The organism is Pseudomonas sp. DCA-1, assembly GCF_046523955.1.
Lineage (GTDB): Bacteria > Pseudomonadota > Gammaproteobacteria > Pseudomonadales > Pseudomonadaceae > Aquipseudomonas > Aquipseudomonas putida_Y.
Genome location: NZ_CP169881.1, coordinates 2215120 through 2272790, shown reverse-complemented (window position 1 = coordinate 2272790; position 57671 = coordinate 2215120). Strand labels below are relative to the sequence as shown.

Here is a 57671-nt window from a genome sequence, read left to right as displayed (position 1 = left end):
ACTGCTGACCTCGCAAGCCGCACCGGCCTGCAGCCTGCACGGGCAATATCGCCTGTCGCAAACCCATATCGACCGCCCCGAAGAGCCAGCCACCTGCGCCCTTGGCGTCGAGCTGCATGTGCCCAACGGCAGCCCTGTGCAAGCGCCAGCAGCCGGCACCTGGCAGCGTCATGGCGACGGCCGCGGCTGTCTGCGCACCGTGCACTGGGCTTTGTGGCTGCAAGGCCTGGAAGACGCACCGGCAGACGGCCAGGCCGTGGAAAAAGGCCAGCAGCTGGGCAGCAGCGGCAGTATCCTCAGCGTACAACTGTGCCTGGATAACAGCATCCAGCCCCCCTTCTTCGCCACGCCGTCACAGGCTGCTGCGTGGCTGGCCCTGTGCCCGTCGCCAGCCACATTATTGGGTTTCGATTGCGATGCCGAGCCACTACCCGATCCGCAAGCGCTGCTGGCCCGCCGCGATGCCAGCTTCGCCCGCTCGCAGAAGCACTACTACGCGCAACCGCCGCACATTGAGCGCGGCTGGCGCAACTACCTGATCGACATGCAGGGCCGTTCCTATCTGGACATGCTCAACAACGTCGCGGTGCTGGGCCATGGCCACCCACGCATGGTTGCCGAGTCGGCGCGGCAGTGGTCACTGCTGAACACCAATTCGCGCTTCCATTACGCGGCGATCACCGAGTTCTCCGAACGCCTGCTGGACCTGGCCCCCGAAGGTTTCGACCGGGTGTTCATGGTCAACAGCGGCACCGAGGCCAACGACCTGGCGATTCGCCTGGCCTGGGCCTACAGCGGCGGGCGCGACCTGCTCAGCGTGCTGGAGGCCTACCACGGCTGGTCAGTGGCTACCGATGCCATCTCCACGTCGATCGCCGACAACCCGCAAGCCCTGGAAACCCGCCCGGACTGGGTACACCCGGTCGAAGCACCGAACACCTTCCGCGGTCGTTTCCGCGGGGCCGACAGCGCCGCCGACTACCTGCAAGACGTCGACGCCAAGCTGGCCGACCTCGACGCCCGTGGCCGTCAGCTGGCGGGCATCATCTGCGAACCGGTGTACGGCAATGCCGGCGGTATCTCGCTGCCCGCAGGCTACCTGCGCGCAGCCTATGCCAAGGTCCGCGCCCGCGGCGGGGTGTGCATCGCCGACGAAGTGCAGGTGGGTTATGGCCGCCTGGGCGAGTACTTCTGGGGCTTCGAGGAACAGGGCGTGGTGCCGGATATCATTACCATGGCCAAAGGCATGGGTAACGGCCAGCCACTGGGCGTGGTCATCACCCGTCGCGAAATCGCCGAGGCGCTGGAGGCCGAGGGCTACTTCTTTTCCTCGGCCGGAGGCAGCCCGGTCAGCTGCCGCATCGGCATGGCGGTGCTGGATGTCATGCAGGAAGAAGGCCTGTGGGACAACGCCCGCGACACCGGGCGCTACTTCAAGGCACGCTTGCAGGCGCTGGTCGACAAGCATCCGCTGGCCGGTGCGGCGCATGGTTCGGGCTTCTATCTGGGGCTGGAGCTGGTGCGCGACCGCGACACCCTGGAGCCGGCCACCGAAGAGACCATGCTGCTGTGCGACCGGTTGCGGGATCTGGGTATCTTCATGCAGCCAACTGGCGACTACCTGAACATCCTCAAGATCAAACCGCCGATGTGTACCAGCCGGGCCAGCGTGGATTACTTTGTTGATTGTATTGACCGGGTGCTGGGTGAAGGGCTGTAGGGTTTTGGGTTGGGGTGTTGGGCTTTAGAGGTTCAGCGCCTGTTAGATCGAGCGCCGCCCGCGCGGCGCATCGCGAGCTGCGCTCGCTCCTACGTTTGTTTCGGGCCAGTAACGCCAGTGGCAGGCGCGCGCGACCGTTTTGTTTGTACGACGCGATAGCAAGCCACGCCCCAAGGCGTTCGCGCGCAGATTCCCCAGGAATGATTGGCCCGAAACAAACGTAGGAGCGAGCGAAGCTCGCGATGCGCCGCGCGGGCGGCGCTCGATCTCCCAGGCGACGCACCTCTACCGCCATACAGGCGGCGCTCGGTCTCCCAGGCGACGCACCTCTACCGCCATACAGGCGGCGCTCGGTCTCCCAGGCGACGCACCTCTCCCACCATACCCTCAAGGCCACACCGCCCGGCATGACGTTGCGTAATGGCCGGGTGTGTTTGCCGTGGGTTTTAGGGGGTGGCAGAAATCGAGCGCCGCCCGCGCGGCGCATCGCGAGCTGCGCTCGCTCCTACGTTTGTTTCTGGCCAGTAACGCCTGTGGCAGGCGCGCGCGACCGTTTTGTTTGTACGACGCAATATCGCGCCAAGCGCCAAGGCGTTCGCGCACAAATCCCACAGGAATGATTGGCCCGAAACAAACGTAGGAGCGAGCGCAGCTCGCGATGCGCCGCGCGGGCGGCGCTCGATCTCACAAACACCGAATACTTCAAACCCTACCCTTCGCAATCCCATCCATTACTATTCGCTCACAACGCCCCAACATCAGGTTCACCGAACATGGCCTTCTCCAGCGACTCCCTGGCAATTTTCCTCGCAGTGCTGGACGCCGGCTCGTTCTCCGCCGCCGCCCGCAAGCTGGGCCGCGTACCTTCAGCCGTGAGCATGGCGATCGCCCAGCTTGAGGCCGAGCTGGACCTGCCGCTGTTCGACCGGGCCACGCGCAAGGCCCTGCCCACCAGCGCAGCCCTGGCCCTTGAACCCCAGGCCAGGCAGGTGATCTGCCAGCTCAACCTGCTCGACGCCCAGGCCCTGCAACTGCACCAAGGCCTGGAAAAACGCCTGACCATCGCCATGGCGCCCGAGTTGCAGACCGGCCCCTGGAACCAACCGCTGGAAATCCTCGCCCAGGCATTTCCCAGCCTGGAAGTCGAGGTACGTTCGGCCACCCAGACCGAGGCCATTCGCCTGCTGCATGACGGCAGTGTGCAATTGGCCCTGGTGTTCGAACGGCCCGGCATCGACGAGCGCGAGTCATTCCTCGAAGCCGGCAGCCAACTGCTGGTGGCCGTAGCGTCACCGCGCCATCCGGCCGGGCAGAACAGCGGTACGCCACTGCCGGAGGAGGCCTTTGCCGAACAACGGCAGATCATCGTGGCCTCGGGCAAGGCCACCGGATCGGACCCGCGCATGGTCCTGTCCCGGCGCATCTGGCTGACCGACAGCTACCTGGCCACGCTGGATCTGGTGCAGTCCGGGCTGGGCTGGGCCTACCTGCCGCAGCCATTGGTTGAACCGCTGATTGCCTCGGGCGCACTCGCCGAGGTGCGCTTCGACAATATGGCCAGCCGACTGCGCTTGTGGGTAGACATTATCTGGATCAAGTCGCGCCCGTTGGGCCTGGGCGCGCGGCGCTACCTGGAAGTCATGCGCCAGCTGTTCGAGAAGGAACCCCCCAGGGCCTGATATCCCTTGTGCGAGACCCTGCCCAGCAGGCGCCCGACGAACCCTTTGGGCTGTGGGAGCGGATTATGCTGTCGGCGCTACCAACCTGTACCCAACCCCCGCCTCGGTAATGATGAACCGCGGCGCCGTGGGGTCATCGCCCAGTTTCTGTCGCAGATGCCCGACCACGATCCGCAGGTAGTGGGTATCCTCCGCATGGGTAGGCCCCCAGATATCCTTGAGCAGCTGCTGCTGGGTAATCACCCGCCCGGGGTGCCCGGCCAACAGCGCCAGCAACGCATACTCCTTGCGCGTCAATGCCACCTCCACACCATCGAGCGTCACCCGCCGGAAGGCAAAATCCACAGTCAGCGGCCCAAAGCAGGCCGCCACTTCCGAGCCGCCAGCTTGTGGCACCTGGCGCAGCAAAGCCCGCACCCGCGCGAGAAACTCCTGGATACCGAACGGCTTGGTCACATAGTCATTGGCGCCACCATCCAGCGCATCGACCTTCTGCACTTCACTGGCACGCACCGACAACACCATCACCGGCACTGCACTCCATTCGCGCAACTCACGCAGTACCTGCTGGCCGTCCATGTCCGGCAGCCCCAGGTCGAGCACCACCAGATCCGGCTTGCCCAGTGCCGCCTGGGCCAACCCTTCGGCACCGGTGGCTGCCTCCAGCACCTTGTAGCCTTGCGAGGCCAGGCTGATACGCAGGAACTTGCGGATCTGCGGTTCATCGTCGATGACCAACAGGGTGGCGGACTGGCTCATGGGGTTTCGCTATCGGCTTCAGGTTGAGGAGGCAGCGGCAAGCATAAAGTGATGCTGGTGCCTTGGCCATCAATGCCTTCGCCCACCAGAATCTGCCCGCCATGGGCACCGATCATGCCCTGGCAGATAGCCAGGCCCAGCCCGGTACCCTGCCCACCGCGGTCACCACGGGCGGCGGTATAGAACATGTCGAAGATCTTCTCGCGGTCGGCCACGGGAATGCCGGGGCCCTGGTCGCTGACGGTCAGGCGCAACTGGTCGTCATGCACGGCCACCTGCAGCTCAAGCCGACCATTGGCCGGCGAAAAGCGTGCGGCGTTTTCCAGCACGTTGACCAGCGCCTGCTCGATCAACGCCGCATGCACGAACAGCAATGGCAGCTCGGCCGGTACGTCCGTGTGCACACGCAGCGGCGCCAGCACCACCCGCAAGCGGTTGAGCGCACTGCCGACGATGTCCGCCGGGGCCACCCAGTCGCGGGCCAGCTTGAGGCCGCCATGGCCCAGGCGGGTCATGTCCAGCAGGTTCTGGATGTAGCGATCAAGACGCTCGGCCTCGTTGCGGGTGCCTTCCAGCAACTCGCGGCGGTCTTCAGCCGGAATCGCGTCGCCCAACGCCAGCAGGCTGTCGATGCTGCCACGCATGGCGGTCAACGGCGTGCGCAAGTCATGGGATACGGAGGCCAGCAGGGCACTGCGCAGTTGCTCGGTTTCGCCGTGCAGGCGTGCGGCTTCCAACTGTTCAGCCAAGCGTGCGCGGGCCAGGGCCTGGGCCAAGGGCTGGCCAAGAGCAGTGAGCAGGCGCCTGCGAGGGTCGCTGAGCGGCCGCCCGGTGCGCGGGCGCACGCCCAGCAACGCCAGAGGCTGCTCGTCCACCGCCAACGGCCACCACCACCAGCGGCCTTCGGGCAGGGTATCGCTGCCGTGGCCAGCGGCCTGCACGTGCTGCCAGGCCCAATCGGCAGCAGCCCGTTCGGTGTCGCTGAAAGTGTGGGCTTCCCCACTGGCCACTTGCAACTGGCCTTCGGCGTTGCGCTCCAGCAAGCACACCTGGGTGTCCTGCCAGCCGCCCAGGTGCTGGCCGGCAGCCTTGAATATGGCTTGGCGATCGGTGGCTACCGTCAACCGGCGAGACAGGTCGAGCAACTGGCTGGTCTGCGCCTGGGTCTCGCGCAGCGCCTGCAACTGCCGACGCTGACGCGCGGCCAGGTTGCCGGTGAGCGCAGCCATCAACAGAAAGAACACCAGCGTCAGCACATCTTCTTCGCGCTGAATGCTGAACGAGAAGTTGGGCGGTATGAACAGGAAGTCATAGACCAGGAACGACAGCGCAGCGCAGGCCAGCGCAGGTCCCAGGCTACTGCGCACCGCCACCAGCAGCACCGCCGCCAGGAACACCAACGAGATATTGGGCAATGCGAGCACACTGGACACCGCCCAGGCCAGGCCCGCAGCCATCACGGTGGCCAGCAGCGCCAGCAGGTAATGACGCCACACCCACACCCGCCGCACCGCCGAACGCGGCGCTGGCGGCTGCACATCACGGTCCAGCACGTTGATTTCCAGGCCATGACTCTCGCGCAGCAGCCGCGCCGCCACACCGGTGCCGAACAAACGCCTGCGCAGACGGTCACGGGACTGCCCGACCAGCACCAGGCTGGCCCGCCGCTCGGCAGCATGCTGAATCAGCGTGCGGGCCACTTCACCAGCACGCAGCAGCACCACTTCCCCGCCCAGTCGCTCGGCCAGTTGCTGAGCGGCCTGCAAACGATGCCGTGCGGTTTCGTCACGTAGCCGGCCGTTGTCCACATGCACCAGGCTCCAGGGCAGGTGGCGACGCTGGGCCACGCGGCTGGCATGGCGCACCAGGCGTTCGGCCTGGTCGTCACCGTCTATGCCCACCAGCAACCGGCCGCGCAAGGCCGGCGCTTCCTGGCCGCGCTGACGATAGCCGTGGGCCAGGTCGGCATCGACCTGAGCAGCGGCGGTCTGCATGGCCAGCTCGCGCAGGGCGGTGAGGTTGGTTTGCGAAAAGAACGCATCAATGGCCGCCCGAGCCTGCTCGGGCACGTACACCTTGCCTTCACGCAGGCGTTCGAGCAGCTCTCGCGGTGGCAGGTCGATCAGCACCAGCTCGAAGGCTTCCTGCAGCACCCAGTCCGGCAGGGTCTCGCGCACCTGCACGCCGGTAATGTCGCGGACCTTGTCGTTGAGGCTTTCCAGGTGCTGGACGTTGACCGTCGTGAATACATCAATGCCAGCGGCCAACAGTTCCTGTACGTCCTGCCAACGCTTGGCGTGGCGGCTGCCGGGGGCGTTCGTGTGGGCCAGTTCGTCCACCAGGGCCAAGGCCGGCGCGGCCCGCAGCAGGCCGTCGAGGTCCATCTCCTCGAGGGTGACACCGCGATACTGGCTGCGCAGTAGAGGTTGCTGTTGAAGGCCCGCGAGCAGCACCTCGGTTTCAGCGCGGCCGTGGGTTTCGACAACGCCGGCCAGCACCTTCACGCCCTGGCGTTGCTGGGCGTGGGCGGCCTGAAGCATGGCGAAGGTCTTGCCGACGCCAGGGGCGGCGCCGAGGAACACCTTTAGCCGGCCCCGGCCATTTCGCGGGAGGTTGGCCAACAGCGCATCGGCGCGGGTGGAGTCACTCATGTTTCATCCTTCAGAAGGGACGGCGGTCGACTGATGGCCAGCTTTCCAGGCCTTCGCGGGCAAGCCCGCTCCCGCAGGAAATCGCCCACTTCGAAAGGAGCGCTGTTCCTGTGGGAGCGGGCTTGCCCGCGAAGGGCCGCAAAGCGGTCCCAGTATCAGTGGCTCAGTTGCTCAAGCGCCTGGTTCAACGCCAGCACATTGACCACCGGCGGGCCGATCAATGGGTGGAGGGTGGCCTGTTCCAGCAAGGCTTGCAAGCGCTCGACCGGCAACTGCCGTGCCGCCGCCACCCGCGGGATCTGATAGGCCAATGCCTCCGGTGGCAAGTGCGGGTCCAGGCCGCTGCCCGAGGTAGTCAGCAGCGCCTGCGGCACTGGCCCTTGCTGTGCCTGATACAACGCGGCCGCATCGCTCCTTACCCGCTCAGCCAGCGCCGGGTTGCTCGGCGACAGGTTGCTGGCGCCGCTGGCCACGGTCGCGTAGGCACCTGCCGAGGGCCGCGAGTGGAACCAGCCATCGCCCTGGAAGTCCTGGGCGATCAATGCCGAACCCCGCACCTGCCCTTGCGCATCGCGCACCAGGCTACCGTTGGCCTGGTTCGGGAAAGCGACCTGAGCAATACCGGTCACCGCCAGCGGATACAGGGCGCCAGTCACCAGGGTCATCAACAAAGCCAGGCTCAATGCCGGGCGTAGATAAGCAGTCATGGTGGCCTCCTCAGACCAGGTTCAGGGCATTGAGCAGCAGGTCGATCAGCTTGATCCCGGCAAACGGCACCACAATGCCACCCAACCCGTAGATCAACAGATTGCGCCGCACTCACCGCCTGCACGCGCACGCCACGTAGCGCCAGCGGGATCAGCACGATGATGATCAGCGCGTTGAACACAATGGCCGACAGGATCGCGCTCTGCGGGCTGGCCAGTTGCATCAGGTTGAGTACGCCCAGTTGCGGGTAGATGGCAGCGAACAGCGCCGGCAGGATGGCGAAGTATTTGGCCACATCGTTGGCAATGGAGAATGTGGTCAGCGCACCACGGGTGACCAGCAGCTCCTTGCCGACCTGTACTACGTCCAGCAGCTTGGTAGGGTCGCTGTCCAGGTCGACCATGTTGGCGGCCTCCCGCGCAGCCTGAGTGCCATCGTTCATGGCCATGCCTACGTCAGCCTGGGCCAGCGCCGGGGCGTCGTTGGCACCGTCGCCGCACATGGCAACCAGGCGGCCGTCATTCTGCTCCTGGCGAATACGCGCCAGCTTCTTCTCGGGCGTGGCTTCGGCCAGCACGTCATCTACCCCCGCTTCGGCGGCGATGGCAGCTGCAGTCAGCGGGTTGTCGCCGGTCACCATCACCGTGCGGATGCCCAGCTTGCGCAGCTCGGCGAAGCGCTCGCGGATGCCAGGCTTGACCACATCCTTGAGGTGAATCACGCCCAGCAAGCGCTTGTCGACGCACACCAGCAACGGTGTGCCGCCACTCTGCGCAATGCGTTCGACTTCGCGGGCCAGCGCCGCCGGCATTTCCAGGCGTTGCATACCGACGAATGCCAGCACCGCATCGACGGCGCCCTTGCGGTAGCGGTGCTGCTGGAAGTCGATGCCCGACAGGCGTGTCTCGGCACTGAAGGCCACCGCTTCGAACTGCCCGGCAGGCGGCTCGACAAAGTCGTGCAACTGGCGCAGGTACTCGACAATCGACTTGCCTTCGGCGGTGTCGTCGGCCAGCGAGGCCAGCAAGGCGCCCTCCCCCAGTTCCTTGGCGGTAATGCCCGGTGCCGCATGCAGTGCGCTGCAGCGGCGGTTGCCGAAGGTGATGGTGCCGGTCTTGTCGAGCATCAGTGTATGCACGTCCCCGGCCGCCTCGACGGCGCGGCCCGAGCGGGCAATGACATTCAGCCGTACCAGCCTGTCCATGCCGGCGATGCCGATGGCCGACAGCAGGCCGCCGATGGTGGTGGGAATCAGCGTCACCAGCAGCGCGGCCAGGAAGATCAGCGGCAGGCTGCCACCCACGAAGTGGGCGAACGGCTGCAAGGTCACCACCACGATCAGGAAAATCAGGGTCAGGCCGATCAGCAGGATGTCGAGGGCGATTTCGTTCGGGGTCTTTTGCCGCTTGGCACCTTCGACCAGGGCGATCATGCGGTCCAGGGTCGACTCGCCCGGGTTGCTGGTGATGCGGATAAGCAGCCAGTCGGAGACCAGCCGCGTGTTGCCGGTCACCGCCGAGCGGTCGCCACCTGATTCGCGTATTACCGGCGCGGACTCACCGGTAATGGCGGCCTCGTTGACGGCCGCAATGCCTTCAAGTACCTCGCCGTCGCCGGGGATCATTTCGCCGGCGACCACGCGTACCACATCATCCTTGCGCAGTGCGCTGGCAGCCACCGTCTCGTAGCTGCCATCACGCTGGCGACGCTGAGCGGTCAGGCCCTGGCTGCCGGCCTTGAGGCTGTCGGCGCGGGCCTTGCCCCGGCCCTCGGCCAACGCCTCGGCGAAGTTGGCAAACAACACGGTGAACCACAGCCATAGGGCGATCTGCACCGCAACGCCGGTGCTCACACCGCCGCCGGGCGCAAAGCACAGCACGGTGGTCAGTACTGCGGTCAGGGCCACCACCAGCATTACCGGTGAGCGCTTGAGCTGACGCGGGTCGAGCTTGACGAACGCCTGCACCAGCGCCGGGCGCCACAGCGCGGCGAAGCGGGTCTGGTCCTTGGCGCTGTGCCGGCTATTCACTTCAGGAATGGGCATGTTCATGATCGGTCCTCAAAAACCCAGGCTAAGGTGTTCGGCGATTGGCCCAAGGGCCAGGGACGGCAGGAAGGTCAGGCCACCGACCAGCAGGATGGTCACCAGCAGCAAGCCGGTGAACAGCGGGCCGTGGGTGGGGAAGCTGTTCTGCCCCAGCGGCGCGCTTTTTTTCGCCGCCAGGCTGCCGGCCAACGCCAGTATCGGCAGGATGTAGCCGAAGCGGCCGATGAGCATGGCCAGGCCGATCATCAGGTTGTGATACACGGTGTTGGCACCAAAGCCGGCAAAGGCCGAGCCGTTGTTGGCCGAGCCCGAGGTGTAGGCGTACAGCAACTGGCTGAAACCATGCGCCCCCGGGTTGGTGACCGCCCCGGCCGGGCCGGGCAAGCTGGCGGCGATGGCGCCAAGTACCAGCACACCGACCGGCATCACCAGCAGCGTTGCCACCAGCAGTTGCACCTCACGGGCCTGCAGTTTCTTGCCCAGGTATTCCGGCGTGCGACCAATCATCAGCCCGGCCAGGAACACCGCGATCAGCACGAACAGCAACATGCCGTACAGCCCGGCGCCAACGCCGCCGAAGATCACCTCGCCGACCATCATGTTGACCATCGCCACCATGCCGGTCAGCGGGTTGAGGCTGTCGTGCATGGCGTTGACCGAACCGTTGGAGGCAGCGGTGGTGGTGACCGCCCACAGCACCGAACCAGTGGTGCCGAAGCGGCTTTCCTTGCCCTCCAGGGGGGCGGTCTGCTGCACCTGGGCGCTTTCCAGCGCTGGGTTCGGCTGGTGCTCGGACCACAATGCCGTGCTGCCTCCGATCAGGAACAGGGCAAGCATGCAGGCGAGGATGGCGCGGCTCTGGCGCAGGTCCTTCACGTAGTGACCGAAGGTGAACACCAAAGCCACCGGAATGAGGATGATCGACGCCACCTCGAACAGGTTGCTCCAGGCCGTAGGGTTTTCGAACGGGTGCGACGAGTTGACGCCGAAGAAGCCGCCGCCATTGGTACCCAGCTGCTTGATGGCGATCTGGCTGGCGGCCGGCCCTAACGGAATGGTCTGATCGCCACCTTGCAAGGTCAGCGCGTGGGCGTAGTCGGCAAAGGTCTGCGGTACGCCCTGCCAGACCAGCAGCAGCGCCAGCAGCACGCACAGCGGCAACAGGCCATAGAGGGTGGCACGAGTCATGTCGACCCAGAAGTTGCCCAGCGTCGTCGCACTGCGCCGGGCGATACCGCGGCACAGGGCAACCAGCACGGCCAGGCCGGTGGCAGGGCTGACAAAGTTCTGCACGGTCAGGCCAAGCATCTGGCTCAGGTAGCTGACCGACGCCTCACCGCTATAGGCCTGCCAGTTGGTATTGGTAACGAAACTGACGGCGGTGTTGAACGCCAGTGACCATTCCTGGCCAGGCAGGTGCTGTGGGTTGAGTGGCAGGTAGCCCTGCAACAGCAGCACGCTGAACAGCAGCAGGAAGCCGACCAGGTTGAACGCCAGCAGGGCCAGAGCGTATTGCCGCCAGTCCTGCTCCTGGTTGGCGTTCACACCTGCCAGCCGGTAACAGCCCTGCTCGACCGGGCCCAGCACAGGCGTCAGCCAGGTACGCTGGCCCTCCATGACCTTGAAGAAGAACCGCCCAAGCCAGGGTGCCGGTAGCAGCACAATGGCGAAGAATGCCAGGAGCAAGGCGAAATCGTAACTGTGCATGGCCGCTCCCTAGCTGCGATCGGCGCGCAGCAGCGCCACCAGCAGATAAAACGCCAATGCCACTGCCAGCAGCAGTGACAGCCCGTCGAGCATGTTCATATGTGGTTCTCCCCGTGTTACGGCTTGGGCCGCTTTAGGGAAATTGTCCGAGGGAGGGGCGTAAAGGGGCGAGAGCGGGGTGTGGGGGTGGGTATAAAGAATGCGTAAAAATCAGCGTTGTGGTCTGCCTGTAACGGCCTCTTCGCGGGCACGCCCGCTCTCCCACAGGCACTGCACAGCCTTCAAGGCCTGTGTGGTACCTGTGGGAGCGGGCAAGCCCGCGAAAGGGCCGTTACAGGCTTACTGTTGTGGCGGCTGCTGAGCCGCGTTACGGCTCCAGTCCAGCAACAGGCTGTAGCCGACCGCCAGCAAGGTCGGCCCGATGAACAGGCCAATGAAGCCAAAGGCAAGCAAGCCACCGAACACGCCCAACAGCACGATCACCAGCGGCAGGTTGCCGCCACGGCTGATCAGATACGGCTTGAGCACGTTGTCCACGCCACTGATGACGAAGGTGCCCCAGACGCCCAGGAACACTGCCATGCCGTATTCGCCCTTCCACACCAGCCAAGCGGTGGCCGGGATCCAGGCCAGCGGCGGCCCCATGGGGATGAGGCTGAGCATGAAGGTCACCAACCCCAGCACGATCGCCCCGGGCACCCCCGCGATCAGGAAGCCGATCAGCGCCAGGATGGCCTGCGCGGCCGCCGTGCCGATCACCCCGTTGACCACCCGCTGCACGGTAGCGGCTACCAGCTCGAGGTAATACTCGGCGCGCTCGCCCATCAGCCGGTGCAGCAAGCGCAGCACGAATGCCGCCAAGCGTGGCCCGTCGCGGTAGAAGAAGAACACGAACACCAGGCTCAGGGTCAGTTCCAGCACGCCGCTGCCAATCTGTGCGCTGCGAGCCAGCAACCAGTTACCCACCTGCCCAAAGTAAGGCTTGATCGAGGCAAGCAAGGCTGCACCTTGCTGGTCAAGCGATTGCCAACCGTTGACCAGGCGCTCGCCAACGAAGGGTATGCCGCCCAGCCAGGCCGGCGCATCGGGCAGGCCGTCGACCTGCACATCACGCACAAACGCCGTAGCATCGCGAATGTGATCGGCCAGGTTGAACCCCAGCCACACCAGCGGCAGTGCCACAATCAGGATCCAGGCCGTGGTCAGCAGGCCCGCTGCCAGCGTCTCACGCCCCCCCAACAGGCGCGTGAGGAAGCGCATCAACGGCCAGCTGGCAAAGGCCAGGATGGCCCCCCACAGCAATGCCGATATGAACGGTGCCATCACCCACAGGCCAGCACCGAGCAACGCCACCAGCAGAATCTGGACCAGCAGGCGATCATTGTTAATCATGATGGTGCTCGTTCAACGGATCAGTTCAAGGTGCAGGCCGTCTGCAGGCGCACTGCCGACTTCAAGGCGGCGGCTACGCACCCCGGCCTTGACCAGCGCCTCGCGCCAGGCCTCAGCCTGGGCGCCACTGAGGCTGACGCGCAAGCTGCTGTCGAGGTTCAGGCTGCGGGCCAGCAGGTTTACCCAGGTGTCTTGCGGCGCGGCAAGGTCAGGGTAGTCGAGCTTGCCGGTGTCGAGCATTTCGCGCAGCACCGTGGCAGCGGTTGGCAGCAGCTCGCCCAGCGGGCTGTCTGCGATAAACTCTTCCACATGCAGGTAGGCACGGCGGTTGCCACGGGTAACGCTGTACAGCGCGACCAGGGTGTCGGCCTCTTCTGCCGAGCGGCGTAGCAGAATGAACGCCTGCTGCTCATCGCCACCGTTGAGGCGGGCATTGGCGAATACATCATTGGCCCACAGGCTGGCCTCACCGCAATCACGCCCCTGGCACCAGAACAACGGGTAGCCACCGTCGCGTACAAGTGCTTCGCGGGCACTGGTGAAGGCCTCACGGGCAGTACGCTCGACGGGCAATTCGTAGGTCACCGAGCTGACCTGACCGCGGCTCTCGACCTTGTCATCGACCCGCAGGCGGCCACTGATCTTGCGCAACGGGCCCATCGGGTAGACCCGCTCCTGCTCGACGGCCGGGCGTTGATCGACCACCTTGGCGTCCTGCGGTACCGGCAGGCTACCGGCCCAAAGCACGGGGCTGGCGAGCACCAGGCAGGCTGCCAGGGCAGTGCGAATGGAAACAGGCGCGCTCATTGGCGAACCAGGCGGCGTTCAGCGCCGAATTGAAGCTCCAGGATGTCTGGCAGTTGCATGGTTGTCTCCCTGTTCAACCCGCCAAGCCTCGACACTTGTCCGGTGCAAGTCAAGCAAAGCCAAAGAAGCGATTGATACAGTCTGCGACAAGGACTGCGCCCTGCGCATCGTTCAGGTGCAGGTGATGGCCGCCGGGCAGCGTCACCTGTTCAAAGGGTAGCTGCTCCAGCAACCCCGTGTGGCGTGCCAGCATGCCGTCGGCAGCCACCACCAACAGCGCCGGGCAACTCACCCGCCGCACATAGGCCATGGCCTGGGCCTCGCTCAGGCGCACCGGCGAGGGCAGGGTCAAGCGGCTGTCGCTGCGCCAGCTGTAGCCACCGGGCACCGGCATCAGGCCACGCTGGGCCAGCAGCTCGGCCGCCTCACGGCTGACCGCGACCATGCCTTTCATCCGGGCTTGCACACCGGCTTCCAATGTCGCGTACACCGACTTGCGTTTGCCATCCAGCCGCAACTGGGCTTGCAGTGCCATCCCTAAGCGCTCGCCGGCGTCCTGCTCGGCGCCGGTCGGCGGGATGACGCCGTCGATCAACGCCAGGTGACTGACCCGATCGGGCAATGCCCCGGCCAGTTGCACCGAAATGATCGCGCCCAACGAATGCCCCAGCAGGGCGAAACGCTGCCAGCCCAGTTGCTCGGCCACTCGCAGCACGTCATGGGCATAGTCGGCCAGGGCATAACTGGCGCCGAGCGGGCGGTGCTCCGAATAGCCATGGCCGGCCAGGTCCAGGGCGACGATGCGCAGCCCTTTCAGTTGCGGAGCCAGGCGGGCAAAGCTGTTGGCGTTGTCCAGCCAGCCATGCAGGGCAATCACCGGCAGCCCGTCTTCGGGGCCGAACAGGTGTGCAGCCAGTTCGATATGGCCCAGGCTCAGGCGAATCTCCTCAACGTGCGCGCTCATGCCTGGCTCCAGCGGTCGAACAGGCCCTTGATCAGGCTGGCAGTGTCGGTCGGGCGCTCCAGCGGGAACATGTGCCCACCCGGTACACTGTGGTATTCACCTTTAGGCATGCCACGCACAGCCAAAGTGTGGTGGCGACGGATGACGTTGCTACGGTTGCCGCGCACCATGGCCAGCGGCACCTGCAACTGGCGCGCGGGGGCGGGGCTGGTATGCGGGATGCTGCGGTAGATGCTGATTTCGGTAGCAGGATCGAAGCGCAACTGTAGCCCCTGCTCCACCGCCTGCAGGCCATGTTCCAAATAAGCGTCGAGGCAATCGGGATCGAAATGGCGGAACAGTGATTTGCCCGCGAAATAATCCCGGGCGCTGTCGCGGTCGTTGAAGGTTTCGCGACGCCCCAGGGTGCGCCCGGCCGGTGTGATGCGGTCGATGAAACCAAAGCGCTTGGCTGTGCGCAGCAGCCACTGATCCGCGCGGGTGAGCACTGGAGAGTCGAGCATTACCAGCCCCCGGTAGTACTCGGGGCAGCGTAATGCCGCATGCAGGTGCAACACCCCACCCAGCGAATGGCCAACGCCCCAGACTGGCTGGTCCTGCTGCGCCAGGTGATGCAACAGTTCATCGACCAGGCTTTGCCAGTTTTCGTCCACGGGAAAGCGCGGGTCATGCCCATGCTGGGCCAGGTGCTGCACCTGATAGTCCGGCGCCAGCGCTGCAAACAGCTTGCCGTAGGTGGCCGATGGAAAACCGTTGGCATGGGCGAAGAAGATCTGCTGCGACATGGCGCCTGGTCCAGAGCGGAGTGATGGCCCATTGTCGGCATCAGCGGGCGGTTCGGCAATGTCCATAAAGGTCATCGGCGAGGGGGATCAGGTCATGCCGAGCGGTCGAAACTGCTCAGCGACCGCCGCAGGCAAGCCTGCATGTAGGCCACTTGGCTCTCCAGCGCCTCGCGGGCCAGGCGCTGGCCCTGGTAGTCCAGTTGCAGGCGGCGCAAGGCCAGACAACTGGTTTGCAGCAGGTGCGAGACCCGCAGGCAGGCGTCCTGCAGTGTACGCAGGTCCTGTTCGCATTGTTGCCTCGCCGTGGGCTCCAGCCTGGGGTTGTCGCTCACCTTGCGCATCAGGTGGTAAAACCTGGCATCGGCCGATTCGCGCAGCAGGCTGTATTGGGCGAAATCCAGCGAAGTACCTTGGTCAACCTGTTCCAGGGTGGGTTGCAGGTCCAGACAGCGCAACAGTTCCAGCATTTCACCCCTCATTTGCCATTCCCTGATATTTGCCGTGAGGCAACGCTAGCAAGCGGTGGTGAAACACGACAACTGACAAAAATGCCAGTTGCCTTATCGATCATTACCCACGCCAGCATTTAGACCCGGGCGAGACAGCGGCCTGCACAAGCCATCGCAAGTTCAAGCGGGTGAGTGGATGGCCCGAAGCGTCATCAGCCCGGCCAGCGGCCAGTCACCTTCCAGCTCCGCCAGGCTGGCAGTGCTCATGGCCGCCGGCTGTTGCTTGTGACCGTGCTCCAGCGCACCTACCAGGGTACCCACCAGCGGCTGATGGCTGACCAGTAGTACATGCTCAAGCCCCAGGCGTTCGATTTCACCGATGACCTGCTGCACATCACCCTCTGGCGTCAGCCAGGGCACGGTGCGCACCGGTTCGACGAAGCCCAGGGTGTCATGTACCAGCGTGGCTGTCTGCTGGGCGCGTACGTAAGGGCTGGCGAAAATCGCCTGCAATGGCTGCCCGATCAGGCGAGCAGCACTGTGCAGCACCTGCTCGCGACCATGGGCCGTCAGCCGGCGCTCGGCGTCTGTATTGGCTCGCGGCTCAGCTTCACCGTGGCGCAGTACCCACAGCTTCACAGCTTGGGTTCCTCGTCACGCACCGGGTGGGGTGCCGGCGCCACGGCGTGCGCGGCTTCGCCTTCCGGCGCACGCGGGGCAGGCCAGTCAGCGAACGGCCATGGCTTCTGGTCGCTGTGGAAACTGCCGAAGCGGCCGATCTGTGCCAGGTACTGGCTCAGGCTGTCGCCGAAGTTCATGAGACTGGCGTTGGGCGCCCCATACACCAGTCGGTAGATCAGCTGTACCAGCACCAGACCACCCAGCAGCACCTCGGCCAGTTGCCATACCACCAGGAACACCAGCATCCACAGCACCCGCAGGATGATCGACTCGCGCTGGGCGCGTTCGGGCGTATCGTTCATGTGTTGCTCCTTGCTCGTGTCAGAGCCGCAAGGGCTCAGTTGAAACCGCTGATGGAAATGAAATCGACATCGGTCTTGGGCTCGGCGCGCATCAGGTGCTCGATCACCTGGTTCAACGTGCGGCCTTCGAACAGGATGGCATGCAGGCCAGCGACCAGCGGCATGTACACCTGCACTTGCTGGGCTTTGGTCTTGAGCACCTTGAGCGTGTTGACACCCTCGGCCACTTCGCCCAGGCGGTTGACCGCCTCTTCCAGGCTTTGGCCCTGACCCAGTGCGTAGCCAACCTGATAGTTGCGGCTCTTGGGCGAGGAGCAGGTGACGATCAGGTCACCGACACCGGCCAGGCCGAGGAAGGTCATGGGGTTGGCGCCCTGGCTGACGGCGAAGCGGGTCATCTCGGCCAAGGCCCGGGTAATCAACATGCTCTTGGTGTTCTCGCCCATCCCCAAGGCCACCGCCATGCCGGCGATGATCGCGTAGACGTTCTTCAGTGCCCCGCCCAGTTCGACGCCGAAACGGTCGGCACTGGCGTAGACGCGGAAGGTGCGCCCATGCAGCACGGCCTGTACCTGCTGGCACAGTTTTTCGTGCTCACTGGCCACCACTGTGGCAGTCAGTGCATGTTCGGCGATTTCGCGCGCCAGGTTAGGCCCCGACAAAACGCCGATGCGCGCCTCGGGGGCGATTTCTTCGAGGATCTGGCTCATCAGCTTGAAGCTTTGCGCTTCGATGCCCTTGGTCAGGCTGACCAGGCCTTTGCCGCGCAGCAGTTCGGCATGGGGTGCCAATACGCTGCGCAAGGCACTCGATGGCAGGGCAACAAAGATCAGCTCACTGGCCTGCAGGGTGGCCAGCAGGTCGTTGACCGGCTCAACCCCATCGTGCAAGCGGATGCCCTTGAGGTAGCGCGGATTCTCGCGATTCACACGCATGGCCTCGGCCTGCGCCGGATCGCGCATCCATTGGCGCACCGGCACACCGTTTTCCGCCAGCAGGTTCGCCACGGCGGTGCCGAAGCTGCCGCCGCCCAGAACCGCAACAGGTTGCTGTTCAGTCATATCCAATCCATTAAAGCCAAAAGTTAGTGGCGACCCCGCCATTATACGGCTCGCCTGCCATGCGCCAAGGCTAGCAACGCAGATGACACTGTCATGGCCACATTGCAACAAATGCAGAAGCGAGCTTGCTCGCGATGCGCCGCGCGGGGCGGCGTTCGATTTCCGCCCCCGTGAAAGCGTCAAGACAGGCACGCTGCAAAACCGCTGCAGATCACTGGAAAATACGCCAAGGTCAGTTACCATGCCTGTTTCAATCCTGAAACAAAGGCAGCCCCGTGTTCCCTGGCACGCCCCCTTACCCGCGCCTGCTGTTATTGACCGCCCTGCTCGGCAGTCAGGCCATGGCCGACGACCTGTTCATCGACAATACCGATCTGCCACAGGTTCTGACCGCCACACGCCTGAAACAATCCCCCGCCGCTGTACCGGGCAGCATGACCGTACTCGACAGCGAACTGATTCGCGCCAGCGGTGCCCGTGACATCCCCGAACTGCTGCGTCTGGTACCGGGCATGATGATCGGCTACGGTGCCGGTAATCAACCCACGGTCAACTACCACGGCAGCAACGTCAACGACGCACGGCGCATGCAGGTACTGATCGATGGCCGCTCGGTGTATCGCGCAGGCCTGGCCACGGTGGACTGGAGCGACATCCCTTTGGCCATGGAGGATATCGAGCGCATCGAGGTATTCCGCGGGCCGAACACAGTCAGCTATGGCGCCAACGCATTGATGGCGGTGGTCAACATCCTCACCCGCCGCCCCGCTGACAGCCATGGTACGCGGCTGAAAGTGACGCGCGGCCAGGACGGCATCAACGACTTCTATGCCAGCCACGGCTTCGGCTGGGACGGCGGCGACATGCGCCTGTCGCTGTCAGGCCAACAGGACGACGGCTTCGATGAGAACCAGTTCGGCCAGGACTACCGCGACAGCCGCCGCCTTACCCGCCTCAACCTCAGCGCCAACCACAACCTGGCAGTCGACCAGACCCTGGAGTGGCAACTGGCGGCCAAGGAAGGCAGCAATCAGCGGCCCTACACCTACCAGCCAGTGTTCCAGAAGTACGAGTCCGGGAACAATGCCGACGTCAACGCCAAGGACTATGCGGGCTCGTTGCGCTGGACCAAAGACTTCAGCGCCGAACACAGCCTTTATATCCAGGGCTCAGCCCAGCATTTCGATCGCCAGCAAGTGTGGCGCGCCTGTGATGCCTTGCAGTCGTTCAGCCCCGAACTGACCCAGCTGTGGCAGTTGAACCCCGACTTTGCCGAAAAAGTGGCGCGCGGGGTTGCCTTGGGCAACCTGCCCACGACCAGCGACCCGGTGCTGAGTGCGCTCTCCGACAAAGTGCAGGCGCAATGGAAGGCCGGTGGCAGCCAGCCGGTCTGCGGCGATGTGGACCAGAGCACCCGTGAAACCCGCTATGACCTGGAAATCCAGGACACCCTGAGCCTGACCGACAGCCTGCGTCTGCTCAGTGGCATGAACTACCGCTATGACCGCGCCGACTCGCAGACCTACTTCAACGGCAGCATCGACGACCAGACCTGGCGTCTGTTCGGCCAGCTGGAATGGCGGGCTGACGAGCACTGGATACTGCAAGGTGGGGCCATGTTCGAAGACTCGCGCCTGTCTGGCAGTTCGCTGACCCCGCGCGTCGCGGTCAACTACCTGATCACCCCGCGCCACGGCCTGCGTGCGGTGTACTCCGAAGCGGTGCGCTCGCCCGACATGTTCGAGAACAACGTCAACTGGAGTTACACGGTCAAGAACCTGACCCCTAATGCATTCGGGCTGCAAAACGGTGAGTACTTCGTCAAGACCCGTGGCCCTGGCGACCTTGAACAGGAGCGCATGCGCTCGCGCGAGCTAGGCTACAACGGCTACTTCAGCGACATCGACCTGAGCCTGGATGTGAAGCTGTTCTACGACGAGATCACCGGCATGATCAGCGAGCCTCTGAGGAACAACCAGTACATCGCCAGCAACGCCAACAAGGCCCGTTTCAGCGGCAGCGAGGCGCAGATGGACTGGCGTCCCACCCTGCGCGACCGCCTGCGCCTGACCTATGCCTACGTCGATGCCTGGGCCAGCAACCCCGACGACCGCCGCCTCAGCGCCCGCAACAGCGGCTCGGCCGGGTGGATGCGCGAATGGGGTGCCGGTTGGTCGAGCGCGCTGTTCTACTACGGCGACGATGCCCTTAACCAGTACCGCTACGAGCGTCTGGACCTGCGCCTGGCAAAACGCTTTCGGGTGTATGGCAGTAACCTGGAACTGGCGGCGCTGTGGCAGCAGCGCCTGGACGATGAACCGACCACTGCCGTGCAGAACCGCTACGACAGCCGTCACCGCCTGAGCGTGAGCGCGGAGCTGGAGTTCTGATGGCCCTGCTGCTGCGCTTGTTGCTGCTGTGCCTGTGGCCGTTGGGGCCTTTGTCCGCCAGCGAAATCCTGCTGGTGGGGGCTGAGGACCAGCCCGGTATCCGCAGCTTCATCGCCGCACTGGAAAGCCGCCGACCGCAAGATCACGTGCAGTTTCAGATCACCGCCAACCTGCCACGCCCAGGCAAGCTCAAAGCCGACCAACGCCTGATCCTGCTCGACAGCGCAGCACTGGAATGGCGCCTGGGGGAAACCGCCGGCCCGCCGGCACTGGTCATGCGGGTCAGCCGGGTACAGGCTGAACAGCGCCTGGGAAAGTCGCGCCCCGCGTTCCTCACACTTTTGTGGAGCGACGCACCGTTGGGACGGCAACTGCGCCTGATACGCTACTTGTTGCCGCAGGCCAGGCGCATTGGCGTGCTGTACGGCGAGCACAGCAGTTTCCTGCTGGACGAACTGCGCCATGCTGCACGGCCGCTAGGCCTGGAGATCGTTGCCCAGGACTGGTCCGATCCGCGTGATAACCGCCCCCTGCAGCATCTGCTGGGCAACAGCGATGTCCTACTGGGCCTGGACGACCCTGACTTGTACAACTCCAAGACTGCAAAGAATCTGCTGTTGAGCAGTTATGGCCGGCAGATGGCGCTGATCGGCCCGAACGCCAGCTTCGTTCGCGCCGGCGCCCTGGCCAGTACCTACAGCGACCAGGACGACTGGTTGTGGGTGCTTGACCAGTTGCTCGATCAGCCGCCGACGCGCTGGCCGCGCAGCCTGTACCCCATGCGCTACGGCGTCAGTGGCAACCAGCAGGTGGCCCGTGCCCTGGGTCTGGAACCGATCGATCAGAACGCCGCCGCCAAGGCCCTGGCCGAGGGAGAACCTACCCCATGAGCAAACGCTTGAGCTGGGACATTCATACCCGCACGCAGATCATCAGCCTCGGCCCCGCCCTGTTACTGACCTTGCTCTTGATCAGCTTCTTTACCTTCGTACGCATCCAGGACCTGCGCCAGGAACTCAACCACACCGGGCAACTGATCGCCAACCAGTTGGCACCGGCGTCGGAGTACGGGGTGATTTCGGGCAACAACGAAGTGCTTGAAGGGCTGATGCGCGCCACCCTCAGCATCCCGCACGTGCGCTTTCTGGAAGTGCAGGACAGCCGCAACCACATCCTGGTGTACGTCGAGCAGTCCGACGAAAGCGCCAACCGCGCGCAACAGGTCGAGGTGTTCCAGGCGCCCATTCGCCTGCAACAAATCCGCCTGGACAACGACTTCCTGCAACAGGGCAAAACCACCCTCCCGGCCATCGGTGACGACTACCTGGGCCGGGTGATTGTCGGCATGTCCGATGACGCCTTCAGTCAGCGCCAGCAGGAAATCGTGATCAAGGCCGGGATCCTGGCGCTGTTCGCCCTGCTGTTCACCTTTTTGCTGGCACGCCGCCTGGCCCTGAGCCTGGCCAAGCCGATCAGCGACATGGGCCACGCGGTCAAGGCTATTCAGCAAGGCGAGTACAACACCCCCCTGCCGGTAGTCGACGACAGCGAGCTGGGCCACTTGGCCCGCCACATCAACAACCTGGCCAGCGCCCTGGAGCAGGCCAGTGATGAACAGAAGCAGGCCATTGCCGAACTGATCCAGGCGCGCGAGGAGGCCGAACAAGCCAACCGCGCCAAATCAGATTTCCTGGCGATGATGAGCCATGAGTTGCGCACGCCGATGAATGGCGTGCTGGGCATGCTGCAACTGCTGGAAACTACACCGCTGAGCAGTGAACAGGCCGATTACACGGCAGTGGCCAGCGAGTCCACCGGGCATTTGCTTAAGGTGATCAACGACATCCTCGATTTTTCGCGCATCGAACGCGCCGCGTTGCAACTGGAACACATCGACTTCAACCTCGGCGAGCTTATCACCAGCAGTGTCCAGTCGTTCCAGCACAGCGCCCAGCAACGCGGCCTGGGCCTGCACCTGCAACTGCCGGCCGGTATCGAGCAGTTGCAGGTGAACGGCGACCCCACGCGCATCCGCCAGATCCTGCTTAACCTGGTGGGCAACGCCCTGAAGTTCACCGAACGTGGCCAAGTGCAAGTCGAGGCACGCTGGCAGGTGCTCGACCGGCAGCTGATCTGGCTGACCTGCAGCGTGCGCGACACCGGCATCGGCATCGACAGCGATCGCCTGGAAATGATGTTCGTCGCCTTCCAGCAGGCCGACAGCTCGATTTCCCGTCGTTACGGCGGCACCGGGCTGGGGTTGTCGATCGCTCGTACCTTGGCCGAGCGCATGGGCGGCAAGCTACGCGGTGAAAGCCGTGAGGGCCTGGGTTCGACCTTCACCCTGGAGATGCCGCTGGCCCTCGCCACCCCTGCCCCCATTCCGCGGACGCCGCCAACAACTGCACAAACGACGGTACCGGACAATGATAAGGTACTGCTGGTGGAGGACAATCCGGTCAACCGGAGTGTCGTAGAAGCCATGCTGCGCAGTCTGGGGGTGCCAGTGTGCACGGCCGAGGATGGCCTCGAAGCCGTCGAACTGGTCGGCCGCCAGCGCTTTGCTGCCGTACTGATGGATTGCCGCCTGCCGCACCTGGACGGCTATGAAGCCACCCGACGCATCCGCCAGTTGCCCAACGGCAAGGGGCTACCGATCATCGCCCTGACCGCCAACGCCTTGCAGGGCGACCGTGAACGTTGCATGGCCGCCGGTATGGACGATTATCTCAGCAAACCCTTGCGCCGCACCGAATTGCAGCGGGTGCTGCAGCACTGGTTACCCGGTCAGACAACCGCGACTGGCGATAAATGCTAAATTGCGGCAGTCTTAAACACTGGACAGGACCTTCATCGGACCTGAAAATAGACGTTTCAGTGCACACCTGTACTTCTTTCACCAGGTGCGCTGTGACTTTCACCACAACGCAATAGTCTACCTGTAGGCTGCCGCCTCGAAGCGCTTGGTTTTCGAGCCGGCCGGGAAGATTCATCCCCTGCCGCAGGGGGTTATTGAGGAGCTCGCATGACCAAACAACACGCCTTTACTCGGGAAGACCTGCTGCGCTGCAGTCGCGGTGAGCTGTTCGGCCCAGGTAATGCGCAACTGCCCGCGCCGAACATGCTGATGGTCGATCGCATCACCCATATCAGCGAAGAAGGCGGCAAGTACGGCAAAGGTGAGTTGGTCGCCGAGCTGGATATCAACCCGGACCTGTGGTTCTTCGCCTGCCATTTCGAAGGCGATCCGGTAATGCCGGGCTGCCTGGGCCTCGACGCCATGTGGCAGCTGGTTGGCTTCTTCCTCGGCTGGCAGGGCCTGCCGGGCCGTGGCCGCGCCCTGGGTTCGGGCGAGGTGAAATTCTTTGGCCAGGTACTGCCTGAAGCCAAGAAAGTCACGTACAACATTCACATCAAGCGCGTCCTGAAAGGCAAGCTGAACATGGCCATCGCCGATGGCTCGGTCAGCGTCGACGGCCGCGAGATCTACACTGCCGAAGGCCTGCGGGTCGGCGTGTTCACCTCCACTGACAATTTCTAAGGGTTATTCGCATGCGCCGCGTCGTTATCACTGGTCTGGGCATCGTATCGTGCCTGGGCAATGACAAAGCTACCGTCACCGAAAACCTGCGCAACAGCCGTCCGGGTATCCGTTTCAACCCGGAATACAAGGAAATGGGGCTGCGTAGCCAGGTTTCCGGGTCCATCGACCTCAACCTCGAAGAACTGATCGACCGCAAGGTTTACCGCTTCGTCGGCCACGCGGCTGCCTACGCCTACCTGGCCATGCAGGACGCGATCAAGGACTCCGGCCTGACCGAAGAGCAGGTTTCCAACCCGCGTACCGGCCTGGTGGCCGGCTCCGGCGGCGCCTCGACCCTGAACCAGATGGAAGCGCTGGACACCCTGCGTGAGAAGGGCGTCAAGCGCGTCGGCCCATATCGGGTAACCCGTACCATGGGCAGCACCGTGTCGGCATGCCTGGCCACCCCGTTCAAGATCAAGGGCATCAACTACTCGATCTCGTCGGCCTGCGCCACCTCGGCTCACTGCATCGGTACCGCACTGGAGCAGATCCAGTGGGGCAAGCAGGACATCGTCTTCGCCGGCGGTGGTGAAGAAGAGCACTGGAGCCAGTCGTTCCTGTTCGATGCCATGGGCGCCCTGTCGACCAAGCGCAACGAAACCCCGGAACTGGCCTCGCGCGCCTACGACGCTGACCGCGATGGCTTCGTCATCGCTGGCGGTGGCGGCATGGTCGTGGTCGAGGAACTGGAACACGCCCTGGCCCGCGGCGCCAAGATCTACGCCGAAATCGTTGGCTACGGTGCAACTTCCGACGGCTATGACATGGTTGCTCCTAGCGGCGAAGGCGCCATCCGCTGCATGCAGCAGGCGCTGTCCACCGTCGACACCCCGATCGACTACCTGAACACCCACGGTACCTCGACCCCGGTCGGTGACGTGGCCGAGATCAAGGGCGTGCGTGCCGTGTTCGGCGACAAGGCTCCGAAGATCAGCTCTACCAAGAGCCTGTCGGGTCACTCGCTGGGCGCTGCCGGCGTGCACGAGGCGATCTACTGCCTGCTGATGATGGAAAACAACTTCATCGCCGGCTCTGCCAACATCGACGAGCTGGATCCGGAAGTCGCCGACTTGCCAATCCTGCGTAAAACCGAAGAAAACGCCAAGATCGACACGGTCATGAGCAACAGCTTCGGCTTTGGCGGCACCAACGCCACCCTGGTGCTCAAGCGCTGGGAAGGCAAGTAAGACGCTGCTGCTGTAAATGAAAACGCCCCGACTGGTTCGGGGCGTTTTTGTTTGTGTTGCCCGCGAAGAGGCCGTCACAGGCTAATGGCGCGCCTTGGGCAGCACCGCCAGAAAGTTCTCACGGGCCACCTTGTGCGCTACCGCCTCCGGCAAGGCATCCAGAAACGGTTTGAACCCGTGCATCTGCTCCCCCAGGCTGCCAAACCGCCCTACCACATCCGAACCCAGCATGAACCGCTCCGGGAAGCGCTCGACCAATGCCAGCCATTCCTCGCGCGGCTTGCCCTTCTCGTTCAGCAGATAAGGCTGCAGCACACTCCACGACAAATCGACATACAGGTTCGGATAGTCCTCCAGCAATCGCGTCAGCACTGGCAGCAGAAAGTCCATCTGCGTCTGGTGGCGGTGTATCTCCATGCTGCTGCCCGCGTGCGCCCAGATGAATCGCGTATGCGGGTGATTGCGCAGCGGCTCTTCGATCTCCGCCAGGTACAGCGGGTTGCGCTCGCGCTTGGAAGTAAGGTTGGAATGCAGGAGCACGGGCAGGTCGCGCTCGGCCGCCAGGTAGTAGATACGCGTCATGGCTTCATTGTTGGCACGTGGCGTGTCGCCACTGGTCAGCGCTGTCAGGTCATCATGGCGGGTGAACACCTCTCCGATGCCCTGCCACAGCCCTGGGTACATATCGAGCATGCGCTCGATATGACTGACAGCGTTCTTGTCCACCGGGTTGAAACCGCTCAAAAACGGGTGAAAACGTTTGCGCTGCTCGATCGGCAGCTGCTGCAGAGCCGCAGCCACGTAGGTGTCTGTGGCGCTGTACCAGTAGGCATCAGCGTCATCACCGGCGTAGTAGCGCGGGCGTTTGGGTTCGTCTTCGTGCCATTTCTTGGCCACTGGTATTCCGGAAATCATCGACTGCTCGATACCCGCAGCATCCATGGCCTCAAGCAGGGCCGGCATGCCTTCGCTTTCCTGGAAAAAGTCCACGTAATGCAAATGGGCATCGCTGTAGCGGTAGTCGCGTGCCTGGGCCGCCTGGCTTAGACAGGCAGACAACATCACGCAGGCCAGCGCTCTGGCAATCATGGGCAGGTTCCTTCTCCGAGTATGAAAACAATAGACCGGCCGGCCAACGCGACGGTTCAGCCACAGCAGGCAAACCGTTATGCTTGAAGCACTGTCACCTCGCCTGGAGCCGTCCCATGAGCAGCCCCCTGGTCATTCACCCCCGTGCCGAATCGGTCGAGGGCCAGCCGATCCTGCGCCCGCTGCCATCGGCCCAGTGCCGCAGCGTTGGCCCGTTCGTGTTTTTCGACCACATGCTCGAAACCGACTACGCCCCGGGGCATGGCATGGACATCCGCCAGCACCCGCATATCGGCCTGTCCACCCTGACCTACCTGTTCGAAGGGGCAATCCAGCACAAGGACAGCCTGGGTTCGGACCAACACGTGCTGCCCGGCGATGTCAGCTGGATGACGGCTGGCAGCGGCGTGGCCCACGTCGAGCGCACGCCAGCGGACGCCCTGGCCCATGGCTCACGTCTGCACGGCCTGCAGGTATGGCTGGCGTCGCCGCGTGAGCATGAACAAGGGCCGGCGAGCTACAGCCATCACCCTGCGGCGAGCCTGCCGGTCAGCGACAGCCTGGGGGTGCGTATCTGCATGATTGCCGGCAGCGGGTTTTGCCTGACGTCCCCGGTACCGGTGCTGTCCCCCACCCTGTATGCCCATGTCCGGATGCAGCCGGCGACTACCCTGCTGGTGCCAGAAGAGCCTGCGCAGCGTGCGCTGTACCTGCTCGACGGTGAGCTGATGATGAATGACGAGGACGTGGCGCCGTGCAGCCTGGTGGTGCTTGCGGAGGGCGAAGCGGTGACATTGTATGCTGAAGGTGAGTGTCAGCTGGTGCTGATAGGTGGCGCACCGCTGGATGGGCCGCGGCGGATGAACTGGAATTTCGTGGCCAGCGACCCGGAACTGATCGAGCAGGCAAGGGCCAGGTGGGCTGCCGGGGATTGGCCTGCGGTGCCAGGGGAAACTTCGAGGATCGAGTTGCCTCGGTGATTGGGGCCGCTTTGCGGCCCCGTGCACTGTCAGCGCTGGAACACTTCAGTCAGCAGGTTATGCATTGAGCGGAACGCCCGCTCCGAGGTCCGCCGGTCATACTGCATCTTGCCCGGTACATTGGCACTCGGGTCGGTGAACGAGTGCACCGCGCCGCCGTAACTGAGCAACTGCCAGTCCACCTTGGCTGCGTTCATCTCGTCTTCGAATGCGGGCAGTTGCTCTTTAGGCACCAATGGGTCGGAGGCACCGTGCAACACCAGCACCGAGCCCTTGATGTGCTTGGCATCTTCAGGGTTCGGCGTGTCCAAGGTCCCGTGGAACGACACTGCCGCGCGCAGATCGACGCCGCTACGGGCCAGTTCCAGGGCGCAGCAGCCACCGAAGCAGAAGCCGAAGGTGGCCACCTTGCCAGGCTCCAGCAGCGCCTTCGACTGCCCCAGCAATTGCGCCAAGGCTTCCTGCATGCGCTTGCGCAGTTCGCCACGGTCATTCTTCAGCGGCATCATCGCCACGCCTGCCTCATCGGCATTGGACGGGCGCACCGATTGCCCGTAGAGGTCGGCAATCAGCACCACGTAGCCCTTCTCGGCCACTTCCTTGGCGATCCGCTCGGCACCTTCGCCAATGCCCATCCAGTTCGGCGCCATCACCAGGCCCGGACGGCCCAGCACCCCTGGCTCATAGACCAAACGGCTTTCGTAGGCCTTGCCAGACAGGTGATAAACCAGCGATTCGACGATAACTTTGCTCATCTAGCACTCCTTTGGCACTTCTCACAAAAAGGCTGCCATGAAAAAAGCCCGCCGAAGCGGGCTTTCCTATGCATCAACTCAAGCAGACAGCTCGACAAGTAGCTTGTTCAGGCGACGAACGTACGCCGCCGGGTCCTTCAGGCTGTCACCGGCCGCCAGTGCCGCCTGATCGAACAGGATGTGCGAAAGCTCGGCGAAACGGTCTTCGCTCTGCTCGTGGTCCAGCTTCTCGATCAGCGGGTGAGTCGGGTTGAACTCGAAGATCGGCTTGGACTCCGGCACTTTCTGCCCGCTGGCTTCCAGAATCTGGCGCATCTGCAGACCCAGGTCCTGCTCACCGATGGCCAGAATTGCCGGCGAGTCGGTCAGGCGGTGCGATACGCGCACTTCGGCCACGCTGTCACCCAGCGCTCCTTTCAGTCGCTCGACCAAACCTTCCTTGTCCTTGGCGACTTCTTCCTGGGCTTTCTTGTCTTCTTCCGAGTCCAGCTTGCCCAGGTCCAGGTCGCCACGGGCGATATCGACAAAGGCTTTGCCGTCGAACTCATTGAGGTAGCTCATCAGCCACTCGTCAATGCGGTCAGTCAGCAGCAGCACTTCGATGCCTTTCTTGCGGAAGACTTCCAGGTGCGGGCTGTTCTTGACCTGCGCGTACGACTCGCCGGTGAGGTAATAGATCTTGTCCTGACCTTCCTTGGCGCGGGCCAGGTAGTCGGCCAGGGCGACGCTCTGCTCGCCGCTGTCGTCCTGAGTGGACGCAAAGCGCAGCAGACCGGCGATTTTCTCCTTGTTGGCGAAGTCTTCGGCCGGGCCCTCTTTCAGCACCTGACCGAAGTTTTTCCAGAAGCCCTTGTACTGCTCGGGTTCGTTCTTCGCCAGCTTCTCCAGCATGTCCAGCACGCGCTTGGTCAGCGCGGTCTTCATCGAGTCGATGATCGGGTCTTTCTGCAGGATTTCACGCGACACGTTCAGCGACAGGTCGTTGGAATCGACCACACCCTTGATGAAGCGCAGGTACAACGGCAGGAACGACTCGGCCTGGTCCATGATGAACACACGCTGCACGTACAGCTTCAGGCCGCGCGGTGCTTCGCGCTGGTACAGGTCGAACGGCGCACGGGCCGGCACGTACAGCAGCGAGTTGTATTCGAGCTTGCCTTCGACCTTGTTGTGGCTCCAGGCCAGCGGGTTTTCGAAGTCATGGCCAATGTGCTTGTAGAACTCCTGGTACTCCTCGTCCTTCACCTCGGTGCGCGAACGGGTCCACAGGGCGCTGGCGCGGTTGACGGTCTCCCACTCCTCGGCCGGCTGTTCTTCACCTTCGGCGGCGGCGGCCTGCTCTTTCGGCAGTTGAATCGGCAGGGCGATGTGGTCGGAATACTTCTTGACCACGTTGCGCAGGCGCCAGCCATCGGCGAACTCCTGCTCGTCCTTCTTCAGGTGCAGGACGATACGGGTACCGCGCTGTGGTTTGTCGATGGTGGCGACTTCGAATTCGCCCTCGCCTTTCGACGACCAGTGCACACCTTCGGCCGCTGGCTGACCAGCACGGCGGCTGTACACGTCGACCTTGTCGGCAACGATGAACGCAGAGTAGAAGCCCACGCCGAACTGACCGATCAGGTGCGAGTCTTTCTTCTGGTCACCGGTGAGGTTCTTCATGAAGTCGGCAGTGCCGGACTTGGCGATGGTGCCCAGGTGGGCAATGACGTCTTCGCGGCTCATGCCGATGCCGTTGTCCTCGAGGGTCACGGTGCCGGCGTCCTTGTCGAAGCTCAGGCGAATCTTCAGGTCAGTATCGCCCTCGAACAGCTCTGGCTTGGCCAGGGCTTCGAAACGCAGCTTGTCGGCGGCGTCGGAAGCGTTGGAAATCAGCTCCCGCAGGAAGATTTCCTTGTTCGAGTACAGCGAGTGAATCATGAGGTGCAGCAGTTGCTTCACCTCGGTCTGGAAGCCCAACGTTTCCTTTTGTGTTTCCACAGTCATGGTCTTCGAAACTCCGATCTGATGGCGGTGGCGCCTGGCGGCCGGTTCGGCCAGCGTTAACGGCGGATGTCATGCAGATGGGGGCTGCCCGGATGATTTCAAGGGCTTTTCCGGTTCGATCTTGAAATGCGCACGGGCCGTGGCAATCGGCGACTGTCTGTCGCCCTGCCAGGCAGTGATGGCCACGTTGGTCACCCGCCGGCCCTGGCGCCACAGCTGGCACTGGGCGTAGGTATCGCGAAAATGCCCGGCGCGCAGGTAGTCGATGGAAAAGTCGATGATCTTCGGAATGCTTGCGCTCTCGCTGTAGATCAGCAGGTACAGCGCTGCCGACAGCTCCATGAAGCCGGCGATCACGCCGCCATGGATGGCCGGTAGCAGCGGGTTGCCGATATTGTCCGGGCTGGCCGGCAAGCGGAACAACACATCATCGCCCTGACGCTCGCATTCGATGCCGATCAGCCCGGCATAGGGAATCAGCGCCAGCAATGGTCGATAGTCGCCTACCGCATGGGCGGCGTTGAGCTGCTGACGCACCGCGTGTGGAATCATGCGTCGCCCTCCTTCAGGCTGTCGCCGAAACGGATGCCGCCCTTGATGTCCTGGCCCAGGCGCATGAACGTGCCGACCACTTGGCAAATGGGCTGGTCGGGGTCGTCCTGGTAGGCGGTGCCACGGGTGAAGATCACGTCGCGGGTTACACGGTAGCACTGGGCGTGGCCGTAAATGTCCTTGCCCGCCTCAGCCGGGTGCATGTAGTCGATGCGCAGGTCCAACGTCGGGCACACTTCGAAGCGCGGCAGCACACACAACGTGGCCATCCCACAAGTGGTGTCCATCAGCGTGGTCAGTGCACCGCCGTGCACGGCACCGGTTTGCGGGTTGCCGACAATGGCCGGCGACCATGGCAGGACCAAGGTCATGCCATCGCCATCGGCCTGCGCCACGCGCATCTGCAACAACTGACAATGTTTTAACGCCGAGAGAAAGCGCTCGGCCATTGCCATCAAGGTTGAATCGCTCATTGGCTGTTTCCACCGGCCGCAGGGCAGCGGCATGAATTCGTTTAAAAGTCTATATAGAACCGGACGTTATATATCTGTATTCTTCGTTGAACTTATTCCGCGTAGTGGCACTCGAAGGAACAAGTCACTTATTCCACCAAGGAGAAACATCCCCATGCGTAAACCTTTTGCTTTTGCTCTGATGCTGGCCGCTGCCATGGGCCTGGCTGCTTGCGATAAAGCGAGCGAAGACAAAGCCCAAGACGCACAGCAACACGCCGAGCAAGCCCAGGAAAAAATGGGTGAAGCTCAGGATAAGATGAACGAAGCAGCCAAGGAAAACGCTGAAGCTGCCAAAGATCAGGCCGAAGCCGAGCAGAAGGCTGCCGAAGAAGCCGCTCCGGCTACTCCGGCACCAGAAGCAGCTCCGACTACTCCGGCGCCAGAAGCAGCTCCAGCTACTCCGGCAGAACCTGCCAAGCAGTAACTTGAGCGAACAAAAAAACCCGACAACTGTCGGGTTTTTTTGTGTTCGCAAGTTGCAGCTTAACCGTTTAAGCCGATAGTTCACTCGCCTTCGGCAACTATCACCCCCCGTCCCGTGCCGCGCAGTAAATTTTGCGGGCTGCTTCTCGTTCAAAGTACAACCCCGCGACGTGTCTCGGAGGAATTTACTTTGGCCGGAACCCTGCATGAAACGTCCCCTCTTGGCCCGTCGGGCCCTGATCACCTTATTTGGTCTGGCAACACTGCTGGCCGTGAGTGCCTGGCAGATCATGCCGCCCAGCCGCAACGGCCTGAATACCGTCACTGTCAGCCGGGGTGATATCGAGAGCAGCGTTACCGCCATCGGCACCTTGCAGCCACGCCGCTATGTAGACGTCGGCGCCCAGGCATCCGGGCAAATCCGTGCCATCAAGGTCGAGGTCGGCGACACGGTGCAAGAAGGCCAGTTGCTGGTCGAGATCGACCCGTCCACGCAACAGGCCAAGCTGGATGCGGGGCGCTACTCGATCGAGAACCTGCAGGCACAGCTGCAAGAGCAACGTGCCCAGCATGAGCTGGCCCGGCAGAAGGCCCGGCGCCAGCAGAGCCTGGCGGCGGGCGGTGCCACGCGCGAAGAGGATGTGCAAACGGCGCGCGCCGAACTCAAGGCCACCCAGGCGCGCATCGACATGATCCAGGCGCAGATTCGCCAGGCCCAGGCCAGCCTGCGCAGTGACCAGGCCGAACTGGGTTACACACGCATCTATGCCCCCATGAGTGGCACCGTGGTCGCACTGGATGCCCGCGAGGGGCAGACGCTAAACGCTCAGCAGCAGACCCCGCTGATCCTGCGCATCGCCAAATTGTCACCGATGACGGTCTGGGCTGAAGTGTCGGAAGCGGACATTGGTCATGTCAAACCCGGCATGCACGCCTATTTCACCACGCTCAGCGGTGGCACCCGGCGCTGGAACAGCACTGTACGGCAGATCCTGCCGGTGCCGCCCAAGCCGCTGGAGCACGCCAACCAGGGCAGCGGCAGCCCGGCCAGCAAAAGCAATGGCCGCGTGGTGTTGTATACGGTCTTGCTGGACGTCGATAACGCCGACGGCGCCCTGATGGCGGAAATGACCACCCAGGTATTCTTCGTCGCTGACCGTGCGCACAATGTGCTGACCGCCCCGATTTCTGCGCTGAACCCAGGCAAGCAACCCGATCGCAGGCTGGCACAGGTACTGACGAAACACGGCGCCATCGAGAATCGCGAAGTACGCACCGGCATCAGTGACCGGCTGCGCGTGCAGATTCTCGAAGGGCTGGAAGAAGGAGACCACCTGCTGATCAGCCCCTTGCTCAGTGCGGGAGGGTAAATGCCAGTCCCACTGATCGAGCTGCGCGATATCCGCAAATGCTATGGCGGCGTCGATACACCGCGAATCGAGGTGTTGCGCGGCATCAACCTGAGCATTCACGCCGGTGAATTCGTCGCCATTGTCGGTACCTCTGGCTCAGGCAAGTCTACGCTGATGAACATCCTCGGCTGCCTGGACCGCCCCTCCAGTGGCGACTACCTGTTCGCGGGTGAACAGGTGGCCAGCCTGGACAGTGACGCACTCGCCTGGCTGCGGCGTGAAGCCTTCGGTTTCGTGTTCCAGGGCTATCACCTGATTGCCTCCGGCACCGCCCAGGAGAATGTCGAAATGCCGGCAATCTATGCCGGTATGCCCGCCGCCGAGCGCCACGCGCGCGCCCATACCCTGCTCACCCGCCTGGGCCTGGCCGAACGCACCGCTAATCGCCCGCACCAGTTGTCCGGCGGCCAGCAGCAACGCGTATCCATAGCCCGCGCGCTGATGAACGGTGGCCACATCATTCTGGCAGACGAACCCACTGGCGCCCTCGACAGCCGCAGCGGTACCGAAGTCATGGCCCTGCTCGACGAACTGGCCAGCCAGGGCCATGTGGTGATCCTCATCACCCACGACCGGGAAGTCGCCGCACGAGCCAAGCGCATCATCGAAATCCGCGATGGCCAGATCATCAGCGACCAGGCCCAGCCTGAGCCACTGCCCGCTTCGCCGCCCAAGAGCGAGGTGCTGCAGGCCGTCGACCTGCGCCAGCGCCTGAACGACGGCAGCGAGCACAACGGCGCCTGGAAAGGTGAACTGCTGGACGCCGTCAAGGCGGCATGGAGGGTGATGTGGATCAACCGCTTCCGCACCGCACTGACGTTGCTGGGCATCATCATCGGCGTGGCGTCGGTGGTGGTCATGCTGGCCGTGGGTGAAGGCAGCAAGCGCCAGGTCATGGCGCAGATGGGCGCTTTCGGCTCCAACATCATCTACCTCAATGGCAAGCCACCCGCCCCCAGGGCGCCGGAAGGCATCATCACCCTGGACGACACCCGCGCCATCGCCACCCTGCCCCAAGTGCGCATGATCATGCCCGTCAATGGCGGCAAAGCCGGTGTGCGCTATGGCAACCAGGACCTGAAGCTCTATGTCGGAGGCTCCAACACCTACTTCCCGCAGATATTCAACTGGCCAGTGGCCCAGGGCAGTTTCTTCACCGAGGCCGACGAAGCCGCCGGCGCGGCAGTGGCGGTGATTGGCGAAAAGACCCGGGAAAAACTGTTTGCCGACCGCAACCCGGTGGGCCAGTACATACTTATCGAGAACGCACCGTTCCAGGTCATCGGGGTACTGGCCGGCAAGGGCGCCAGTTCTGGCGACCAGGATGCCGACGCCCGAGTGATGGTGCCCTACACCACGGCCAGCGTGCGCCTGTTCGGCAACCAGGCCCCGGAATACGTGGTGATCGCCGCTGCAGATGCGCGCCAGGTGAAGCAGACCGAGCAGGTCATCGACCAGTTGCTGCTGAAACTGCACAACGGCGTACCCGACTTCGAACTGACCAACAATGCGGCCATGATCCAGGCCGAAGCCAGGACGCAGAACGCGCTGTCGCTGATGCTGGGCGCCATTGCCGCCATTTCGCTGCTGGTGGGCGGCATCGGGGTGATGAACATCATGCTGATGACCGTACGCGAGCGCACCCGGGAAATTGGTATCCGCATGGCCACCGGCGCGCGCCAGCGCGACATCTTGCGCCAGTTCCTCACCGAAGCCGTGATGCTGACCATGGTCGGCGGCGTCAGCGGCATCGCCCTGGCATTGCTGGTCGGCGGTGCCCTGAGCCTGGCCCAGGTCGCCGTCGCCTTCTCGCTGCCCGCCGCCATCGGTGCCTTCGCCTGCGCCGTGGTCACCGGTATCGCATTCGGCTTCATGCCCGCCCGCAAGGCCGCCCGGCTCGATCCGGTGGCCGCCCTCACCAGCGTATGAGTACCCCAACGTTGATCAAACCCTTGCCCCTGCTCGGCGCCTGCCTGCTGCTGAGCGCCTGCGCCACCCCGGCAACGCCGCCACAACACGGCGTGCATGCCCCGGCCCGCTGGCAGGCGGCCACGCCCGAGGCCCCACCACGCCACTTGACCGGCTGGTGGCAGTCGTTCGGCAGCCCTGCACTGAACCAGCTGGTGGAGCAAGCCCGCACCGACAGTTTTGAAGTCGGCGCGGCCATGGCCCGGGTTCGCCAGGCACAGGCCGATGCGGTCATTGCTGGCGCCCCCTTGCTGCCCGAGGTCACCGGGGCCGCCAATGCCAACCGCGAGCGCCTGCAGCACGGCAACGGCTACAGCCAACTGAATTCCAGCCCGACCCAGCGCACCACTCATTACCTGGATGTGGCCCTGAAGGCCAGCTATGAGGTGGACTTCTGGGGCGGCAACGCGGCAGCGCGCGAGAGCGCCCTGTACGGCCTGCAAGCCAGTGAGTTCGAGCGCGCGACCGTTGAACTGACCTTGCTCGGCAAGGTTGCCGACAGTTACATGCAGGCGCTGGCCTTCCAACAACAGGGGCATATCGCTGACCTCAACCTGATCAACGCGGAGCATGTCCTGCAACTGGTACAAACCCGCTTCGATGCAGGCTCGGCCACGGCACTGGAACTGGCCCAGCAACAAAGCCTGGTCGCCTCCCAGCAACGGCAACGTCCTCTCTACCAGCAACAGGCCCGGGAGGCCCTGATTACCCTGGCGACCCTGGTCGGGCAGCCGGTGCAGAACCTGCAACTGGGCAACACGCGCTTTGAACAGCTCAAGTGGCCCTCGATCAATGCGGGCCTGCCCAGCGAACTGATCAGCCGACGGCCGGACATCGCCAATGCCGAGGCCAAGCTGGCGGCGGCTCAGGCCAATGTGCGCGTAGCCCGTGCCGCGATGCTGCCCAAACTCAACCTGACGGTGATCGTCGGCAGCGGCAACGATCATTTCCCGGACGTCTTGCGCAACCCTTTCACCAGCCTCGCCGCAGGCCTGATCACGCCGGTGTTCGACAACGGCCGCCTGCGCGCTGAGCGCGACAAGGCGGTGGCAACCCAGGACGAACTGCTGCAGAACTACCGCGGCGCCATCCTGGCTGGTTTCAGCGATGTGGAAAAGGCCCTCAATACCCTGGACGGTATCGACCGGCAACTGCATTGGCAGGCCATCGAACTGCAACAGGCGCGCAAAGCCTTCAACATCGCCGAAAGCCGCTACCAGGCAGGTGCCGAGGACCTGCTGACCGTCCTGCAAACCCAGCGCACCCTGTACCAGGCTCAGGACGAGGGTGTGCAACTGCGCCTCAAGCGGGTCATGGGCAGCATCGCCCTGTACAAGGCCCTGGGCGGCGGCTGGCAGGTCGATGGCGCTGAAGCAGGTGCCATACCCGGCGCTTAAACATCGGCAGGTGCGGTTCGTCTTTATCCATGGACAGCACCCGACAAGTCGCACTCGCCCCCTCACAGGAAGCCCTATGAACGCACCCTCTTTCAGTCTGATCCTGGCCGATGGCCGCAAAGCCAGTGCCCAGGATGAAACGCCAGAGAGCGGCAGCCTGCGCCTCGACAGCAGCGCCGCCATCCCCTACCGGGAGGTCGACAACCGCATCGTCTTCGAGCAACTTCCGCCAGCATTTCCGGCCAGCGCGATGCTGGCGGTACTGGCGACCCGTTTCTGCCACCGCAAACAATGCAACGAGGTGAATGTGCAGGTCCCTGGCGACCGGGAATTTGCCGTGCGTGCCGTACGTGAAGGCATTTTCGATCATTGGCAGGTCGACGACCAAGGCAGGCTTGCCCTGCGCTGCACCCGCCAGACCTTCTGGCAGCAACCCCTGCCATGGCTGCGTGAGCCGGCCAGCGTGCACACTGCCCCGCGTTATTGCTTCAGCGGCGAGAAACGCCACCCACAACGCCCGCCCAAACCGGCGGGCGAAGTCTATCGACGCCATCTGCCGAAGCTGAACGCCACCTTTTCACTGCGCACCATCGACCCGGTGAAGGACCTTGCAGCCTTCAACCGCTGGATGAACCTGGAGCAAGTCGCGTTCTTCTGGGAGCAGACCGGCACTCCGGAAGAACATGCGCAATACATTCGCGAAATGCTCGACGACCCGCGCGTACACCCGCTGATCGGCTGCTTCGATGACGAACCCTTCGCCTACTTCGAGGTGTACTGGTGCAAGGAAGACCGCATCGCCCCCTACTACGACGTCGCCGATTACGACCGTGGCTGGCATGTGGTGATCGGCGAGCCCAAGCACCAGGGCATCGGCAAACTGCGCGGCTGGTTCCGCTCGCTGATGCATTACATGTTCCTCGATGACCCACGCACCCAGCGGATTCTCGGCGAGCCGCGCATCGACCATACGCGCCAGATCGACTTCCTCAAGTCCCAGGGGTTCGGCCACCTGAAGGACATTCAACTGGCCCACAAGAAAGCCGCTCTGCTGCGTCTGGAGCGTGAAGCCTTCTTTGATGACCACGTCCTTTGATCCGCCTGGAGAAGACTTCCCCATGATTCGCAAACCGCTCAGCGCGCCCCGCGAGCTTGCCCAATTGCTCAAGCCGTTCTGGCCCATCGTGCTGGTGTCCATACTGTTGGGCATCCTCGGCGGCTTCAGCGTCACCACGCTGCTGGCCACCATCAACCGCGCCCTCAACAGCGAAGCAGGGCTGACCCATGCCGTGCTGTGGTTGTTTGCCGGCCTCTGCGTGCTGACCTTGCTCAGCAGCATCTTCTCCGACATGGGCACCAATTTCGTTGGCCAGAAGATCATCGCCAAACTGCGCAAGGAGTTGGGCGAAAAAGTGCTTTCGGCGCCCATCGAGCAGATCGAGCGCTATCGCAGCCACCGCCTGATCCCGGTGCTGACCCACGATATCGATACCATCAGCGATTTCTCGTTCGCCTTCGCCCCCCTGACCATTTCGCTGACGGTGACGCTGGGCTGCATGGGCTACCTGGCAACGTTGTCCGGCCCGCTGTTCCTGCTGATGCTGCTGGCATTGGGCGCCGGCATTACCGCCCAGGTCATCGCCCGCACGCGCGGCATCAAGGGGTTCAACACCGCCCGCGAGGCCGAGGACGATCTGCAGAAGCATTACAACGCAATTGCCCAGGGCGCCAAGGAGCTGCGCATACACCGGCCGCGCCGGTATCGCATGTTCACCCGACACATTCAGGGGATCAGCGAGCGGATCAGCGCCATCCAGATCAAGGCAGTCAACACCTACATCCTGGCCAAGACGTTCGGCTCGACGCTGTTCTTCATCGTCATCGGCCTGGCACTGGCCTTGCAGAGCACCTGGACAAGCGTCGATCAGGCGGCAATGACCGGCTTCGTGCTGGTGCTGCTGTACATGAAAGGCCCACTGGACCATCTGGTCAGCGTACTGCCGCTGGTCAGCAAGGCACAGGTGGCATTCCAGCGCATTGCCGAGCTGTCAGAGCAGTTTTCCTCGCCCGAACCTGACCTGCTGCTCGACGGCAAAGGCGCTCCCCGCCAGGCCATCGACAGCCTGGAGCTGCGCAATGTGCAGTACGCATTTCCGGCAGTCGAGGGCAGCACGCCGTTTCGCCTGGGCCCGGTGAACCTCACGATCAACCAGGGCGACATCGTGTTCATCGTCGGCGAGAACGGTTGTGGCAAGACCACGCTGATCAAGCTGCTGCTTGGCCTGTATGCGCCGCACAGTGGTGACATCCTGCTGGATGGTCAGCCGGTCTCGGTGCTTGACCGGGATGACTACCGACAACTGTTCACCACCATTTTCGCCGACTACTACCTGTTCGACGACGTGGTCCAGGGCGACCAGCAGATTCCCGACGATGCTACCCAATACCTGCAACGCCTGGAGATCGCGCACAAGGTCAGCGTACGCGACGGCGCCTTCACCACCACCGACCTGTCCACCGGGCAACGCAAGCGCTTGGCACTGATCAGCGCCTGGCTGGAGCAGCGCCCGGTGCTGGTGTTCGACGAGTGGGCAGCCGATCAGGACCCAACCTTCCGCCGCATCTTCTACACAGAGCTGCTGCCGGACCTCAAGCGCCTGGGCAAGACCATCATTGTCATCTCCCACGATGACCGCTACTTCGATATTGCCGACCAGCTGGTACACATGGACAGCGGCAAGGTCCGCACCGCAGCCCAGCCGGCCTGACCGGCTGCATCCCTCGCCCCAGCCAGGCCGTCGGCCGCCCTGGCCGGGGCCTGCCCACCCGCCCCGCCCCTGCGCCTGCCGGTAAATTTGCCGTGCGGCGGCTCGTTTACTGGCCATACACCTCTCCAGAGGACAGCGGCCATTCCCCGGCGAGGCCGGCCCCCATGCTGCTGTCCTTCGACTCGACTGCCACAGGGACCGCCATGCACGAATCACTGGATGCCGACTCGCTCGCTGAAGACTTGCTGGACGACGCCTTGCTCGCCCTCCTCCAGGATGAGCCGTCCGAACCCGACCGGATAGCACCACGCGAGCGCGCCGGGCCAGCCCCCCTCTCATTCGCCCAGCAGCGCCTGTGGTACCTGCAGCAGTTCAACCCGCAGAGCGCGGCGTACAACCTGCCACGGGCCCTGTCGCTGAAGGGTGAACTGCATGGCCAGCACTTGGCCATGGCCTTGCAGGCGGTGGTCGACCGCCATGACATCCTGCGCAGCAGGTTCGCCGAGGTCGAGGGCATACCGCAGCAGTTCGTCGAAGCCGACGCACGCCTCGAAATGCCCTGCGACGACCTGACCGCCATGCCCGCCACGCAACGCCCTCATGCATTGCAGCGGCTCATCGAAGCGGATGCGCTGGCACCGTTCGACCTCGGCAAGGCGCCCCTGATCCGGGCCCGACTGGTGAAAGTACAAGGTGACGAGCATGTGTTGCTGCTGAACATGCACCACATCGTTTCAGACGCCTGGTCCAATCCAATCCTGCTGCAGGACCTGCTGGGCGCCTATTCGCAGGCAGCCGCCCAGGGAGCCTGCAAGCTGCAACGGCCCGCCATCCAGTATGCCGATTACGCCATCTGGCAACGCCAGGCTTACCTGCAAAGTGATGCGTGCCAAGCGTCTGCCCGCTACTGGCATACCCGGCTGGGTGACGAACTGCAGCCGTTGATGTTGCCGGGTGACCTCGACCCGCGCTGCGCTGGCGTGCCGCCTGAGGGCACCAGTGCCCGCTACCATGGCCTGCAACTGGACGCCGAGGTGTTCCAGGCCCTGCTGCAGCTCAGCCGGCAGCAGGGCGTGCAACCCTTCGTCATCGCCCTGGCCGCCTGGCAGGTGCTGCTGGGCCGCTACAGCGGCCAGCGGCAATTCACCCTCGGCGTGCCCAGCGCCGGGCGCAACCGCAGCGAAACCCAGCAGCTGGTAGGTTTTTTCGTCAGCACCCAGATCTACCGCGCCGAACTCGACCCGCAGCAATCCGTGCAGACCCTGTTGCAAAACCTGCGCGAGCAGTCTATTGCGGCCCTGAGCCACAGCGACTACCCGATGGAGCTGTACCTGGAGACGCTGCAGCACAACGGCCAGGTGCTACCCACCCAGTTGTTCCAGGCCCTGTTCAACTGGCGCGTGGCCGGGACTGCCAGCGGCCCGATGGCCCTGGGCCCACTGCAGCTGGACTTCCTCGATACCGCCAGCGCCCAGGCCAAATGCCTGGTCGGCATCGACCTTGAATACGCAGCCGATGGCCTTGGCTTCAGCCTGGAATACGACTGCAGCCAGTTCAGCCACGGCACCGTGCAACGCATGGCCCGGCACTGGCAGAACCTGCTGCTGGCCATGGCCCGGGGGCCCGAGCATCGGCTGGGCGAGCTCGACATGCTGGGCGCACAGGAACAGCAGATCACCTTCGCCCAGTGGAACCCGGCCCCCGCCGAGCACCCGGCCGACCAGGCTCTGCACAGCCGCATCGAGGCCCAGGTGCAGCGTACGCCCGATGCCATTGCCGTCACCTGCGAGGGCCAGGCCCTGAGCTATGCCCAGCTCAACCAGCGCGCCAACGCCCTGGCCCGGCGCCTGGTCGACGACGGGGTCGGGCCCGACGTGCTGGTCGGCCTGGCTGCCGAGCGCTCGCTGGACATGGTCGTTGGCATCTTCGCCATCCTCAAGGCCGGCGGTGCCTACGTGCCGCTGGACCCGGCCTACCCGGCCGACCGTTTGGCCTACATGATCGAAGACAGCGGTCTGCAGCGCGTGCTGGCCCAGCCCCAGGTGCTGGCCAGCCTGCCGGTGCCGGCAGGCGTGCGCGTGCTCAGCCTGGAAAGCAACGATGACTGCAGCCAGGCCGACCCGCTGGCCTGCTCACCGGTCACGGTCAGCCCGGACAACCTTGCCTACGTGATCTACACCTCCGGTTCCACCGGCAACCCCAAGGGCGTACTGCTGCCGCAGCGCAACGTGCTGCGCCTGTTCACGGCCACCGACGCCGACTTCCGCTTCGGCAGCGACGACGTGTGGAGCCTGTTCCACTCCTATGCCTTCGACTTCTCGGTGTGGGAAATCTTCGGCGCCCTGCTGTACGGCGGGCGCCTGGTGATCGTGCCGCAGCACACCAGCCGCTCGCCCGAGGCCTTCTACCAGTTGCTGGCCGATGAACAGGTCACGGTGCTGAACCAGACCCCGTCGGCGTTCAAGCAACTGATGGCGGTGGCCACCACGGCCGAGCCGCAGCGGCCGCTGGCACTGCGCAGCGTGGTGTTCGGGGGCGAAGCGCTGGACGTCAACAGCCTGGCACCGTGGTTCGAACGCTTCGGCGACCGCCAGCCGCAGCTGGTGAACATGTACGGCATCACCGAAACCACCGTGCATGTCAGCTACCGGCCGCTGTCGCTGGCTGACCTGGGCAAGGCGGCCAGCAGCCCGATGGGCGTGCCGATCCCCGACCTGTCCTGGTATGTGCTCGACGGCGACCTGAACCCGGTAGCCAAAGGCTGCATCGGCGAGCTGTACGTGGGCCGCGCCGGCCTGGCACGCGGCTACCTCAAGCGCAGCGACCTGAGCGCCACGCGCTTCGTGCCGGACCCGTTCGGTGCCCCTGGCGGGCGCCTGTACCGCACCGGTGACCTGGCGCGCTACCACGCCGACGGGGTGATCGAATACGCCGGGCGCATCGACCACCAGGTGAAGATCCGCGGCTTCCGCATCGAGCTGGGCGAGATCGAAGCCCGCCTGCAGGCCCAGCCGCAGGTGCGCGAGGCCCTGGTGCTGGCCCAGGAAGGCGCGACCGGCCAGCAGCTGGTGGCCTACCTGATACCCGCTGCCGAGGTAGCGCTGGAGCAGCACGCCGGGCTGCGCGCGCAGTTGCGCGAACAGCTGAAGGAGGCGCTGCCGGACTACATGGTCCCGGCGCACCTGTTGCTGCTCGACCGGTGGCCGCTGACAGCCAACGGCAAGCTCGACCGCAAGGCCCTGCCCAAGGCCGATGCCAGCCTGTTGCAGCAAGCCTACAACGCTCCCCAGGGCACGCTTGAACAGGCCTTGGCCACGTTGTGGCAAACCGCGCTCAACGTCGAACGTATCAGCCGCGACGATCACTTCTTCGAACTGGGTGGCCACTCGTTGCTGGCTATCCAGCTGCTGGCCAGCATCAAGCAGGAACTGGGCCTGGCAGTGCGCATTCAGGACCTGCTCGCCTACCCCCGCATCGACCTGCTGGCCGCACATCTGGGCCGTGAGCATGCACGTACGAGCCCGTGCATCGTGCCCCTCAACCGCCCGGCCACACCGCTGCCTGCATTGTTCTGTATCCACCCCAGCGGCGGCATGGTCTTCAGCTATCAGCCGCTGGCCCGCTGCCTGGAGCAGCAGGCTTGCGTCTACGGCGTGCAGCACCGGGGCGGCAGCCCGGCGCCGGCCGAACAGCAGGGCTGGCAAGCAATGATCGCCGACTACACCGCACAGATCCGCCAGGCACAACCGTCCGGGCCGTACCGCCTGATGGGCTGGTCGCTGGGCGGCAGCATTGCCTGGGACATCGCCCGGCAGCTGGAACAGGCCAGCTGCGAGGTCGCATTCCTGGGGCTGGTCGATAGCACCCTGCCCGAGGCGCAGTTAAGCCGCGCCGCGTTCCCCCATCACTCCCCTCGCCCAGCCCGCCACAGCGATGCACCGGGCCAGCGCGAGCTGCAAGACACCGTCGAGCTGTTTGGGCTGTTGTTCCCGCAGGCCAGGCAGGCCGCCACCGAGCAGCTGCACGCCAACCCTACTCAGGACGTCAAGGCGTTCTACCAGTGGGCCACGGCGCACCTGGCTGACGCTGGCACCGATGTCCAGGGCGTGCTGGCCAGTGCCAAGGCCCAGATCATGAATGCCCAGGCGTTCGACATCCACGATCAGTTGGAAGCGAGCTTCGCCGATTTCACCCTCACTCCGCTCAGGGTCAAGCCCAGCTGCTGGTGGTCGCAGGTGCACAAGAGCGCAGCACACATTCACGCCGCCGAGCAGGTCATCCGCCAGTTCTGCGCAGGGGGTGAGCTGGACGTTTCGCTGCCTTCACCCTACCCACACGAAACCATGATGCTGGAGCAGCCCCTGATCGACTCGTTCATCGAGGCGTTCGGGCGTAGCTGCCCGGCACCCTGAATACCCCGTCACACCTGCCAAAAAGGAAACGTTCGCCATGAAGTGCGCCCCCTACACCGTCACCGGCCTGGCCCTTGCCCTGGCCATGGCGGCCTGCCCGCTACTCGCCCAGGCTGCCGGCAAGACCCCGGGCGAGGTCTTCCAGGATTGCAAGGCCGGCTGCCCGGAAATGGTCGTGCTGCCTGCGGGCAGTTTCGTCATGGGCACGCCGGATGACGAGCCGGGCAAGCAGCCCGACGAAGGCCCGCAACATACCGTGACCTTCGCCAAACCCTTCGCCATCAGCCGCTTCCAGGTCACCGCCGGCGAGCTGGATGCCTATATCAAGGAAACCGGCGTGGTCATCAAGGACGGTGATAAACGCCCTGGGCGCCTGTGCCAGGCCAGCAAGCCTCGCTACCCGCAAGGGCCGCGCCAGCCGGCAGTGTGCGTCGATTACTACGATGTGCAGGCCTATGCGCAGTGGCTAAGCAAAAAGACCGGCCACACTTACCGCATGCTCAGCGAGGCCGAACGCGAGTACGCGGCACGGGCCGGCTCCACCGGGCCGTTCCCGTTCCCGTTCGACGAAGAAGGCGATTACCAGATCAGCAAGCACGCCAATACCTACGGCCCCAAGGACGGCTACAGCTATACCTCACCGGTTGGCAGCTACCCGCCCAATGCCTTTGGCGTCTATGACATGCACGGTAACGTGTATGAATGGGTCGCCGACTGCTACCACAAGGACTACGTCGGCGCGCCCAGCGATGGCAGTGCCTGGATGGAGGCCGACGGCGGGCTTTGCCAGGCGGCGCACATGCGCGGTAATGACTGGGGTGAAGCGCCGATCTTCTCGCGTTCGGGCAATCGCAATGATCGCGAACGCACGGTACGTGGCGACTTCCTGGGCTTTCGTGTAGCGCGGGAGCTGTGACCTGGCGCAGGCCATCTGGACGGGGTACCCGCCAAGATGGCCTGCGTGGCCCCAGGTTCAGAACTGCGGGGTGTATTTGACCGAGAACATGAAGTTGCGAGGGTCGCCGTAATAGTTGTTGGCAGTGACGGCCGCATACGACGGAATGTAGTAGACCTTGTCGAAGATGTTGTTGAAGTTGACCGCCAGGCTGACTTCGTCGCTGACCTTGTAACCAAGGCGCGCATTCCAGATGGTGAAGCCGGGCGAATCGAACTTGCGATCGAAGGCAACGGTACTGCTCTGGCTGTTGAAACCGCCGCCGACACTGAAGCGGCTGAAGTCACCAGGCAGGGTGTAGTCCGTCCACACCTTCACCGAGTGTTTCGGCGTCCAGGTGGAGAAGATCTTGCCCTCGTTCGTGTTGTCCTTGAGGTACTTGGTGGTGTTGTAGACGTAACTGGCCGACGCTTGCAGGCCTGGCAGCACCTCACCGTTGATCTCGGCCTCAAGGCCCTGGCTACGCACTTTGCCGGACGCTTCCGAGCATCTGGACCCATCACAGATTTGTGTGACATCCTGAACCGGCACCGCTCGGTTCTCGTGGTCATAGCGGAACAGGGCAACGCTGGTATTGACCTGGCCATCGTAGAGTTCACCCTTCAGACCGAGTTCGTAGTTGCTGCCAACGATCGGCTCGATCGTAGAGCCACCGACGCCCTTGGCACTCTGCGGAATGAAGACGTCCGCATAGCTGGCGTAGGCCGACCATTGCGGGGTCAGTTCATAAACCAGCCCCACATAAGGCGTCACGACACCGTTGTTGGCCTTGGAAGCCGGGCTGTCGTACTCATGAACACCGGCCTGATAGACCTGAGAGTCGTAATCGTAGGAGTACCAGCTGGTACGCCCACCGAGGATCAGGGTCAGCGGGTCGGTCAGCTTGACGCGCCAGGTACCGTAGATACCTTTCTGCACGATCGTGTACTGGCTGTCGGTACGCGTGCCACGGGCCGCCAGGCTGTCGTAGTTCTCGAAGGGCAAGTGGTTGTCGAGATCGAAAATGTTCGCCCCGGCGCTGCGCACCACCGCCATGGTGTTGTCGCTGGTAAAGCGAGAATAGTTACCGCCGAACACCACTTCCTGGTCGAAGCCAAAACCGTTGAAGTCGCCATCGACGAACATGTCCAGGCCGCGGCTGTGGGAGTTGAAATCGGTGGCGTAGCGCCAGTCGAACAAACCGGACCCATCGTTGGCCAGGCCGGTCGGCGCTACCACGTAGGCGTAGGTCATTTCGTTGCGCTCGTTGATCGCCACCGCCGCGGTCTTGAACTTCCAGTGGTCGTTGAAGCGGTGCTCGAGGTCGACATACAACGCCAACTGCTCGGTCATGCCGCGGTTCCAGTCGGAGCCGGTAAAGGTCGAGCGCGACAAGCCTACGTCCCGGCCATCACTGAAGCGCGGCAAACCGGCGACCATGGGCGTGAAACGCGTCTTGCGATCGCTGATGCCGACACCGAGGGTGGTGTCTTCAGACAGGTCGAAGTCCAGCGCACCGTAGACCTTCTGTTCCCAGCCGCCCACATAGTCGATGAAAGAGTTGCGCGTATCGTAGTCGACCACGGCACGCCCACGGATGTTACCCGCCTCGTTCAGCGGGCCGCCAACGTCAACCTGAGTGGCATAGTGGTCCCAGGAACCGGCCTGGGCGGTCAGGGTGACCGTCGGCTTGGCCTGGCCGCGCTTGCGTACGAAATTGATCGCGCCGCCCGGGCTGTTGGCCCCTTGCAGCAGTGCAGCACCGCCACGCAGCAGTTCGACACGGTCATAGAATGCCGTCGGTTCGGTCAGGTAGCTGCCCAGCGCATAGATGCCACGGGTCATGGGCACGCCATCGTACTGCAGCGAATCGATTTCAAAACCGCGGGAGGTGATAAAGCCGCCGGTGCCCGGGCTTTTGGCGAAGGTCATGCCCGGCGCGTTGGCCAACAGCGTCGGCAAGTCGGTGATGTTCTGGTCATCCATGCGCTTGCGGGTCATCACCGACACGCTCTGCGGAATATCCTTGAGCTTGTGTTCGCTCTTGCCGATGGTGACGCCACCGGTGGTATACGAGTTGCTGCCTTCGGTGGTCACGCCCAACGTGTTGCCCGTGATGTTGGTGGCGCCCAGTTCCAGCGCCGAGGACGCAGCGCGCTCACGCCGCACCAGGGTCAGGGTATCGCCCTCCAGGCTGTAGCTGACCGGCAAGCCGCGCAACAGCTTGGCCACTGCCGCGTCGACGGTGTAGCTGCCACGCACTTCGTTGCCACGCAGGTCGGCCATTTCCGAGGCGTTGTAGATGAACTGCACATCGGCCTGCTCACCAAGCGCACGCAAGGCGTTGGGCAGCGACTGGGCAGCGATGTCGAAGTTGACCCCCTGAGCCCAGACCTGGGCGGCCATGGGCAGCATCAATGCAGCGCCCAGCACCCCTTTACCGAGCAACGCCCGGGATGAGCGGGCGCTGATCGAGCGGGACATGCAAAGCGCCTTGGCCAATGGTTTGAACTCGAAAAATCCTGCTGGCATGGTATTTCTCTATTTATATCGGGTAATGAAATCGTCCCGCGCCCGCCAACGGCCTCCAAACGGCCGAGCTGCCCATCCTCCCCCGGGCAGATCCCGCGACAGACGCCTGACACGCAAGTCAAAACGGCTTGCCACGTGTGGCTTTCAGCGCGCTCCTACATAAGACGCATCACCCTGGAAAATCCAGAATGAGAATTTTTTGCATTAGTATCTTGCCGGCATCCTTCCACGCAATCGGCACGGCAGTACGGGGAGGCAATGCAAAAGACCTCAGGGGCGGGTTGCCCGCCCCTGGGCGTGGTGAGGCTTAGCGGCTCTTTTCCAGCAGCCGGGCTTTTTCTTCAGGGCTCATGCTGTCGAGCCGCAGACGAGCCTGGGCCAATTTGAGCAACTGGCCAGGGTTGGCTTCGCGCTCGCGCAGCGCCTGGGCAAGGGTAGCAACCGTCGGGTGGTCGAAAATGACACCCGGATTGATGTCGCACTGCAGCGACTTGCGGATACCGGCCGCCAGCTTGATGACCAGCAGCGAATGCCCGCCCAGTGCAAAAAAGTCCTGCTCGATGCCCACTTGCTCCAGCCCCAGCAGTTGCGCCATGCGCTGCGCAATCACGGTTTCCAGTGCATCACGCGGGGCCAGCAGACCCGCCGCAGGTTCATTGCCCATCTGCCGCAACGCTGGCCGGTCGAGCTTGCCGTTGCCCAGGCGCGGCAACCGCGGCAATGCCTGCAGGGTACGCGGCAGCATCACCGCCGGCAGTTGCTGGCCAAGGTACTCGCGGACCGCGTCCAGGGCAGCCGCCGTGGCCTCGTCGCGCAAGCTGACATACGCGCTCAGCGCTTCTCCATCACACAACACCGCCGCCTCGACCACCTGCGGTGCGCCCGACAGCTGTGCCTCGATCTCCGCCAGCTCGATGCGGAAGCCGCGTATCTTCACCTGATGGTCGCGCCGGCCTTGCAGCTCGATAGCACCGTCCGGGCGATAGCGCGCCAGGTCGCCGGTGCGGTAAAGCCGTTCGCCTGCCACGAACGGGCTCTCGACGAAAGCCGGCTGGTCACTCTGCACGGCTTGCAGGTAGCCGCGACACACCTGCTGCCCACCGACATACAGTTCGCCCAGCATGCCGGTGACCGCCAACTGCAAGTGTTGATCCAGCACATAGACCTGGTTATTGGGCAACACCTGCGACAACCCGAGGGTGCCAGTCGGCACCGCCCGTACCGGGTGCACCATGACCCCGACCGTGGTTTCGGTCGGGCCGTAATGGTTGAACAGCTTGCAGTCCGGACGTATCTGCAACAGGCGCTGCAGCAACGCCGCGCTCGGGGCTTCCCCCCCCAGAATGACGGTGGCCGGTACTGCCGGTGCCCTCGACTCCAGCAGCGCGCTCAGGTGCGATGGCACGATCTTCAGGCAGTCGATTGCCTGCTGCTCGAGGTACGCAGCAAACAGTTCGGCATCCTTCATCACCTCGTCGGCGGCCACGTGCAGTGTCGCGCCCACATACAAGGCAGCGAACAGCGTGGTATGGCCAAGGTCGGCCGACACGGTCGAGCCGAAGGCGAAGTGACGACAGTCCTCCAGCGCCAGCGTGTGGCACACGCCTGCGGTGTAGTTCAGCAGTTGCCGGTGCTCGACCACCACGCCTTTGGGGGTGCCTGTCGAGCCCGAGGTGAACAGGACATAGGCGGCATCGCTGGCGCTGGCGGCGTGCGGTTGCAGCCGTGCAGTGTCAACCGCCAGCGGGTACAGGCTGTCGAGGCTCAGCGCTTCCACGCCCTGCTCACGCAGGCTGGCCACCGCTGCCGGTTCGACCAGCACCTGCGTGGCCCCGGCCTGTGTCATCAGGCGCACCTGCCGGGCAACGGGCCAGTGCGGCTCCAGCGCCAGGTAAGCCGCGCCGACGCGCCAACAGGCCAACATCGCCACGACCCAGTCCAGCGAGCGCGGCAGTGCCAGTGCCAGCACCGCCCCGGGTTGCACGCCAGCCTGCTGCAGCGCCAGCGCCAGGCGCTGCACTGTCAGCTCCAGTTGGGCGTAACTCAGCCCCGCGTCATCTGCAATCAGCGCCAGCGCGTCGGGGGTGTCGATTGCCCACTGGCTGATCTGCGCCGCCAATGACGTCGCGCCCAGTGGCTGCGGTGCGGGGTTGATCGACAGCAGGCGCTGGCGCTCGGCTTCACCCAGCAGGTTCAACTGCCGCAGCGGGCGGTCCGGCGCCTGGACGATGCTGCGCAGCAACTCGATGTACTGCTCCAGCAGGCCTTGCATGCCGCGCGCACTGTAGCGCCCGGCCAGGTAATCCAGGCTCACGGTAATCGGTTGGTCAGCACCCGCCGCTGGGCAAATGCGCAGCTGCAGCTCAATGCCCGCCGGCAGGCGTGGCGCCAGTAGCTCGCCCTGCCAGCACAGCCCGCCGGCAACCTGCGGCGCGAGCGCCGGAGTAGTGGAAAACGCCACGGTCGGCACGGCTGTGGGCACCCATTCCGGTACCCAGTACTCCTGCCACGCCACATGCTGCTCCAGCGCGGCGCCGAGTGCTGCAAGGTGCTCGCCGAAACGGGTTTCGTCAGCCCACTGCAGGCACAACGGCAATAGCTTGCTGAACGCCCCCGCACTGTTCGCGAAGTAGTCATAATCCTGTCGCGCATCGTGCTGCCATGCGCCCAACAACCGGTTGCTATCGCCAAGCCGGCCGAGCAAGCTCCACCACGCCGCCTGCAGCAGGGTATCCAGGCTGACCTGACGGGCTGCGGCCAACTGCTGCAACTGCCCCTGCAAGCCCAGCGGCAGGCTGACCTGGTGATGCGCCTGGTGTGTCGCTGGCTGGTCCTGGCGATAGGCTGGCCAAGGCGCGCTCATGCCCTGCTCCGTTGGCATCAGGTGCCCTTGCCAGTAGCCACGGGCTGCCGCTGCATCCTCATCCTGGGCCACTTCGGCACGCCACTCCAGATACTGCCCGAAAGCTTCAGGCAGGTCTTCATCCGGCCCGGCTGGCGTGTCATACAACGCCGTCAGGTCACGGTACAGCATGGCCATGCCCGCCTCGTCGCAGGCAAAGCCCGCCACCCCCAGCCATAAATGCCACTGCCCGGCTTCGGCGGCCGGTACCAGCAACGCCTGGGCGGCTGGCAGCTGGTCGATTTCGAAGCGCTGCCGCAGCCAAGGCTCGAGCAGTGCCGGCGCATCTGCCTCGGCCTGCACTGCCAGCGTCAGGGCTGGCCGCCGGGCGCCGATGAACTGGCGCATGCCGCGGTATCCCGAGGCAGTGCCCAGGCGCCCGGCCAATATCGGGTGGCGCTCGACCAAGCGCTCAAGCGCCTGGCTCAGGCGCGCCGGGTCCGGCTGGCCCTGAACGCTGATCTTCAGCAGCGTCGCGGCCTGTGACCAGTCCGGGCAAGCGGGCAAGGCATCGAGCCAGTGTTGCTGGTCGACGGTCAGGGCAAAACCGATGTCGTCGGCCTGGTCTACGTAACTGTTCATTCCTCGGCCTCCTCGGTCGCCATCACCTGCGTGGCCGCAGCCGCCTCCAGCGCTGCCCGGTCGAACATGTCGCCCATCGCCACGACGATCTTGCGCGACCCCTCGTACGGGTCACGGGCATGCGCTGCCAGCATGTTGTCGACCAGGATCACGTCGCCTTTCTGCCATTGGAACCGCACGGCACAGGCTTCATATAGCTCGCCGATCAGTTGCATGTCCTGGTCGGGGATCGGCGAACCATCGCCGAAGTACACATGCCGTGGCATGCGCTCCAGGCCGAACATGGCCAGCAGGTCTTCACGCGCATCGGGCTCCAGCCAATAGATGTGGTGCAACTGCACCTGGTTGAAGAACGAGCGTGCGCCGGTGATCGGGTGCGTGATGATCGCCGGGCAACGGGTACGGGTCTGCAACTCGTCGTTGTCCAGCCAGCGCCATTCGATGCCAGCGGCACGGCAACGGGCCTCGACCTCGGCGCGGTCATCGGTGCGGAAGAAATGCTGCCATGGCACGTCGAGCTTGTCGGCGAACGTGCGCACATACAGCAGCCCTTTGTCCTCGAGGGTTTGCCGCAGTGCCTGCGGCAGCTTTTCGTACATCAGGCGGCAGTCGACCACCGGCGTGGCACCGCCGACCGGCGAAGGCTGCTCGCAATAGAACATCTGCTTGCGCGGCCAGCTGTCTTGGTGCGCACTCTCGTTATGGAACAAGATCATTTTGTTTTCCGGGTACGGCGTGGAGCGGTAGGTATTCCTGCCCCCCTCCTTCTTCGGCAGGTCACCGTATTGGCCATAAAGCCCCGGCTGGACTGCTTCGGCGAATGCTTCGAACCCCTGGATACCCTCCAGGGCAAAGCCGCGGAACAGGATGCCTGCATGCTCGCCCAGCTTGCGCTCGACCAGCGGCCGGTTGTTGCGCACCCACTCGATCAGGTCGATCGATGCGTCGCCAGGCTCGACGAGCAACGGGAACGACTGGCCTGGCACCAGCAGCGACTCGCGCACCGCAGCCCGTGGCGGTGCAGCTGCAGTGGCGCCGGCAGAGCGCTTGAGGAATTTGCCCAGCTTGTCGGCCTTGCTGGCCGGGGCGCTTACCGGTGTGCTGCCAGCCAGGCCGCCACCCTGTAATGGAACGTTCATCGCTTGCCACCTCATATCCTGAACACTGACGATCTGTTCGAGCATCGCGATCCATGCGCTGACGAGTCGCTGGATATGCTCTTGCCTGAAAAGCGTTGTCGCAAACTGCCAGTTGCCACTGAGCTGCCCGGCCTCCTGTTCGATGAACAGGGCCATGTCGAACTTCGAATACAGCGCCGGGGCGGGCAGCGCCTGCACGGTAATATCGGCCAGGGCTTCGCTGCGTACGGGCAGGTTGTTCATCACGAACAGCACCTGCACCAGCGGGTTCATGCCGCGCACCCGCGGGGCGCCATGGGCCTCGACGATCATGTCGAACGGCAGGTCCTGATGCTCCAGGGCCGCGAGCAAGGTGCGCTGGGTGCCCTGCACGAAGTCACCGAAGGCCAGCCCATCACTCACCCTGGAACGCAGCGGCAACACATTGACGAAGAAGCCGATCAGGCCTTCCAGTTCGCTGTGCTGCCGGCCTGCGGTGTCGGCCCCGACCAGTACGTCATGGGCACCGCTGGTCTGGTGCATCAACCACTGGAACGCCGCCAGCAGCGTGCTGTACAGGGTCACCCCGGCCTTGGCCGCGAACTGGCCAAGCGCATCGGTCAAGGTTGGCGACAGGCTGAAGTCCACCGCACCGCCGGCATGGGAGCCCTGCTCGCTGCGCGGCTGTTCCAGTGGCAGGTCAAGGCGGCCGGCATGGCCCGCCAAGGCCTGTTGCCAGTAGCTTGCCTGGCGCTGCAGCTCACCCGCCTGCTCGAGGGCCTGCTGCCACAAGGCGAAGTCTGAATACTGCAGCGGTAACGGCGCCAGAAGGTGGGTCTGCCCTGGGGCGCTGTGACGGTAGATTTCAACCAGGTCGCGGACCAGCACGCCCATCGACCAGCCGTCGGAGATGATGTGGTGCATGGCGAAGAACAGCACATGCTCCTGGTCTGCCAGGCGTGCCAGACGGCAGCGCAACAACGGTGCATGCTCCAGTGCAATCGGGGTGCTGGCGTTGGCCAGGGTGGCTTCGGCGATGCACCGTTGCTGTTCCTGGTGGCTGAACCCGGACCAGTCGTCGAGGGCGATATCCACCTCGATCTGGTCAGCAATCTGCGCCAGCGGATCACCCTCGTCGTCCTGCACGTAGGCCGTACGCAACACTTCATGTCGCTGCGCCAGCGCGTTCAGGCTGTTGCGCAACACCTCGACCTGCAGCGGCCCTTGCAGGCGCAGGGCCAATGGCATGCCGTAGGCAGCGCTGCCCCCGGACAATTGCTCGGCAACCCACAAGCGCCGCTGCATCAACGACAATGGCGCGGTGGCTTTTTTACCATGGGCCAATAGCTCGACACCGTGCGCGGTCGCAGCCTTGCCTGCGCCGCCGAGCGCTGCCAGCAGGCGCTCCAGCACCGGGTGATCGAACAGGTCACGCAAAGTCACTTGCATACCCGGCAGCTTGCGCATCCGCGATACCGCCTGGGTGGCCAGCAACGAGTGACCACCCAGCTCGAAGAAGTGGTCGCCTAGGCCCACCCGCTCAAGGCCGAGCACCTCCTGCCAGATACCCGCAACGTGCTGCTCGAGCGGGGTTTGCGGTGCCCGGTAGGCCTGCTGCAGGGCGCTGTTGTCGGGCTTGGGCAAAGCCTTGCGGTCGAGTTTGCCGTTGGCGGTCACCGGCCAGGCCTGCACCTGCAGGATGTGCGTCGGCACCATGTAGTCCGGCAGGCTGCCCTTGAGCTGCTCGCGAAGGCTGTCACGCAGTGCGGCGGCGTCCACCGCCATGCCCTGCTCCTCGGCCAGCACGTAGGCCACCAGCTGCTGGCCATGCCCGCTGTCCTGGGCCAGCACCACCGCCTCGCGCACCTGCGGGTGCTCCAGCACCCGTACCTCGATCTCACCCAGTTCGATACGCAGCCCCCGCACCTTCACCTGATGGTCGATACGCCCGCAATACTCGATCACCCCGCTGTCGCGGTAGCGCGCCAGGTCGCCGGTGCGGTACAGCCGCTGGCCGTGGCTGCCGAACGGGTCGGGCACGAAACGCTCGGCCGTCAGCGACGGGCGACGATGGTAACCACGCGCCAGCCCCTGGCCACCCAGCATCAGCTCGCCCATGGCTACCTGCGGCAGGGCTTCGAACGCCGGGCCAAGGATGTGCGTGTACAGGTTGGCGATCGGCCGGCCGATCGGCACGCTGTCACGCCCTTCGTCGACACAGGTCCAGTGGGTGACGTCGATCGCTGCCTCGGTCGGCCCGTACAGGTTGTGCAGGCGGGCACCGGGCAAGTGGCTGAACACCTGCTGCTGGGTGTCCACCGCCAGCGCCTCGCCGCTGCAGATCACCTGCCGCACGCTGTGGCAGCGCTGCAGGCCCGGCTCGCGGACGAACACCTGCAGCATCGACGGCACGAAGTGCAAGGTGGTCACCTGGTGGCGCTCGATGGTATCGATCAGGCGCTCCGGCTCGCGGTGCTCGCCCGGTGCCGCCAGGGCCAGCCGCGCACCGGTCATCAGCGGCCAGAAGAACTCCCACACCGACACGTCAAAACTGAACGGCGTCTTCTGCAACACCGTGTCGGCACTGCCCAACGCATACGCCTGCTGCATCCACGCCAGCCGGTTGTACAACGCCAGGTGGCGGTTGCCGGCGCCTTTCGGCCGCCCGGTCGAGCCGGAGGTGTAGATGACGTAGGCCAGGTTCTCCGGGTGCAGCCGGCACGCCGGCACCTGCTGCGAATAACCGCCCAGCTCGCCGGGCTGGTCCAGCAGCAGCACCTGCCCGGCAAACGCCGGCAGCTGATCGCGCAAGTGCGCCTGGGTCAGCAGCAGCTCGATGCCGCTGTCTTCGAACATGTAGGCCAGCCGCTCGGCCGGGTAGTCCGGGTCCAGCGGTACATAGGCGGCGCCGGCCTTGAGGATCGCCAGCAGGCCAACGACCATTTCCAGCGAGCGCTCGGCGGCGATACCCACCAGGCTTTCCGGGCCGACACCCTGTTCGATCAGCTTGTGCGCCCACTGGCTGGACAGCTCACTCAATGCCCGGTAGCTCATGCGCTGGTCGCCGAACAGCAGTGCCGTGGCATCCGGCTGGCGACGCGCCTGCGCCTCGAACAGCTGGTGCACGCGCCAGTCGCCGGGGTAGTCGGTGGCGGTGTCGTTAAGGTCATGCAGCACCGCTTGCGCCTGCTGCGGGTTCAGCATCGGCAACTCGCCCAACGCCGTTTCGGCGCTGCTCTCAAGCATCTGCTGCAACACCTGCAACAGGTGCTCGCCAAGTTGCCCGGCCAGCCGAGCACTGAACCGTGCCCGATCGACTTTCAACTGCAGCGACAGGTGCGTACCCAGGTTAACCACCAGCGTCAGCGGGTAGTTGGTCTGTTCGTGGTTCGCCACATCACCAAACACCAGGCTGCTGGTGGTATCGGCCTGCAGCGCTTCGGACACCGGGTAATTCTCGAACACCAGGATGCTGTCGAACAGCGCTTCGCCGCCCTGCCCGGCCCAGCGCTGGATATCGAACAATGGCGTGTGATCGTACTCACGCAGGGCGATGTTCAGCGCCTGCACGGTGTCCAGCCAGTCACCCAGCGCTTGCTCCGGGCGTGGGCTGGCAATGACCGGCAAGGTATTGATGAACAGGCCGATCTGTTGCTCGATGCCCTTGAGTTCGGCCGGCCGCCCAGCCGTGGTCGCACCAAAGGCGACGCAGGTCTGGCCGGTATAGCGCTGCAGCACCAGCAGCCAGGCCGCTTGCACCACGGTATTGACGGTGACCCTGCGCTCACGGGCAAAGGCGTCCAGGCGGGCGGTCTGCCGGGCATCCAGTTGCTGTACCCGCTCGACCTGCCCCTGCCCTTCACTACCGGCTGCCCAGTCCGTGGCCCTGGCCAGCAATGTGGGTGCATCCAGGTCTTGCAACTGGCGGGTCCAGAACGCCTGGCGGGCTGCGCCATCCTGGCGCTGCAACCAGGCAATGTAGTCACGGAAGCGCCCCGGCCCTTGCTCCGGCACGCTGCCGTGGTACCGCTGCAGCACCTCGCCCAGCAGCCGGGTATTGCTCCAGCCATCCATCAGGATGTGGTGGCTGGTGTAGATCAGGTGATAACGCTGCGCGTCGAGGCGAATCAGGGTCAGGCGCAACAGCGGCGGCCGGACCAGGTCGAAGCCGGCCGCGCGGTCTGCAGCAGCGAACGCCTCCAGCGCATCGGCAAGGTCGTCACGGCCACGCCAGTCATGCACCGCGAACGGCAATTGCGCCTCGCGCTGAATGATCTGCAACGGGCTGGCCAGCTCACCCCAGATGAAGCTGCCACGCAGCAGGTCATGGCAGTCGACTGCCGCTTGCCACGCAGCACGGAAGCGCTCGGGATCCACGCCAGTCACATCAACCCGCATCTGGTTGATGTAATCCCCGCCCTGCTGCAGCAGCGTATGGAACATCATGCCCTGCTGCATGGGCGAAAGCGGGAAGATGTCCTCGATCATCGCTGGCGGCAGCGCCAGGCTGTCGAGCTGGGCCTGGGTCAGACCAGCCAACGGAAAGTCCGAAGGGGTCATGCCAGCGTGTTCGCGCTGGCAGCAGTGCTCGACCAGGGTACGCAGCTCGTGGCTGTATTCATCGGCCAGGCGCTGTACGGTGGCGACTTCGAACATGTCGCTGCTGAAGGTCCAGCCCAGGCTCAGCTCACCGGCATAGACCTGGCCATTGAGCGTCAGCCAGTTACCCAATGGCGCGTCCAGGCTCTGTTCATCGCCTTTGGGGTCTGCGCAGGGCACCAGAAGCGCCTGCTCATCGGTTGCCAGGTGGCCATCCAGCTGGCCCAGATAGTTGAAGGTGATGCGCGGCACAGGCAAGGCACGCAGGCACTCACGGCTGGCAGCGTCCGCCAGGTAGCGCAGCACACCATAGCCAATGCCCTTTTCGGGCACGGCGCGCAGTTGTTCCTTGACCTGCTTGATCGACCCATCCAGCGTTGCCGCCGGGCTCAGCCGCAGCGGGAACAGGCTGGTGAACCAGCCGACCGTGCGGCCCAGGTCGAGGTTGTCGAACAGCGCTTCGCGCCCGTGCCCTTCCAGTTCGATCAGCGTCGAGGGTTCGCCGCTCCAGCGGCAGATTACCCGCGCAAGCGCAGTCAGCAGCAGGTCGTTGACCTGGGTGCGGTAAGCGGCCGGTGCCTGCTGCAACAGCTGTCGGGTCAGGGCCCCGTCCAGGTGGCTGTAGACCGTGCGGGCGTACCGGTTACTCAGGGCACCAGCGCTGTTGTCCTGCGGCAGGCTGCCGCTGGCATGGCGCAACTGCGCCTGCCAATAGCCCAGTTCGGCCTGCAACGTGTCGCTGGCGGCGTAGGCCTGCAACTGTTCGGCCCAGGCCCTGAAGGCACTGGTCTTGGCGGGCAACTGTGGCGCCTGCCCGGCCGCACATTGTTGGTAGGCCCGGTGCAAGTCCTCCAGCAAAATACGCCAGGACACCCCATCGACGACCAGATGGTGGATCGCCAGCAACAGGCGCTGACTGCCGTCCGTCAAGGTTGCCAGCACCGCGCGCAGCATCGGCCCATCAGCCAGGTTGAGGCTGCGCTGGGCCTCGGTGCCCAATGCCTTTAGCTCACCGGCATCGGCCAGTGTCGCGCACCATAGCAAAGGTGGCTGTACCGGCCCGGCAGGCCGGTAGCTGGCCTGCCATTGCCCATCAACCTCGACAAAGCTCAGGCGCAGGCTGTCGTGGTGCGTGACCAGGGCCTGCAGCGCCTGCTCCAGCGCCTGTGCTTCAAGCGCCTGCAACGGGCGGAACAGCACCGACTGGTTCCACTGCTGGCGTTCGGCAATGGCTGTGTCGAAGAAGGCATGCTGCACCGCCAGCAGCGGTGTGGGCCCGTGCAAGGGGCGCTGGTCGGCCTGTACCGTACACCCCACCTCGGCGACTGCGGCCAGGTCTTGTACCGTCTGGTGCTGGAACAGGTCCTTGGTGGTGAAGCGGATGCCCGCCTGGCGGGCGCGGCTGACCACCTGGATCGAAACGATCGAGTCGCCACCGAGGGTGAAGAAGTTGTCGCTGCGGCCAACCCGCTCCAGCTTCAGCAGGTCCTGCCAGATCGCCGCGATCTGCTGTTCCAGCGGGCCTTGCGGTGCACTGTATGCCTGCTGCAGGGCGCTGTTGTCAGGCTTGGGCAAAGCCTTGCGGTCGAGCTTGCCGTTGGCGGTCACCGGCCAGGCCTTCACCTGCAGGATGTGCGTCGGCACCATGTAGTCCGGCAGGCTGCCCTTGAGCTGCTCGCGAAGGCTGTCACGCAGTGCGGCGGCGTCCACCGCCATGCCCTGCTCCTCGGCCAGCACGTAGGCCACCAGCTGCTGGCCATGCCCGCTGTCCTGGGCCAGCACCACCGCCTCGCGCACCTGCGGGTGCTCCAGCACCCGCGCCTCGATTTCACCCAGTTCGATACGCAGCCCGCGCACCTTCACCTGATGGTC

37 protein-coding genes and 1 pseudogene (2 of these 38 only partly in view) are annotated in these 57671 nt (G+C 64.2%); 16 read left to right on the top strand and 22 right to left on the bottom strand.

Annotated elements, in window-relative coordinates; genetic code table 11:
• A protein-coding gene (locus ACE4QZ_RS10660; RefSeq protein WP_279934786.1) for an aminotransferase crosses the window boundary here: on the top strand, positions 1-1720 show its 3' portion. Its footprint begins 1211 nt before the window's first position; only the last 1720 of its 2931 coding nucleotides appear in the window; its start codon lies beyond the left edge, outside the window; the stop codon is at positions 1718-1720.
• Between the two features lie 773 nt (positions 1721-2493).
• A complete protein-coding gene (locus ACE4QZ_RS10655) occupies positions 2494-3399 on the top strand; it encodes a LysR family transcriptional regulator (RefSeq protein ID WP_021785494.1) in 906 nt (301 codons plus the stop codon).
• A gap of 63 nt (positions 3400-3462) precedes the next feature.
• Here the strand turns inward: ACE4QZ_RS10655 and ACE4QZ_RS10650 are convergent, their stop codons facing one another.
• From ACE4QZ_RS10650 to ACE4QZ_RS10585, 14 genes and pseudogenes are all read right to left on the bottom strand, one after another.
• Entirely contained in the window at positions 3463-4158 is a 696-nt protein-coding gene (locus ACE4QZ_RS10650) for a response regulator (RefSeq protein ID WP_021785493.1), read from the bottom strand.
• The gene (locus tag ACE4QZ_RS10645) at positions 4155-6809 is read right to left on the bottom strand and encodes a sensor histidine kinase (protein ID WP_021785492.1); all 2655 of its coding nucleotides are present in this window, start codon (positions 6807-6809) and stop codon (positions 4155-4157) included. The genes ACE4QZ_RS10650 and ACE4QZ_RS10645 overlap by 4 nt, the downstream gene beginning before the upstream one ends.
• A gap of 155 nt (positions 6810-6964) precedes the next feature.
• On the bottom strand, positions 6965-7516 hold the full coding sequence (gene kdpC / locus ACE4QZ_RS10640; RefSeq protein WP_021785491.1) for a potassium-transporting ATPase subunit KdpC: 552 nt from the start codon (positions 7514-7516) through the stop codon (positions 6965-6967).
• Positions 7517-7526: 10 nt separating this feature from the next.
• Positions 7527-9567 (bottom strand): annotated as a pseudogene (kdpB, locus tag ACE4QZ_RS10635) (potassium-transporting ATPase subunit KdpB).
• A gap of 9 nt (positions 9568-9576) precedes the next feature.
• Positions 9577-11271: a potassium-transporting ATPase subunit KdpA gene (kdpA, locus tag ACE4QZ_RS10630; protein WP_021785489.1), complete on the bottom strand. Its 1695-nt coding sequence runs from the start codon at positions 11269-11271 to the stop codon at positions 9577-9579.
• A 9-nt stretch (positions 11272-11280) separates the two neighbouring features.
• Complete coding sequence (gene kdpF, locus ACE4QZ_RS10625) at positions 11281-11370, bottom strand: K(+)-transporting ATPase subunit F (protein ID WP_003251485.1); 90 nt, start codon at positions 11368-11370, stop codon at positions 11281-11283.
• 240 nt (positions 11371-11610) lie between these two features.
• Positions 11611-12663, bottom strand: a complete 1053-nt coding sequence (locus ACE4QZ_RS10620) for an AI-2E family transporter (protein WP_021785488.1) — start codon at positions 12661-12663, stop codon at positions 11611-11613.
• Between the two features lie 12 nt (positions 12664-12675).
• Complete coding sequence (locus ACE4QZ_RS10615; RefSeq protein ID WP_021785487.1) at positions 12676-13470, bottom strand: DUF4892 domain-containing protein; 795 nt, start codon at positions 13468-13470, stop codon at positions 12676-12678.
• A 109-nt stretch (positions 13471-13579) separates the two neighbouring features.
• Positions 13580-14434 carry an alpha/beta hydrolase gene (locus tag ACE4QZ_RS10610; RefSeq protein ID WP_101196441.1) on the bottom strand — a complete coding sequence of 285 codons (855 nt, stop codon included), beginning with the start codon at positions 14432-14434 and terminating at the stop codon, positions 13580-13582.
• A complete protein-coding gene (locus tag ACE4QZ_RS10605) occupies positions 14431-15219 on the bottom strand; it encodes an alpha/beta fold hydrolase (RefSeq protein ID WP_101196440.1) in 789 nt (262 codons plus the stop codon). The genes ACE4QZ_RS10610 and ACE4QZ_RS10605 overlap by 4 nt, the downstream gene beginning before the upstream one ends.
• A gap of 92 nt (positions 15220-15311) precedes the next feature.
• Entirely contained in the window at positions 15312-15686 is a 375-nt protein-coding gene (locus tag ACE4QZ_RS10600; RefSeq protein WP_101196439.1) for a hypothetical protein, read from the bottom strand.
• Between the two features lie 162 nt (positions 15687-15848).
• Positions 15849-16307, bottom strand: coding sequence for a phosphohistidine phosphatase SixA (gene sixA, locus ACE4QZ_RS10595; RefSeq protein ID WP_021785483.1), 459 nt, complete (start codon positions 16305-16307; stop codon positions 15849-15851).
• Positions 16304-16651, bottom strand: a complete 348-nt coding sequence (locus tag ACE4QZ_RS10590) for a DUF4389 domain-containing protein (protein ID WP_021785482.1) — start codon at positions 16649-16651, stop codon at positions 16304-16306. The genes sixA and ACE4QZ_RS10590 overlap by 4 nt, the downstream gene beginning before the upstream one ends.
• 35 nt (positions 16652-16686) lie before the next feature.
• Complete coding sequence (locus ACE4QZ_RS10585; RefSeq protein WP_021785481.1) at positions 16687-17712, bottom strand: NAD(P)H-dependent glycerol-3-phosphate dehydrogenase; 1026 nt, start codon at positions 17710-17712, stop codon at positions 16687-16689.
• Between the two features lie 275 nt (positions 17713-17987).
• Here ACE4QZ_RS10585 and ACE4QZ_RS10580 point away from each other — a divergent pair, with 275 nt between their 5' ends.
• From ACE4QZ_RS10580 to fabB, 5 genes are all read left to right on the top strand, one after another.
• A complete protein-coding gene (locus tag ACE4QZ_RS10580) occupies positions 17988-20102 on the top strand; it encodes a TonB-dependent receptor plug domain-containing protein (RefSeq protein WP_084850702.1) in 2115 nt (704 codons plus the stop codon).
• Complete coding sequence (locus ACE4QZ_RS10575; RefSeq protein ID WP_021785480.1) at positions 20102-20992, top strand: ABC transporter substrate-binding protein; 891 nt, start codon at positions 20102-20104, stop codon at positions 20990-20992. The genes ACE4QZ_RS10580 and ACE4QZ_RS10575 overlap by 1 nt, the downstream gene beginning before the upstream one ends.
• A complete protein-coding gene (locus tag ACE4QZ_RS10570; RefSeq protein WP_084850704.1) occupies positions 20989-22920 on the top strand; it encodes an ATP-binding protein in 1932 nt (643 codons plus the stop codon). Before ACE4QZ_RS10575 ends, ACE4QZ_RS10570 begins: the two co-directional genes overlap by 4 nt.
• A 207-nt stretch (positions 22921-23127) precedes the next feature.
• Positions 23128-23643, top strand: coding sequence for a 3-hydroxyacyl-[acyl-carrier-protein] dehydratase FabA (gene fabA / locus ACE4QZ_RS10565; protein ID WP_003251509.1), 516 nt, complete (start codon positions 23128-23130; stop codon positions 23641-23643).
• Between the two features lie 11 nt (positions 23644-23654).
• Complete coding sequence (gene fabB / locus ACE4QZ_RS10560) at positions 23655-24875, top strand: beta-ketoacyl-ACP synthase I (protein ID WP_021785478.1); 1221 nt, start codon at positions 23655-23657, stop codon at positions 24873-24875.
• Positions 24876-24956: 81 nt separating this feature from the next.
• On the opposite strand, the gene ACE4QZ_RS10555 is transcribed toward fabB, so the two are convergent.
• On the bottom strand, positions 24957-25964 hold the full coding sequence (locus ACE4QZ_RS10555) for an amidohydrolase family protein (RefSeq protein ID WP_021785477.1): 1008 nt from the start codon (positions 25962-25964) through the stop codon (positions 24957-24959).
• A gap of 116 nt (positions 25965-26080) precedes the next feature.
• Here ACE4QZ_RS10555 and ACE4QZ_RS10550 point away from each other — a divergent pair, with 116 nt between their 5' ends.
• The gene (locus tag ACE4QZ_RS10550) at positions 26081-26944 is read left to right on the top strand and encodes a pirin family protein (RefSeq protein ID WP_021785476.1); all 864 of its coding nucleotides are present in this window, start codon (positions 26081-26083) and stop codon (positions 26942-26944) included.
• A 29-nt stretch (positions 26945-26973) separates the two neighbouring features.
• On the opposite strand, the gene ACE4QZ_RS10545 is transcribed toward ACE4QZ_RS10550, so the two are convergent.
• From ACE4QZ_RS10545 to ACE4QZ_RS10530, 4 genes are all read right to left on the bottom strand, one after another.
• On the bottom strand, positions 26974-27699 hold the full coding sequence (locus ACE4QZ_RS10545; protein WP_021785475.1) for a dienelactone hydrolase family protein: 726 nt from the start codon (positions 27697-27699) through the stop codon (positions 26974-26976).
• 78 nt (positions 27700-27777) lie between these two features.
• Positions 27778-29685, bottom strand: a complete 1908-nt coding sequence (gene htpG, locus ACE4QZ_RS10540) for a molecular chaperone HtpG (RefSeq protein ID WP_021785474.1) — start codon at positions 29683-29685, stop codon at positions 27778-27780.
• A 69-nt stretch (positions 29686-29754) separates the two neighbouring features.
• Positions 29755-30237, bottom strand: coding sequence for a PaaI family thioesterase (locus ACE4QZ_RS10535; RefSeq protein ID WP_003251519.1), 483 nt, complete (start codon positions 30235-30237; stop codon positions 29755-29757).
• A complete protein-coding gene (locus tag ACE4QZ_RS10530; protein WP_021785473.1) occupies positions 30234-30710 on the bottom strand; it encodes a PaaI family thioesterase in 477 nt (158 codons plus the stop codon). Before ACE4QZ_RS10530 ends, ACE4QZ_RS10535 begins: the two co-directional genes overlap by 4 nt.
• Positions 30711-30864: 154 nt before the next feature.
• Here ACE4QZ_RS10530 and ACE4QZ_RS10525 point away from each other — a divergent pair, with 154 nt between their 5' ends.
• The 8 genes from ACE4QZ_RS10525 to ACE4QZ_RS10490 all read left to right on the top strand — a co-directional run bounded on the left by ACE4QZ_RS10525 (position 30865) and on the right by ACE4QZ_RS10490 (position 44048).
• Positions 30865-31176 (top strand): hypothetical protein, encoded by a 312-nt coding sequence (locus ACE4QZ_RS10525; protein WP_021785472.1) that lies wholly within the window; start codon positions 30865-30867, stop codon positions 31174-31176.
• A gap of 205 nt (positions 31177-31381) precedes the next feature.
• Positions 31382-32545, top strand: a complete 1164-nt coding sequence (locus ACE4QZ_RS10520; protein ID WP_279934778.1) for an efflux RND transporter periplasmic adaptor subunit — start codon at positions 31382-31384, stop codon at positions 32543-32545.
• Positions 32546-34516: a MacB family efflux pump subunit gene (locus tag ACE4QZ_RS10515; protein ID WP_279934776.1), complete on the top strand. Its 1971-nt coding sequence runs from the start codon at positions 32546-32548 to the stop codon at positions 34514-34516.
• On the top strand, positions 34513-35952 hold the full coding sequence (locus tag ACE4QZ_RS10510) for an efflux transporter outer membrane subunit (RefSeq protein ID WP_279934775.1): 1440 nt from the start codon (positions 34513-34515) through the stop codon (positions 35950-35952). The genes ACE4QZ_RS10515 and ACE4QZ_RS10510 overlap by 4 nt, the downstream gene beginning before the upstream one ends.
• Before the next feature lie 76 nt (positions 35953-36028).
• On the top strand, positions 36029-37048 hold the full coding sequence (locus ACE4QZ_RS10505; protein ID WP_003251532.1) for a GNAT family N-acetyltransferase: 1020 nt from the start codon (positions 36029-36031) through the stop codon (positions 37046-37048).
• A 22-nt stretch (positions 37049-37070) separates the two neighbouring features.
• Positions 37071-38720 (top strand): cyclic peptide export ABC transporter, encoded by a 1650-nt coding sequence (locus ACE4QZ_RS10500; RefSeq protein ID WP_028698285.1) that lies wholly within the window; start codon positions 37071-37073, stop codon positions 38718-38720.
• A 164-nt stretch (positions 38721-38884) separates the two neighbouring features.
• Entirely contained in the window at positions 38885-43132 is a 4248-nt protein-coding gene (locus ACE4QZ_RS10495) for an amino acid adenylation domain-containing protein (RefSeq protein ID WP_410480442.1), read from the top strand.
• A gap of 37 nt (positions 43133-43169) precedes the next feature.
• The gene (locus tag ACE4QZ_RS10490; protein WP_102885725.1) at positions 43170-44048 is read left to right on the top strand and encodes a formylglycine-generating enzyme family protein; all 879 of its coding nucleotides are present in this window, start codon (positions 43170-43172) and stop codon (positions 44046-44048) included.
• 57 nt (positions 44049-44105) lie between these two features.
• Here ACE4QZ_RS10490 and ACE4QZ_RS10485 read toward each other — a convergent pair whose 3' ends face one another.
• The 3 genes from ACE4QZ_RS10485 to ACE4QZ_RS10475 form a co-directional block, all read right to left on the bottom strand.
• The gene (locus ACE4QZ_RS10485; protein ID WP_021785465.1) at positions 44106-46598 is read right to left on the bottom strand and encodes a TonB-dependent siderophore receptor; all 2493 of its coding nucleotides are present in this window, start codon (positions 46596-46598) and stop codon (positions 44106-44108) included.
• Positions 46599-46905: 307 nt separating this feature from the next.
• Positions 46906-50082 carry a non-ribosomal peptide synthetase gene (locus tag ACE4QZ_RS10480; RefSeq protein ID WP_279935483.1) on the bottom strand — a complete coding sequence of 1059 codons (3177 nt, stop codon included), beginning with the start codon at positions 50080-50082 and terminating at the stop codon, positions 46906-46908.
• A protein-coding gene (locus ACE4QZ_RS10475) for an amino acid adenylation domain-containing protein (protein ID WP_410480441.1) crosses the window boundary here: on the bottom strand, positions 50079-57671 show its 3' portion. Its footprint extends 2706 nt past the window's final position; the window shows 7593 of its 10299 coding nt (coding positions 2707-10299); its start codon lies beyond the right edge, outside the window — the gene reads right to left on this strand; its stop codon occupies positions 50079-50081. Before ACE4QZ_RS10475 ends, ACE4QZ_RS10480 begins: the two co-directional genes overlap by 4 nt.

What these genes read in the sequence shown, in the direction of transcription:
- ACE4QZ_RS10655 (WP_021785494.1), top strand. Translation starts at nt 2,494, where the DNA reads ATGGCCTTCTCCAGCGACTCCCTGGCAATTTTCCTCGCAGTGCTGGAC.
- ACE4QZ_RS10650 (WP_021785493.1), bottom strand. Translation starts at nt 4,158, where the DNA reads ATGAGCCAGTCCGCCACCCTGTTGGTCATCGACGATGAACCGCAGATC.
- ACE4QZ_RS10645 (WP_021785492.1), bottom strand. Translation starts at nt 6,809, where the DNA reads ATGAGTGACTCCACCCGCGCCGATGCGCTGTTGGCCAACCTCCCGCGA.
- kdpC (WP_021785491.1), bottom strand. Translation starts at nt 7,516, where the DNA reads ATGACTGCTTATCTACGCCCGGCATTGAGCCTGGCTTTGTTGATGACC.
- kdpA (WP_021785489.1), bottom strand. Translation starts at nt 11,271, where the DNA reads ATGCACAGTTACGATTTCGCCTTGCTCCTGGCATTCTTCGCCATTGTG.
- kdpF (WP_003251485.1), bottom strand. Translation starts at nt 11,370, where the DNA reads ATGAACATGCTCGACGGGCTGTCACTGCTGCTGGCAGTGGCATTGGCG.
- ACE4QZ_RS10620 (WP_021785488.1), bottom strand. Translation starts at nt 12,663, where the DNA reads ATGATTAACAATGATCGCCTGCTGGTCCAGATTCTGCTGGTGGCGTTG.
- ACE4QZ_RS10615 (WP_021785487.1), bottom strand. Translation starts at nt 13,470, where the DNA reads ATGAGCGCGCCTGTTTCCATTCGCACTGCCCTGGCAGCCTGCCTGGTG.
- ACE4QZ_RS10610 (WP_101196441.1), bottom strand. Translation starts at nt 14,434, where the DNA reads ATGAGCGCGCACGTTGAGGAGATTCGCCTGAGCCTGGGCCATATCGAA.
- ACE4QZ_RS10605 (WP_101196440.1), bottom strand. Translation starts at nt 15,219, where the DNA reads ATGTCGCAGCAGATCTTCTTCGCCCATGCCAACGGTTTTCCATCGGCC.
- ACE4QZ_RS10600 (WP_101196439.1), bottom strand. Translation starts at nt 15,686, where the DNA reads ATGCTGGAACTGTTGCGCTGTCTGGACCTGCAACCCACCCTGGAACAG.
- ACE4QZ_RS10590 (WP_021785482.1), bottom strand. Translation starts at nt 16,651, where the DNA reads ATGAACGATACGCCCGAACGCGCCCAGCGCGAGTCGATCATCCTGCGG.
- ACE4QZ_RS10585 (WP_021785481.1), bottom strand. Translation starts at nt 17,712, where the DNA reads ATGACTGAACAGCAACCTGTTGCGGTTCTGGGCGGCGGCAGCTTCGGC.
- ACE4QZ_RS10575 (WP_021785480.1), top strand. Translation starts at nt 20,102, where the DNA reads ATGGCCCTGCTGCTGCGCTTGTTGCTGCTGTGCCTGTGGCCGTTGGGG.
- ACE4QZ_RS10570 (WP_084850704.1), top strand. Translation starts at nt 20,989, where the DNA reads ATGAGCAAACGCTTGAGCTGGGACATTCATACCCGCACGCAGATCATC.
- fabA (WP_003251509.1), top strand. Translation starts at nt 23,128, where the DNA reads ATGACCAAACAACACGCCTTTACTCGGGAAGACCTGCTGCGCTGCAGT.
- fabB (WP_021785478.1), top strand. Translation starts at nt 23,655, where the DNA reads ATGCGCCGCGTCGTTATCACTGGTCTGGGCATCGTATCGTGCCTGGGC.
- ACE4QZ_RS10555 (WP_021785477.1), bottom strand. Translation starts at nt 25,964, where the DNA reads ATGATTGCCAGAGCGCTGGCCTGCGTGATGTTGTCTGCCTGTCTAAGC.
- ACE4QZ_RS10550 (WP_021785476.1), top strand. Translation starts at nt 26,081, where the DNA reads ATGAGCAGCCCCCTGGTCATTCACCCCCGTGCCGAATCGGTCGAGGGC.
- ACE4QZ_RS10545 (WP_021785475.1), bottom strand. Translation starts at nt 27,699, where the DNA reads ATGAGCAAAGTTATCGTCGAATCGCTGGTTTATCACCTGTCTGGCAAG.
- htpG (WP_021785474.1), bottom strand. Translation starts at nt 29,685, where the DNA reads ATGACTGTGGAAACACAAAAGGAAACGTTGGGCTTCCAGACCGAGGTG.
- ACE4QZ_RS10535 (WP_003251519.1), bottom strand. Translation starts at nt 30,237, where the DNA reads ATGATTCCACACGCGGTGCGTCAGCAGCTCAACGCCGCCCATGCGGTA.
- ACE4QZ_RS10530 (WP_021785473.1), bottom strand. Translation starts at nt 30,710, where the DNA reads ATGAGCGATTCAACCTTGATGGCAATGGCCGAGCGCTTTCTCTCGGCG.
- ACE4QZ_RS10525 (WP_021785472.1), top strand. Translation starts at nt 30,865, where the DNA reads ATGCGTAAACCTTTTGCTTTTGCTCTGATGCTGGCCGCTGCCATGGGC.
- ACE4QZ_RS10520 (WP_279934778.1), top strand. Translation starts at nt 31,382, where the DNA reads ATGAAACGTCCCCTCTTGGCCCGTCGGGCCCTGATCACCTTATTTGGT.
- ACE4QZ_RS10515 (WP_279934776.1), top strand. Translation starts at nt 32,546, where the DNA reads ATGCCAGTCCCACTGATCGAGCTGCGCGATATCCGCAAATGCTATGGC.
- ACE4QZ_RS10510 (WP_279934775.1), top strand. Translation starts at nt 34,513, where the DNA reads ATGAGTACCCCAACGTTGATCAAACCCTTGCCCCTGCTCGGCGCCTGC.
- ACE4QZ_RS10505 (WP_003251532.1), top strand. Translation starts at nt 36,029, where the DNA reads ATGAACGCACCCTCTTTCAGTCTGATCCTGGCCGATGGCCGCAAAGCC.
- ACE4QZ_RS10500 (WP_028698285.1), top strand. Translation starts at nt 37,071, where the DNA reads ATGATTCGCAAACCGCTCAGCGCGCCCCGCGAGCTTGCCCAATTGCTC.
- ACE4QZ_RS10495 (WP_410480442.1), top strand. Translation starts at nt 38,885, where the DNA reads ATGCTGCTGTCCTTCGACTCGACTGCCACAGGGACCGCCATGCACGAA.
- ACE4QZ_RS10490 (WP_102885725.1), top strand. Translation starts at nt 43,170, where the DNA reads ATGAAGTGCGCCCCCTACACCGTCACCGGCCTGGCCCTTGCCCTGGCC.
- ACE4QZ_RS10485 (WP_021785465.1), bottom strand. Translation starts at nt 46,598, where the DNA reads ATGCCAGCAGGATTTTTCGAGTTCAAACCATTGGCCAAGGCGCTTTGC.
- ACE4QZ_RS10480 (WP_279935483.1), bottom strand. Translation starts at nt 50,082, where the DNA reads ATGAACAGTTACGTAGACCAGGCCGACGACATCGGTTTTGCCCTGACC.